44 protein-coding genes and 1 tRNA gene (2 of these 45 running past the window's edge) are annotated in these 57671 nt (G+C 47.3%); 4 read left to right on the top strand and 41 right to left on the bottom strand.

Annotation, left to right across the window (positions count from 1 at the left end):
* From IPL32_08675 to IPL32_08535, 29 genes are all read right to left on the bottom strand, one after another.
* Nucleotides 1-1150: the 5' portion of a phenylacetate--CoA ligase family protein gene (locus IPL32_08675; protein ID MBK8465891.1), read on the bottom strand. Its footprint begins 242 nt before the window's first position; the window shows 1150 of its 1392 coding nt (coding positions 1-1150); its start codon is at nucleotides 1148-1150; the stop codon falls past the left edge of the window.
* Nucleotides 1147-2232 carry a glycosyltransferase family 4 protein gene (locus tag IPL32_08670; GenBank protein ID MBK8465890.1) on the bottom strand — a complete coding sequence of 362 codons (1086 nt, stop codon included), beginning with the start codon at nucleotides 2230-2232 and terminating at the stop codon, nucleotides 1147-1149. The genes IPL32_08675 and IPL32_08670 overlap by 4 nt, the downstream gene beginning before the upstream one ends.
* 3 nt (nucleotides 2233-2235) lie before the next feature.
* Nucleotides 2236-3714, bottom strand: a complete 1479-nt coding sequence (locus tag IPL32_08665) for an O-antigen ligase family protein (GenBank protein ID MBK8465889.1) — start codon at nucleotides 3712-3714, stop codon at nucleotides 2236-2238.
* Nucleotides 3689-4801 carry a glycosyltransferase gene (locus tag IPL32_08660; GenBank protein MBK8465888.1) on the bottom strand — a complete coding sequence of 371 codons (1113 nt, stop codon included), beginning with the start codon at nucleotides 4799-4801 and terminating at the stop codon, nucleotides 3689-3691. The genes IPL32_08665 and IPL32_08660 overlap by 26 nt, the downstream gene beginning before the upstream one ends.
* Before the next feature lie 21 nt (nucleotides 4802-4822).
* Nucleotides 4823-5893: a glycosyltransferase family 4 protein gene (locus IPL32_08655; protein MBK8465887.1), complete on the bottom strand. Its 1071-nt coding sequence runs from the start codon at nucleotides 5891-5893 to the stop codon at nucleotides 4823-4825.
* Between the two features lie 133 nt (nucleotides 5894-6026).
* The gene (locus tag IPL32_08650; GenBank protein MBK8465886.1) at nucleotides 6027-6977 is read right to left on the bottom strand and encodes a glycosyltransferase; all 951 of its coding nucleotides are present in this window, start codon (nucleotides 6975-6977) and stop codon (nucleotides 6027-6029) included.
* On the bottom strand, nucleotides 6974-8476 hold the full coding sequence (locus IPL32_08645; protein MBK8465885.1) for a hypothetical protein: 1503 nt from the start codon (nucleotides 8474-8476) through the stop codon (nucleotides 6974-6976). Before IPL32_08645 ends, IPL32_08650 begins: the two co-directional genes overlap by 4 nt.
* A 12-nt stretch (nucleotides 8477-8488) precedes the next feature.
* Nucleotides 8489-10456: an asparagine synthase (glutamine-hydrolyzing) gene (asnB, locus tag IPL32_08640; protein ID MBK8465884.1), complete on the bottom strand. Its 1968-nt coding sequence runs from the start codon at nucleotides 10454-10456 to the stop codon at nucleotides 8489-8491.
* Between the two features lies 1 nt (nucleotide 10457).
* Entirely contained in the window at nucleotides 10458-11798 is a 1341-nt protein-coding gene (locus IPL32_08635; protein MBK8465883.1) for a CDP-glycerol glycerophosphotransferase family protein, read from the bottom strand.
* Between the two features lie 160 nt (nucleotides 11799-11958).
* Nucleotides 11959-12855, bottom strand: a complete 897-nt coding sequence (locus IPL32_08630; protein MBK8465882.1) for a phytanoyl-CoA dioxygenase family protein — start codon at nucleotides 12853-12855, stop codon at nucleotides 11959-11961.
* 8 nt (nucleotides 12856-12863) lie between these two features.
* Nucleotides 12864-13832 carry a PIG-L family deacetylase gene (locus IPL32_08625; protein MBK8465881.1) on the bottom strand — a complete coding sequence of 323 codons (969 nt, stop codon included), beginning with the start codon at nucleotides 13830-13832 and terminating at the stop codon, nucleotides 12864-12866.
* A 7-nt stretch (nucleotides 13833-13839) separates the two neighbouring features.
* Nucleotides 13840-14823, bottom strand: a complete 984-nt coding sequence (locus IPL32_08620; protein ID MBK8465880.1) for a GNAT family N-acetyltransferase — start codon at nucleotides 14821-14823, stop codon at nucleotides 13840-13842.
* A 176-nt stretch (nucleotides 14824-14999) separates the two neighbouring features.
* Complete coding sequence (locus IPL32_08615; protein MBK8465879.1) at nucleotides 15000-15998, bottom strand: glycosyltransferase; 999 nt, start codon at nucleotides 15996-15998, stop codon at nucleotides 15000-15002.
* A 5-nt stretch (nucleotides 15999-16003) separates the two neighbouring features.
* Nucleotides 16004-17194, bottom strand: a complete 1191-nt coding sequence (locus IPL32_08610; protein MBK8465878.1) for an aminotransferase class I/II-fold pyridoxal phosphate-dependent enzyme — start codon at nucleotides 17192-17194, stop codon at nucleotides 16004-16006.
* 10 nt (nucleotides 17195-17204) lie between these two features.
* Entirely contained in the window at nucleotides 17205-18212 is a 1008-nt protein-coding gene (locus tag IPL32_08605; protein ID MBK8465877.1) for a hypothetical protein, read from the bottom strand.
* Nucleotides 18205-18648 carry a flavodoxin domain-containing protein gene (locus tag IPL32_08600; protein MBK8465876.1) on the bottom strand — a complete coding sequence of 148 codons (444 nt, stop codon included), beginning with the start codon at nucleotides 18646-18648 and terminating at the stop codon, nucleotides 18205-18207. Before IPL32_08600 ends, IPL32_08605 begins: the two co-directional genes overlap by 8 nt.
* The gene (locus IPL32_08595) at nucleotides 18645-19400 is read right to left on the bottom strand and encodes a class I SAM-dependent methyltransferase (protein ID MBK8465875.1); all 756 of its coding nucleotides are present in this window, start codon (nucleotides 19398-19400) and stop codon (nucleotides 18645-18647) included. Before IPL32_08595 ends, IPL32_08600 begins: the two co-directional genes overlap by 4 nt.
* 3 nt (nucleotides 19401-19403) lie before the next feature.
* Nucleotides 19404-20324: a GNAT family N-acetyltransferase gene (locus tag IPL32_08590; protein MBK8465874.1), complete on the bottom strand. Its 921-nt coding sequence runs from the start codon at nucleotides 20322-20324 to the stop codon at nucleotides 19404-19406.
* Complete coding sequence (locus IPL32_08585) at nucleotides 20325-21614, bottom strand: ABC transporter ATP-binding protein (GenBank protein ID MBK8465873.1); 1290 nt, start codon at nucleotides 21612-21614, stop codon at nucleotides 20325-20327. It abuts the gene before it with no gap.
* A 42-nt stretch (nucleotides 21615-21656) separates the two neighbouring features.
* Nucleotides 21657-22598, bottom strand: a complete 942-nt coding sequence (gene rfbA, locus IPL32_08580; GenBank protein ID MBK8465872.1) for a glucose-1-phosphate thymidylyltransferase RfbA — start codon at nucleotides 22596-22598, stop codon at nucleotides 21657-21659.
* Between the two features lie 9 nt (nucleotides 22599-22607).
* Complete coding sequence (locus IPL32_08575) at nucleotides 22608-23471, bottom strand: ABC transporter permease (protein ID MBK8465871.1); 864 nt, start codon at nucleotides 23469-23471, stop codon at nucleotides 22608-22610.
* 29 nt (nucleotides 23472-23500) lie between these two features.
* Complete coding sequence (gene asnB, locus IPL32_08570; GenBank protein ID MBK8465870.1) at nucleotides 23501-25261, bottom strand: asparagine synthase (glutamine-hydrolyzing); 1761 nt, start codon at nucleotides 25259-25261, stop codon at nucleotides 23501-23503.
* Nucleotides 25262-25264: 3 nt separating this feature from the next.
* The gene (locus tag IPL32_08565) at nucleotides 25265-25984 is read right to left on the bottom strand and encodes an acylneuraminate cytidylyltransferase family protein (protein ID MBK8465869.1); all 720 of its coding nucleotides are present in this window, start codon (nucleotides 25982-25984) and stop codon (nucleotides 25265-25267) included.
* The gene (gene neuC / locus IPL32_08560) at nucleotides 25985-27139 is read right to left on the bottom strand and encodes a UDP-N-acetylglucosamine 2-epimerase (hydrolyzing) (protein MBK8465868.1); all 1155 of its coding nucleotides are present in this window, start codon (nucleotides 27137-27139) and stop codon (nucleotides 25985-25987) included.
* 6 nt (nucleotides 27140-27145) lie between these two features.
* Nucleotides 27146-28201 carry an N-acetylneuraminate synthase family protein gene (locus tag IPL32_08555; protein ID MBK8465867.1) on the bottom strand — a complete coding sequence of 352 codons (1056 nt, stop codon included), beginning with the start codon at nucleotides 28199-28201 and terminating at the stop codon, nucleotides 27146-27148.
* Nucleotides 28202-28264: 63 nt separating this feature from the next.
* Nucleotides 28265-30709 carry a polysaccharide biosynthesis tyrosine autokinase gene (locus IPL32_08550; GenBank protein ID MBK8465866.1) on the bottom strand — a complete coding sequence of 815 codons (2445 nt, stop codon included), beginning with the start codon at nucleotides 30707-30709 and terminating at the stop codon, nucleotides 28265-28267.
* A gap of 25 nt (nucleotides 30710-30734) precedes the next feature.
* The gene (locus IPL32_08545; GenBank protein ID MBK8465865.1) at nucleotides 30735-31721 is read right to left on the bottom strand and encodes a polysaccharide biosynthesis/export family protein; all 987 of its coding nucleotides are present in this window, start codon (nucleotides 31719-31721) and stop codon (nucleotides 30735-30737) included.
* A gap of 6 nt (nucleotides 31722-31727) precedes the next feature.
* Nucleotides 31728-32024, bottom strand: coding sequence for a hypothetical protein (locus IPL32_08540; GenBank protein MBK8465864.1), 297 nt, complete (start codon nucleotides 32022-32024; stop codon nucleotides 31728-31730).
* Between the two features lie 191 nt (nucleotides 32025-32215).
* Entirely contained in the window at nucleotides 32216-32950 is a 735-nt protein-coding gene (locus IPL32_08535) for a response regulator transcription factor (GenBank protein ID MBK8465863.1), read from the bottom strand.
* Nucleotides 32951-33662: 712 nt separating this feature from the next.
* On the opposite strand from IPL32_08535, the gene IPL32_08530 reads away from it, so the two are divergent.
* On the top strand, nucleotides 33663-34358 hold the full coding sequence (locus IPL32_08530) for a response regulator transcription factor (GenBank protein ID MBK8465862.1): 696 nt from the start codon (nucleotides 33663-33665) through the stop codon (nucleotides 34356-34358).
* A 12-nt stretch (nucleotides 34359-34370) separates the two neighbouring features.
* Here the strand turns inward: IPL32_08530 and IPL32_08525 are convergent, their stop codons facing one another.
* The 10 genes from IPL32_08525 to IPL32_08480 all read right to left on the bottom strand — a co-directional run bounded on the left by IPL32_08525 (nucleotide 34371) and on the right by IPL32_08480 (nucleotide 46940).
* A complete protein-coding gene (locus IPL32_08525; GenBank protein ID MBK8465861.1) occupies nucleotides 34371-35075 on the bottom strand; it encodes a tetratricopeptide repeat protein in 705 nt (234 codons plus the stop codon).
* 3 nt (nucleotides 35076-35078) lie between these two features.
* Nucleotides 35079-36974 carry an NAD(P)-binding domain-containing protein gene (locus IPL32_08520; protein ID MBK8465860.1) on the bottom strand — a complete coding sequence of 632 codons (1896 nt, stop codon included), beginning with the start codon at nucleotides 36972-36974 and terminating at the stop codon, nucleotides 35079-35081.
* Nucleotides 36971-38398, bottom strand: coding sequence for an FHA domain-containing protein (locus IPL32_08515; protein MBK8465859.1), 1428 nt, complete (start codon nucleotides 38396-38398; stop codon nucleotides 36971-36973). The genes IPL32_08520 and IPL32_08515 overlap by 4 nt, the downstream gene beginning before the upstream one ends.
* Nucleotides 38395-40872 (bottom strand): cyclic nucleotide-binding domain-containing protein, encoded by a 2478-nt coding sequence (locus IPL32_08510; GenBank protein ID MBK8465858.1) that lies wholly within the window; start codon nucleotides 40870-40872, stop codon nucleotides 38395-38397. Before IPL32_08510 ends, IPL32_08515 begins: the two co-directional genes overlap by 4 nt.
* Before the next feature lie 33 nt (nucleotides 40873-40905).
* Nucleotides 40906-41358, bottom strand: a complete 453-nt coding sequence (locus IPL32_08505; GenBank protein MBK8465857.1) for a zinc ribbon domain-containing protein — start codon at nucleotides 41356-41358, stop codon at nucleotides 40906-40908.
* Nucleotides 41359-41361: 3 nt separating this feature from the next.
* Entirely contained in the window at nucleotides 41362-42108 is a 747-nt protein-coding gene (locus IPL32_08500) for a cytochrome c3 family protein (protein MBK8465856.1), read from the bottom strand.
* Between the two features lie 333 nt (nucleotides 42109-42441).
* Entirely contained in the window at nucleotides 42442-43356 is a 915-nt protein-coding gene (locus tag IPL32_08495; GenBank protein MBK8465855.1) for a hypothetical protein, read from the bottom strand.
* Nucleotides 43357-43365: 9 nt separating this feature from the next.
* A complete protein-coding gene (locus tag IPL32_08490; GenBank protein ID MBK8465854.1) occupies nucleotides 43366-44274 on the bottom strand; it encodes a hypothetical protein in 909 nt (302 codons plus the stop codon).
* A 167-nt stretch (nucleotides 44275-44441) separates the two neighbouring features.
* The gene (locus IPL32_08485) at nucleotides 44442-45242 is read right to left on the bottom strand and encodes a hypothetical protein (GenBank protein MBK8465853.1); all 801 of its coding nucleotides are present in this window, start codon (nucleotides 45240-45242) and stop codon (nucleotides 44442-44444) included.
* 6 nt (nucleotides 45243-45248) lie between these two features.
* Entirely contained in the window at nucleotides 45249-46940 is a 1692-nt protein-coding gene (locus IPL32_08480) for a heme-binding protein (GenBank protein ID MBK8465852.1), read from the bottom strand.
* 150 nt (nucleotides 46941-47090) lie between these two features.
* Between IPL32_08480 and IPL32_08475 the strand changes: the two genes are divergently transcribed.
* From IPL32_08475 to IPL32_08465, 3 genes are all read left to right on the top strand, one after another.
* Nucleotides 47091-49205, top strand: coding sequence for a carboxypeptidase regulatory-like domain-containing protein (locus tag IPL32_08475; GenBank protein MBK8465851.1), 2115 nt, complete (start codon nucleotides 47091-47093; stop codon nucleotides 49203-49205).
* 18 nt (nucleotides 49206-49223) lie between these two features.
* Nucleotides 49224-53180: a hypothetical protein gene (locus tag IPL32_08470; GenBank protein MBK8465850.1), complete on the top strand. Its 3957-nt coding sequence runs from the start codon at nucleotides 49224-49226 to the stop codon at nucleotides 53178-53180.
* A gap of 160 nt (nucleotides 53181-53340) precedes the next feature.
* The gene (locus IPL32_08465) at nucleotides 53341-56205 is read left to right on the top strand and encodes a hypothetical protein (protein MBK8465849.1); all 2865 of its coding nucleotides are present in this window, start codon (nucleotides 53341-53343) and stop codon (nucleotides 56203-56205) included.
* A gap of 547 nt (nucleotides 56206-56752) precedes the next feature.
* Here the strand turns inward: IPL32_08465 and IPL32_08460 are convergent.
* Nucleotides 56753-56828 (bottom strand) — tRNA-Ala (locus IPL32_08460).
* Nucleotides 56829-57041: 213 nt separating this feature from the next.
* On the bottom strand, nucleotides 57042-57671 hold the 3' portion of the coding sequence (locus IPL32_08455; protein MBK8465848.1) for an enoyl-CoA hydratase/isomerase family protein. It continues 153 nt past the right edge of the window; 630 of the gene's 783 nt are visible here — the last part of the coding sequence; the start codon falls outside the window, past its right edge; it ends in the stop codon at nucleotides 57042-57044.

The raw sequence follows: 57671 nt of genomic DNA, 5'->3' as shown, positions 1-57671 counted from the left end.
GCAAGTTGCTCTTAAATATAGGATCTAATCGACCGACACGCCTTCCATCTGCGGTATATAAAAGGTCATCGCTTCGGCCTTCAATCTTTTCAATAAGCGGCAATTTTCTTCCGCAGTCACACTTTGCATTGGAGAGTTTGCCGGCATCCCCAACTCTGTATCGGATTAGAGGCATATCAGCATTGATCAGGCCTGTACAGAGAAAGTCAGAAGGGCCATCATTTCCATCATCAATGGCTTCAATAATTCCGGTATCGGGCCATAGATGCATCGATCCTTTTTCGCACTCGCTACCTGCTGCTGCGGTCTCGGACATGCCGTACGTCTCGCGAACCGGACAGCTAAACGCTTCGCTTATCGTCTGTCGTTGATACTCATATAATGGCTCGGCGTTTGTTATTACGACATCCATTTTTAGATCCTTGCGGCCAAGTTTCAGAGTTTCCTGCGCCAGAGTATAGATTGCAGAAGAATAACCCAAAATATACTTAATCTTGTAATCAACGATGGCCTGCAAATATGCTGGGATCAAATTGGGTGCAAGGTGATATGAGGAAAGGTACAGTTGATTCAACCCGGCATTCCAAACCCAAAATGGAGGTTTTTGCTGTCCGACAGGAGTAACAAGCTGACCTCCGAGGATCGCCCATCTATCTTTTCGCGAAATGCCGTACCAAATTTTTGCCCGGGCTTCTAAGAGAGCATACCACTGCTTTACGGACTGAAACGAGAACCAAAGATCGAGCGAAGTTCCTGTGGTGCCGCTCGTGTGATCGTGAAACATTTTTGAGATTGTGCAGTCGTCAGCGACAAATTCTTTGCTGCTCTCACGCAAAGTTTGTTTCTCAAGGATCGGCCAGTTTTCTAAAATTTTCCAAGACGCAGTATCGCCTTGCCGACGCTTTTCTTCCCAATGTCGACGATAATAGGGAACCTGAGTTGCGGCCCGATTTAAAATATATGAAAGACGTTTTGCTCGCCAGTCGGCCCACTGGGTTTCGTTCCACATGTCGCGTTCCAACGCCTCTTCGACGAGTCTGTCTGTTTCTTTATCGTACCTCCACCAACGCAAATAATAACCGCGAGCACTCGCAACCAACGAGCGTGAAAAAACGGGCAATCTGTGATAGAGCTTTAGCGCGAGGCTCATTTATTTGAAGTAAGATACGAAAGGTCTTTCGATCGCTGTCCTTGAAGCTTGGTTTTCATGATCTCGGTGAAGAGTTCGACCCAACAACCTCGAACCGTGTTCCATGAAGACAATTCAGCTAATGCTCGTCCATTTTTTGATAGTTTTTCTGTCAATTCCGGATCTTTTAAAAGCGAACTAACGGCATTTGTCATTTCTTCAACATCATCATCCGCAACCAACATACCAGTCTTGCCGTGAACTAAAAGATCCGGCAAGCCTCCGACAGCGGTCGCAACTACAGGTAATCCCATGGCACATGCTTCGACAACGGCGACCGGCATGTTATCTATACGATTTGTGTTCAGGTATATGTCGGCTTTGGAAAATTCCTTGATCTTTGCCTCATGATCCAGAAAACCTGGAAATCGAACGGCATGCTGCAATCCTAATTCCTCGACCAATGATCTGGTCTCGAACTCTAAGCCTTTATCCAACCCCGCCATGACCAGACTCGCATCGGGATGCTTATCTCTTACCGATCTCACAACCATTACAGCCATTTGCGGATTGTATATGGTGTGGAACGATCTCATCCAGATCATTTTCGGACTTATGTTGCGCCTTAGCCTGTGAGGATACTCATTTACGTCAATGATGTTGCGGACAACGCGAATCGAAAGTCCCAGATGTTTGAGTCCTTTTACTAAATACGTGGATGGTGCGACAAGGATATCTCCTCTTTCCAGTACACGTTTCACCCAACGCGGATACTTTTTTGAAAACTCAGGTAAATTACCTCCGTGAAGAACAAAGATCATCGGAACGCCTAAAAGTCTTCCCAATAAACTGACCGTCTCGGACATCAATATATTAAGTCCGCTGTAAACTTCTAAAATTAGGACATCAAACTTCTTTCGATTCCTAAATACGGTCCAAACAATATCGAGCAAACGAAACACTCGATTTATTTTTGAAGAACAACTAATAACCGTATGGCCTTCTTTTGTTAGAAGATCGGCTAAAATTTGTCCTTGCGTAGTAATGTAACCAGGGTTCCTTCCCAGCAGATTACCGACAACGCATAAACTTACACGCTTCATAATTCAGGTTGGTAAATTTGCTCGAACTGATCTGGTTGCCTGCATTTCTTTACTGGGAATCGTTGATGTTTTTGAGGAACCTTGATTTTTGACCCTGCCGATCGCTCGTCCTAGATGCGGCCGAAGGCTAACTATTGTGATGAAGCTAAGGCCCCAAATAAAAGCGGGCGCCGCAAGTCTCATACCTGCATTGGTCATAAACAGACATGCCCACGTAAGTCCACCGGCGATAAATGCCCTGCCCGGTGTCGAATTTGGGCGTTTCAGATTTACTATTAAGAAGGCCAGCATTACCAATATCGCAGCTAAACCCAATGAACCGTGCTCGGATATCATCCGGGCGAATTCGGTATGTGCCATGGCCTTGTGATAATACTTTTCTCGATAGGCATAAGACGCACCAACGCCAACACCAAAGGCAGGATTATCCATGAACATTTCAATATCTGTCCAGGCTATATCAGACCGCTGCGAAGTGCCGGTATCCTCAAATCGCTCCTGTAATGCACCACCTGTAAAATCATTCAGCATCGGATAGATGAACAATACGAACAGTGCCCCCAAAATTACAGCCGGCGCCAGCCGGCGCAGTCCCGAAGAAACATCACGTAATCCAAACATCAACAAAACAAAGATCCCGCCAACAGCATTGTACATTCCGCCGCGCGAAAAAGTCATAACACTCAGCGTGGCGAAGAATAAAGCCGAAAGCGCAAAATAAATACTAAACTTGGAACGCTTCTTAAATATCAGAAAGCCGGCAGCCGAAACAAATACACCTAGCCCCAACATCGATGAAACCTGATTTGGGCCAAATCCTCCGCTCGTGGCGAGATTAGATTCGCCCGTAAAAGAAAGATCTTCGGCGGTAACGGTATAAAAAAGTGCCGACATTGCAACGCTAAGTAGCGGCAAAATAAAAGCGATGAGCAGGCGTCGAAACTCTGAAGGACTAATCCGAGTTTTATAGAAGAACCAAGCACTAACCAACAATAATACAGGGCCAGACAGGTTGAAGCTTAGCGCGGCTGTCGCCCGGCTTAGGTCGGTTTCCGCGATAACCATCAAACCCGATGGAATTAGCAATCCCAAATACAACAAAGGCAGTTTAGGTACCTCAAACCGATGACTGCGAAATATCGCAGCAAGCATGATCCCTGCGGCCGCATATTTACCAAATTCCCAGGGAGTCGGCACACCGGCCATTCTCCATAATACTTCTGCTCCGATAATATAAGCAGCCACACAGGCAACATGTCCGGTATTCACCTTTTTTTTCAGCGCAAGATAAAGGCCAAAGGAAAATATTAAGAACGGATGAGCAACGCCGACCGACCCCGTGTTGTACAGCGCTACTCCCAACGGCAAATGTACAATCGACAGCAGCATCACGACGAGGAAATCCCGTGACGCTTTGCTTTTTACTCCTTGCCGTTTTTGGGTTCGGACTAAAGGCCTATTGACTAGTGCTTCTGCTCTCACTTTTTGCTATCGAAGTTCTAATTAACTCAGAATAAATAAACTTTAACCTATCTTGTAAATAGCCGATCGAGTGATTTTTCCTGACATATTCCTTTCCTTGTATTCCCATTTCCAAGCGAAGTTTTCTGTTGGCGATAAGCTTCGAGGCCGCCGCTACTAATTCTTCAATATTTGTCGGTTCTACCAAGATCCCGCATCTATCATTTAATATCCCCGGAACACCGCCAACTGTTGTAGCGACAACCGGCAACCCGTATGCCATCGCCTCTAAAATAACATTTGGCGTTCCTTCGTGGTCAGAGGTCAAAACCAGAATATCCGAGGATAAATACAGCTCAGACATCTCAGAGGTTTCACCTGCAAATTTTACTCCTTTATTTTCTAAATTGTGTTTCTGCGCCAGATGTTCAAGATCGGAACGAAGCGGCCCATCGCCGGCTATAACAAATTCCAGGTTCACGTCGAACAGTCTTTCGCAAAGTTGCGACGCCATCTCGATAAACAACTCTGGCCGCTTTTGCGGCACAAGTCTGCCGGCAAAAAGAATCCTAACGCTATTTGCATCCGTCGAACGGAGGTTAATTTCACCGCTTTTTCCGGTAACCACATTTCGCACAAGCTCGATGTTTTCGGGAAGAATTCCTTTTGCTATTGCCCGGTCAACGGCTATTTGAGAATTCGCGATGAGTCGTTGAGGAAGTTTTAAGTGCCATTTCCCAAAAATGTGGTTTGCCTTAATCTCGCTTGTCAGGTCATTTCGTATTGCTCCTATATTGCGAACACGTGAAACGCGTCCCGCAACAGCAGCATAAAAATTTGTATAAAAATGTACGCTCTGCAGAATATCTACGGGACGCTCTCGAACGTTCTGAACGATTCGTCTAAGTCTTATGAACTGATTCCTGGTGCTGCCGATCCAGTCAACGTCCACTCCGAGTTCGCGAATCTCTTGCTCAAATGCTTCACCTTTTGTAAGACATAATACACGGGTTTCTATCTGCTCAGCCTTTAAGGCCTGAAGCATATAAATGAGCTGCCGTTCCGCTCCGCCGCGTCCGAGAGTTCCAGCAAGAAAACCTACTTTCATGTGAAAAAGCGTTCTGAATATTCAGGAAAGTGTCGAGACGTTCCACGCTTCTCGCAGAGTCTTGCCGATAAAATCCCGCCAGTCTTCGAGGCTGTATTTCTGAGCCGTGCTCATTGCCTTCGACGACATTACTTTATACTTGGCCTGATCCGAACAAACTTCTATGACAGCGTTTGACAAGCTTGCCGGCGATGGGGAATCAAGCAGCACACCGCATCCAGAAGAAATCAAATCAGGCAGCACCGAAACCCTCGTAGTTATCACAGGCATTCCACTGGCGAGTGCTTCGAGAACTACTTTTGGAAAACCTTCTGAAGCAGATGTCGGATAACAAAATATATGATTCTGTTTTAACAGCGAGATGACTTTTGCATGCTCAAGCTTTCCGTGAAAATTTACTTTGTCTTTCAAACCAAGCTCTTGAACTCGTTGTTTCAATGTCGCCAGCAACGAACCATCACCGATCACATCAAGCGAAGCATTCGGAAAGGTACGTAAAATATTGGGCATGCTGTCTATCACAATGTCCGTCCCTTTTCTTGCTTCCTGCCTACACGCGATCGCCAGCCTTATCCGGCCGTCTGCCGGTAAGGTAAGTGGCTCACGGCCTGCGATCTGACCGCGCCTAAGTGATGTGGAAAATATCCATTTCAGGCTAGGATTGCTCTGCGATGGTGGCTGGGACGATCCTCCGGTCGCAAACATCACGTTTCGGCCACCGCCAAAAAATTCCATACTCCATTTCCAAAATTTCTCAGCAATGGTGCGCTGTACAAACCAGTTGCCGCAGTGCCTGACAAAGATCGGTTTCCGCATCATCAAAGCAAAGAGCATGCCGATAGTTCCGACATCGCCCGGTATCGGCGTGTGAACTGCGTCTGCATTTTTTATCTGTCGCCAAATGACTTTTCCATTCGTGATGATCCAAAAAGACATAGCCAATTTTCTTCTTAGACCTGCTCCGCTAGGAACGGCCAATCGAACGACCTCCAAATTGCGGCCTATTAACGGAGTGCCACCACTCTGTAGAATGGCGTTTTCACATGGAACGACGACAGTTGTTTTTGCGAAGAGCTCGGATATCGCCTCCATATGAAAGGGAAACCCGCCGTCCGTTGAAAATCCGGTCGGGGATTCTTTGCTTGGCCAGCAAATTTTATGTGATACTACGACTAAATTCATTTACCGGTCTTTTTGAATACGCATGGACGCGGGGAGACACGATCTATAATCCGCGAAGAACACGGAAGAAACCCTCGAACCTACCTAAAAGTTCTCGAACGTCATCCCATCTACGACGGTGCAGGGCTGAAATCGCGATCCGAAATAGTTCAAAAGTCTGAAAACGCCAGAACCGAATCTTTTGAAGCATACTGAGTGGTCCGCAAATATCTAGGAATACGAAATAGTAATTAACAACGCATTTGTACCCGATTCGTCTTCGGTTAGCGCGGGAGTTTTGCGAATGTAAGTGTTCACAGCGTGCTGAACCATTTTCCTGTAAAACCCAGTATTTTCCTGCACACAAAGCGAGATGAGCATCTTCAAGAACTCCATAATCGGAAAAGAAATGTGAGAACCTCAGACCTTGGTCAAACACGCTTTTGCGCCACACTGCACAGCCTGCTCCCATACACTGGATCGTCCGCAATGAAGAGTGTGGTGGGTATAAGTAGCGATTAATTGGAATACCAGTTTTGAAATCATAAAACCCCGGCGTATACGTTGTTAAAAGGCGTAAGCGTTTATACCAATTCCACCTCGATGAAGTTTCAACGGCAAAATGTTGGTTTGTAATATAGCCGGCAATCCCACCGACCGACTCTGAAACATCTTTCTCAAAGCCTACAGCCATTTGTTCAAAAAAATCAGGTTCGAGACGAATATCATCGTCTATAAAACTGATCATGCTACCGGTAGCCTCGTCAATGCCGATGTTGCGTTGTATTGCAGTTCCACCGCCGCGCCTAATGTAACGAATTTCGAATGGGCACAAATGCGAAATATTTTGTACCTTAGTTTCTGTTTCATTTTCTTCCGGCGGAGCGCCGTCAACCAAAATAACCTCGTGCGGCAGCAGGGTTTGTTTAGATAGATTTTGCAACATGCCCACGACTTCGTCCGGACGACGAAGGGTTGGCGTGACAACAGAGATTTTGATTGTTGACTCTCTCAACTCCGATCACTCTCCGTCTGACAAACTTCAAGCAGTGCCTTAGCAACTCGATGTGCAGACATGCCATCCAGTGTCGATCCAAACATATGATCGATCAATTTCTTTCGCTCATTCTTTTGTTGCTCCGGTGTGGTTAGAGAACTCTTTATCAATTGACGCATCTCGGCGATGCTCCACGCAACTTGCACCGCTCCACTTTCTACAACAGGTTTGTAATGATCGAATTCATAATAATCGGCATACGACAGCTCTTGCTCAGGAACTGACGGAGGATTATAGCCAACATTTATTACTGGCTTATCAAACATACAAAGTTCAAGCGAAACAGTCGACGCGACATTGATCCCAAGCGAGCAGTGACGAAGTGCATTGATAAGCGCATAGCTGTCTTCATACTTTGGTGTCAGCCATGCAGGCTCCCACAGAGGATCGGCAAAAATGATGTCAGGCCGACGCTGCCTTAACTCTTCAAACCGTCCAGTCAGGTCTTTTGCATAAACCCTTAGTACTAATTGCGGTTCTCCGCCTTCAGGAAACTCTGCCAAAACATCAGCAATGCCTTCGACAATATCCGGTTCGCCTGGCATATGATTCGCCATTCCCGTTGCGTATAGTACAATCGGCCTGTTCGGATCAGCACCAATTTCCTCACAATACTCTTCTTTGCTCAAATAGTATTTGTCCTGAAAATGATAATCGAATTGAGGTGTGCCGGTGATAAAAACATTTTCAGGGTTTATCCATTCATACATTTCGAGCAGCTGCTTCTTTAGATCTTCGTTCCACACTAGATAGTATTCGTATGGGAGCATGATTCGGCCTTGAGAAGTTAGATTATCCCAACTGAAAATGAATGTCGCCGTTGGAATCCCAAGCCACTGAGCTGCTTCGACTGCTTGTGTTGCATTTCGGCTGTGAACATGGGATGCGTTAAACACCAGGTCGGGACGAATTTTCTTGTAGAGTTCCGTATATTGATTGGAAGTGCGAAATAAACGGCTGCTAATTCGTTCAAGTGACGACAAAGCGTTCAGTCCACCCCTGTTGGCAACGGGGAAACTGATCATCTTCTTTATCCGTCTAATAATTTTTTGACGAACGGTTTGAGCTTCTTGATCGCGAAGTCTCGACCGCTCTTTTGCTGCCCTCGACCATATCCAGCGGTTGTGTGCCGTGTCGATGATATCGCGTTGGATTCGCACTATCCATTTATCGTCAGCTTCAGTAAGAGGGTAAATGCTGTCGCACTTACTGGCCAGCATCTCCTCAAATTCTTCTCCTGGCGCGACAGTCAATAAATGAAGCTCGGATTCCGCGCCTAAAACATCCAACATTCCTGTATAAACAAAATTACGGATTACCTCGCCACGCGGAAAAATGACTGCTACACGCTGATCTTTGATAACTTCAGCACCGGTCGAAACATCTTCTTCTTGGATGCGATTAGAATCGATGTCAGCCACTCTATTAAATTCTGTAAGTTGACGTTCTGCGATCATTCTCAATAATTTCTAAAGTTCATGCATTAGCTGATTGCACATTAGAAGGACCGGCCACAGAGCGGATGCTTTACGCTGGATCTTGGACATATCCAATACGGGAGTTTTACCGCTCATTTCAATCTTCGCGTTATCGTAAATATGTTGTTTTACTGTCTCAGTCGAATGGTCAAAACCGAAGATCCGGCCGAAAATTTCCACGGAGGCCAACTTTCCGATCATATACGGGTCCTGTGTTTGCAGGAAGTACTTTTGAACATCGTTGGAAAGGCCGAGACTCTCTGCGATCCAGCCATTGCGAAAGAAAGTCTCGTTTACGCGTAGGTATTTGTGACCGTACATCGGAAACCCATACTTTTTCTTTCTGACGATCTGCTTTGGAAGGTATTTTTCTGACATCTTTCGTACGATCCATTTATCAATAAGGAACGGATGTTTGAGATTGCCAAATCTTCCGGTCCTTCCAATTTTGAATTTTGTCGGAAGATTTACTGCAAACTTTACGATCGCCTCATCTAAAAATGGAAACCGCGCTTCAATCGATGACATCATTCCCATCCGATCATTCCGGTGAAGTAACGTGATCAGATGTTCCCGCAGCATATTTATCGTCAGATACTGCTCTTTTCGATGCGCTTTATCCAACGAATTAAGCTTTATGTTTGCCCGGTCGTTAAGTTGCTGAAATTCGAAACCCTGAACTAATTTATTAATGAACGAAACGGGTGTGTTGCTATGAGGAAACAGGTAGTTACTGAGTTTTGGAACAAGATCATATACCGACTTAACGGCGTTGACAGGAAATGCTGCGATAGAACTATATCGCTGCGCGACTATACGCGGATAGCCTAGAAAAAGCTCGTCGGCCCCTTCTCCGGTAAGGACAGCTTTTACATTCGAGTCTCTCGCCAACCTGGCAACATTGGAAAACGGGATCGAGTTTACATGAATGACTATAGGACAGTCGTACGAATAAGTAACATCTGCCCAGTCGCGCAGCATCATTTGCGGTTGAAATTCATAGGCAAATACTTCTTTATTGATATGTTTTGACAATCTGACTACATCTTCGTATTCCGAGTATTTGCCAACAATATTGGCCGTAAAGAGCTTTATGTCTGAGTTGAACTGTGCGGCTACGGCTGATATCAGGCTCGAATCTATTCCGCCACTAACAAAGGCACCAACCGGCGCATCGCTAATAAGCATTTTCTGAACACTATCAACAAATAAGCCATCAAATGTTGTTAATATGTCTTTAGAACTCTGGTTATTCAGGTGGTTGTAATACACATCATCGAATTCGTCAACCACATCATAATAGACGATTTTCTTAGGTTCGCCTTTTGATTCGATCCGCAAATAGCTTCCTGGCGTCAGCAGCCAGAGGTTCTTAAACAAAGTGTATTCGGCAGATTTTTCAGCCATGTTATTGACTGAGAAAAGTGTACGGATCGGATCGGGTTTTAGCCCAAGCGTCTTAACAAGGGCCTTTATCTCCGAGGCCCAGTACAAACTGCCATTCTCACTATAATAGTAAAGCGGTTTGATCCCCATTCGATCCCGGGCAAGCAATAGGATCTCTTCGACCTCATCGTAAAAGGCGAACGCGAACATGCCCTGCAGCTTGCTGAGACATTCATCGATACCTTCGTGAATAAGCAAATGAAACAATACTTCGGTGTCGGAAGTGGTAACGAACTCGATCCCATATTTTTTGATCAGTTCTTCGCGCAACTGACGAAAATTATAGATCTCGCCATTATAGATCAGTGAGTATCTGCTGTTTGAAAAAGGTTGATTCGCAGCATCAGACAGGTCCAAAAGGCTGAGGCGATTATGCGCCATCACAACTTTTCCGTGCTGTTCGATACCAAAATTATCGGGCCCTCTGTGCGTCATCGTCAGTCCAATCTTATTGACTGTCTCTAACGAGGGTTGGCCTCCATTACGTTGAAACATTCCGGCTATTCCACACATATTAGTTTTTAGATCTCTCCCTACTGGCTACAAATTCTACTATTGCATTTGCCATGCGCTCACTATTCTTGCCATCCAGATATCCGCAAACATATTCGGCTATCCACCGGCGTTTTTCGCGATGAAGTTCCGGCTGCTTCAAATAACCTCTGACTGCATCTACCATCTCATTAAAATCATTAATCAGCCAGACGCCTCCAGATTCGGCAATTGGCTTAAAGTGATTCCATTTGTGATTTACATCCTTGATCAACTGTTGATCTGCCTGGCCCGGCTGAGGATCAAAATCCAGGTTAACGACTGGCCTGTCGAATATAGCCGCATCGATCGTGACTGTGGAAGACAGGTTCACAACAACATCGGCGTGTCTGAAAGTGTTCACCCATTCAACGATCTGCAATTCGTCTTGAGTTCTCTTGTTTAGCTCTTTTCCTGTATTCGGTGTTTCCTGCAGCCGAACCTTTGGCAGGTACGGATCAAATAGTTCCTTCATTTCGGCGTTATCATGAATCGGATGCGGTCTAACGAGCAACTGCACGTCGCCAAGGTCTCCGTTTGCGACTCGTTTTGCCAGATACTCCGCACCATGTTTCTCCTGGAGAAAATTTGGCGAGCCGACTGCGTAAACTACTATTGGAAGATCTGGATCCAGATCTTGTTGCTTGCAAAACTCCTCGCGAGTTGAACGAAAACGCTCCTGATGAAAAATGTCGAACTGTGGTGCTCCGATCACATAGACTGGACAATCCTTTGTCTCTGGATAAAATTCATACAACTCCCGTTTTGCCTGCTCATTCCATACTATGTAGCCGTCATATTTAAAGACCATCCGATTTTTTGTCGAAATGTTATCCCATGAAGGAATATAAGCCAAAGTTGGAATCCTTAATTTCTTTGCTGCTGTAAAAATCGCCGGCTGTTCAAATTGGAAAGGCCCAGTAGAAACAACAACATCCGGCCTGTTTTCCCTCAAACGGGTCTCAGCTTCATCAGAACGTGGGTAAGCCAGCAATAATTTCTCCAAACCACTTTCGACACGTCGTTCTGTTTTAAGCAAAGCCAGCAGTCGAGCGGGCGGTTTTAAAGCTCGTATGGGTAGCGGAGATCGTTTATTTCTTATATGCTCCATCATACTCATTCGGCTTGGGGGCAAGTAACGATAGTCCCAAACAAATTCATTCAATCGACGAAGAAAATTGTGAGGGATTTCACGAAATGCGCGCACCTGAGGAAATTTTTGAATGTCGGCATCTACGTCTGCCCAGCACGATTCCACAGCCGATTCGTCATAGGAAGTTGCCCATATTGAAACATTTCCCGCCTTATTAAGGATATCTATCATTTCCGTGTGCAAAAACACCCGATCTACCAATAAGGACGTAGAAAGAAGAAGGAAGTTAATATCCCTGGAATTCTTCGATTCCGACATATGGCCGTTGGAGGTTGTGGAGTTATGGTTAGTCATCGGGCAATCAATGATCTAGGTAATAAAGAGCTAATTGCTACTTAATACCTAAATTCCTCAATTGTTCGCTGGTCAAAGTGCTGGTATCAATATTCGAAGGGACCTTGAGAAGCTCTTTTGATTCTGATGCTTTGGAAGTATACATACAAGTGTACATTAGCCTGTCCTTTATTCGTGCCTCGCCACCCTTGTGAAAACCCCTTGTATCAGCAAAAATAATTGTTCCTTTCTTTCCAGTGCCCTTTTTCCATTTTTCCTTTGGAAAGACTGCATTCATCTGTTCGTCGGTCGTTCGCCGAACATTGCCTTCCATGAAAAACTCGGGTTTGATAAAGCGAAAACGGCCTTTTCTGTGCGTTCCCTGCGCATAGGTAAACGGCCCTGCTCCTTCATCTACATCCTCAAGATATAGAAAGAGCTTCAATATGTAATTATCCTCACGGTCAAAATGCCAAAGCTGTGATTCTCGTGCACTCCCTTGTGAAGCAAATGTCTTCCACACATTGTAATATCTCAGCTTGGCGTACATTTGAAAATAGGCATTCGCAATATTTAACAATCTATTGTTCAGTGCGAACCGCGCAAAAATACTTTCCGAATCAAAAACCAACTCGCTGCCCAGCATCTCCAAATTGAAAGTTTTGTGGCCGATGGCTGGGTCATTTACCATTGACTTGAGGCCATCGATCTCTTGTTTTCTGTTTTCCAACAGACTTCTGGTTGCAGCATCCAATGATAGAAACTCTGAATCGTTATCAAAAAGTTCTTCCACCGAGGTAATGACAACCCCATCCGAATTGAGTTTGTCAATGATGTTCCTTTCAACACCAGTTAACCGGTGTTTATGAATCTTGTAATCAACTGTCGGCACAAGGTTTAATCCGTAACGCCATACCAGATCTGTTTTTTTTATGGACCTAGTTATAGATCTCATGCTGGTGTTCATAATTCAGACATTCCTTCATCATTCAAAATCTGGGAGTTAGCGATAGTGCTCTCTCCGACATCAGTCTTTGTAATCAACAGATGTAGTTCTCTTAGGTTTGCGGCAACCGATGGCTCTCCGGCATAAGTAAGTTCAAGGTCTTTGAAATAAAATTGTTCTATAAGTTTCATCAGTTCGCGAGCGGGCAACGTAAAAAATATTTCAACAAAAGCAGGTGTTTTGCTTTTCGAAAGCAAACGAGAATTCCACGCTGCCAGTCCCATCGCAACGTGATCATAATGCCTATCGCCGTTCTGCGACGGAAAGCACTCCAGCAGGAAACGTTTTTCATCAGCCACCGCCGTAATATCAACAAATCCATTTGGCAAAAGTGTATTTTGAACCTGATATCCCCAGATCTCAATATCAGGTAATGTTGCCAATGTGTTGGCTAGCCAAAGAATGTGATTGATCATTCGATGCTTGGGCGCCCCGTCAAATAGCCATGGACACAAGATCACGTTAGGCTTGACCGATTGAATGATCTCGTTGAGTTCCTCCAGATCTTTCTTTTGCGGCTTCGGTTTGAGATTAGAAATATCCAATTCAAACATCTTTGCTCCAAGGCGTTCGCAGACTTTTCGACTTTCCTGCCTTCGAACTTCACTCTCTAAGTCATTCTGCTGGCCATCGGTACAGTAAACTATGGCGATATCTACACCGGCATCTCTCGCCATTACGAGCGTTCCTCCGGCACCGATCACTTCGTCGTCCTGATGGGGAGCAAGTAAAAGAATGGACTTGAATGAGCCAACTGGCAATCGTTGCGGAATAACGTCATTCCGGAACGACTCGATCTCAATTATGCGCTCCGTTAGAGCAATATTGCCCACTCCAAAATATCGCTTCGTAAGAAAGCGATATGGACCGGCACGCACTATGTACGAGTTTAGAATTCTTAAAATACGTTTTGGGGTCAGTCGCATTTATTAACTATTTAACTTCCTCATTCGTGCTGGATGCATCCGGCGAAGTCAACGTCTTTTTGTTGCTCTTGCCAAACCTATATCGCCAGGCCCGCCAGCCTCTAAGAACGACATTCATCCACAGTCGATAACGGTGAGGCGACAACACTAAACAAAATGGTTCCGGTGCAACATGCAGTGTTGGTTTGAATTTTCTCTTAAAATCGAAAAGATGATTATTCCTCGTCGGATCGCCCGGCCCACCTATATTGAAATGGCCGCAACCAAACTCATAACCGAAACGCATACCTGTAAAAAACATTAAGGCCGCCGGACTTGGATTTTCGCCTAAGATATCGAGATCCAGCGCTGCGAGCATCGCTTCGCAAATCTCTCCGTCCCGTACATGCAGTTGTGCAGCGATCAACTCGCCTTGGTAGGAACAAAGATAAAGCCGAGCAAAATTATTTGCTGCACCTTGCTTTAGCAGCTCACGCCAGAATATTTTGGGTTTCGGAGAAAGTTCAAATCCTTTTTTTGATGCGAGATTTTCAAAAAGCTGCCATGCCTTTTCAAAATCAGCATCTGTATTGGTTGAGCTAATATCATAATTGAACCGAATGGCTCGCCTTATTCTTTTTCGAGCCGTCTCACTAAAACTCGATATCGTTTCGGCATCGTCCTCTTTTTGCTCTATGAGCATTGAATTCCGGGAGTCTCGACAAAACGGATACGGTTCGATCTGTTCAACGCCCTTAAGATCTCGGATCTCTGAAAAGACGCTTTCCTGTCCCTGCGTAAATCGAACAAACGCATACCCCAATTTTCTGAACAGATCCGTCAAACTCAATAGACACGATGACGTGTCAACATCTTCGGGCGCAAAGAAATATGGTCCGCGATCAATCAACCCAAACCGGAACGGAGAAGTGCCAACTTCGATGATCGCAACAAAAGCTATCGGCTTGTCTTCGTCTCCGCAGTAAAAGAATCGCGATTTGTAATTCTGCACTTCATAGGCACTTACCCAAAAAGGAAATTGGCGATACGAACACGACGTTAACTCCAACTTCGCACTCCAGTCTTTTAATTCTGAGCGAGACACTTCTCTCCACAAAAACTGATTACTTTTTTTCAAGTTCTTCGACTTTTCGGATTTATTGGAAGTTATACTATGCTGGCTCAACATTATTGCAGTTTTAGGTTTCCGTTTTTGTTCTTGAGAGATTGCCTTACTGCGCGCAGGCCAGAGACGGCCGACGGAAAATACATTTTGCTAAGAAACTTTAAATGCTGCATTCCCAGTTCACGCCCGGCCAAATAGTGAAAAAACGACTGTAGTACAAATTTGCGGGCCTCCGAACGACTTCCCATTTGTAGAGCCTCACGCCCGGCACGCATGTAATAGCGGCCCAGCCTTTTTCTCAATTCTGCCTTTTCTTCGGCGAATACGTCCGGCAACACATATTCTAAAGTTCGGATAGTTTCTCTGATGCGATAGAGCCCTGTTCCCGAGCTCCAAACACCGGTTCCGTGAACTCTATACTGAGCCATTACTTCGTCAATGTACGCGACGTAACCATGACGGGTCAGTAAGATGAATAACGCCCAATCACATATCTGCAGACCTGCGAAGCCATTATCCAACAAAGGCATATTTTTTCGACGAAACATAGCCGAGCAGGTAGCTATCCAGCATTTACTGATGACTTCTTTTTGACTCAACCGGTTTTCGATGAACGTCGTATCGGGAAAGTATCCCCTGTTCTCACCAGTAATATCATCGAGCATTCCTACCTTATGAAAACATATAGCAGCTTCTGGTTGATCATCCAACAATTCGATCTGCCGCGCCAATTTGCTTGGATCCGTCCAAAAGTCGTCACCTTCGCAAAAAGTTACATACTGACCTTCGCACGCATTCAGACAGGTAACTGTATTGCGTCCTACACCAAGGTTGGATTCCGGCGTCAGCAATCTTACAGTTTCCGGATATTTCTGCTGAAAGTCCTGAGCGATTTTGCGGGTTCCGTCAGTGGAGCAATCTTCTCCAATAATGAGTTCAAAGGGGAAATCCGTTTTTTGCATCAGTACGCCTTCTATCGCCTGGGCAATAAACTTTTCATGGTTGTAAGTGATCATTACAACGCTGACCTTTGGTTTTGGTTTTTGAACGGTAATGAGCATTAATCCTAAATAGATGTAATCGTTGACTTTATCCCGTTTTGACTATTTTTTACCGCCTCAGTGAGGATTCCGCAAACAATTTCAATGTCATCCGGCGAAACTGCCGTTCCGCTGGGAAGGACCAAAACACGTTGACTCATTTTCTCGGTCTCCGGCAAGAGCAACCGCGCATGCGGGTAACTAGAGCGGTATGGTTCCATGCGGTTACACCCGGGATAGAAGTACCGTCGGGCAAGAACATTTTCGGAACCCAGCACCCTTATCAGTTCGTCTCTGCTAATTCCTGTTTCCGACTCATCGATCTCCACCACTATGTAGTGGTAATTATTTTTCTCTTTTTCGTCATACTGAATCAATGAAAGCCCGCGTATTTCCGACAAGCAATCGCGATAAACATTGTAATTACGATGATTGACTGCGATGAAATCAGCAAGGCTCTCCAGATTAGTCAAGCCCATAGCCGCGTTGACCTCGGCCATTTTGCCGTTGGTTCCAATGTAAATAACATTGTCGTAGCCTGAGAAACCAAAATTCTTCATTAGGCGGATCTTTGCCGCGAAATCGTCGTCGTTTGTCACAACAGCGCCGCCTTCGAGCGTGTTAAAAAATTTGGTGGCATGGAAGCTAAAAACCTCTGCCAGGGCAAATCCGCCGACCATTTTGCCTTTGTGACTACAGCCAAACGCATGTGCGGAGTCGAACATCAATTTTAGATTTCGTCTCTCAGCTATTTCACAAAGAGCTTCGACATTGCATGGCCTTCCCCACACATGAACGCCAATGATCCCTGTTGTCTTAGGCGTGATCAACTCCTCTACACGCGCCGGGTCAAGGTTGTGCGTGAGGGGATCGATATCGCAAAAAACGGGAGTTATTTCCTGCCATTGGAGTGCGTGGGCAGTAGCCACGAAGGTAAAAGCGGGAACGATCACTTCTCCCGTCATTTCGGCAGCTCGAATGGCGATCTCAAGGGCGATCGTGGCATTACACATTGCTATGCAATGCTTAACACCGGCAAATTCGGCGATCTTCGCCTCAAATTCCTGAACAAAAGGGCCGTTGTTCGAGAGCCAGCGATTGTCGAGCATGGTCTCAACGCGGGCAAGAAACTTATCCCGATCACCAAGATTGGGACGTCCCACATGTAAAGGTTCAGAAAATGCGGCTTTTTTTAATCCGTCTGGCTTTGCGCTCATAAATTAGTATTTAGGTGTAGCTGGATTCACCTACGTTCAAGAGTGTTGTAAACGGCCATTCGCGATCAATTTTCAGTCCGGATCGCGTATGAATGCCATCTGGTTGCTTTAATGGATTTTCGAAAATAGCCAACCATTCGAGTTCTTTAAGATCATTTATCCAGTCTGGGAGAGCTTCGAATTGATTCCAACCTAAATTCAATTTCGTTAGCCGTTTCATCTTTGCCATAGAATCTGGAAGTCGTGCAAGCCGATTTTGGTACAACGATATTTGCTCAAGGTTCTCCAAATTTCCGATATCTTCCGGCAACACTTCGAGATCATTCTGATAAATACGAGCCATACGCAATTTCTTAAGGCTGGTGAACCCTTTCGGCAATGAACGCACAGACGGCCCGCCGCAGTTGGTGAAAAACTCAAGATTTTCTAGAGCTTCTAAACCATCAGGGAAATTCTTGATGTTCCAAAGTGTCAGATTTTTCAAATCGCTAAACTCGTACACAAACTCCGGCAGTGTCAGGATATTAACAAAATACAAATTGATCGACCGTAAGCGTTTAAGTCCTCGGAGAGGCTCTATCGATCTTAATTTCAGATTTTTATGAAGCGCAATAGATTCCAAATTTTGCAGCTCGCTACACCATGACGGTAGTTCGGCAAGGTCATTGTTGCTAAGAGCGAGACGTTTTAGTTCCTTAAAACCGCGAATCTGTTCTGGAAAAGCTCCGAGATAATTGGAACCAAGGCTTAGGTCTTCCAACTTTGTAAGCTGGTCAAAATTGTCCGGCAGTTTGCCGAGAAGGTTGCGCCTTAGATTGAGTTTTTGCAAGGAAGTTAAGCGCGAAATAAGCTGTAGTATTTCTTGTTTCGCAGCCGGAGTGTGGTGACGGATCAAACCGTAATATGGAGCATCATCATCGCCCAGACTAAGGTCGATACACCGATCATCCTGCATCGTGTAAGCGAATGGCCGACCAATCGTTTCTTCTATAATTTTGATGATCTTAAGATCAGACATGATTATTTAGATTGCCGTTAACGTATTCGATCCAACGCCTTAATTGATTCCATTCAACACGCGGCATGGCGTCGAGGGAAAGCGGCGAGCACAATTCACGTCCGCCAAGTTCCAACAAATGCCGACGGATAATTTGCATCGCCCCAAAAGAAAAATCTTCGTAGCCGTAGTAGTTACCCAGCTCGCAGATAACAAATTGCTTTCCCGACATATCAAGCGAGAAATCTGTTATGAACTTCTCCATATCCGGTTGCAATTCCTCGTCGCCATAGGTCGGGCAAAAAAACATCAGGATATCGTAAACGGAAAATTGTTCTGTCGAAGTTAGATCCTTAACATCAAACACATCAGGCTTGATCGTCAGGCGCTCCAGTGATTCGTTCACCGCTTTGCGCGTGCGTCCGTGACTCGATCCGTAAAGTAGAGCAATTTTCATGATCGGATGCGACAAACAGAAAATAGTGACCCGCAAAGGTCGGGATACTCCAAACCAAGTTTATAAAGGCCGTCGATCTGAGCTTCCTGAAGTGTGCCGTCATCAATTAACTTATCCATCTGGAAGTCGGCCAAAATTTTTAGCATAACGCCGCCCTGGCTGACGTTTTCAAAACCCGCTGCAGCAATATCACGGTCAAAGTCAACGCGGTCATAGACACGGCGATGGCCGTGATTGTGATCGTTTGGCGTGAGTTCCTTCAGACCGTTTAGAAGTCCCATATGAACCGCGAGTTGGCGGGAAAGGGCTCGTGCATTAGGAACGAGCAACAGCAAAAGTCCGTCAGGCTTCAGCACGGAACGTGCCATTTTCATCACGGCGACAGGATCGAATACATGTTCGAGGATGTAGCTCGCTATGACATAGTCATATTTTTCGTCGGCCTCAAATTCTTCAAAAAGAGCATTAATGAATTTCACATTTGGCAGATCTCGTTTTCTGGCTTCGGCAAGAAAAAGTTCCGACCCGTCGACGACATCGAGATGGTCAACGTGGCTGGCGATCATCTCCGTCATAAAACCGTCCGAACAGCCCAATTCGAGTGCTCTGCCGCCGCGCAAATACGGAGCAAAAGTGCGCATAATAAGCTTGCGCATCGCCATCGTCTGAGCTGAGGTGTCAACGGTATATGTGTGATACACCTTGTCTAAAAATTGTTTTTCTGACTGAATAAACTCTGAATCCGTTCCCATAAATTAAGCCTCCCGGCTTTGGAATTCCCCAAAACGATATGCAGGGAAAAAATCATTTGCACTCATACCGGTTTCATTCATGATCTTTGCATAGCGATCGCGGTCAAATATGCGGCCGCAAAAATAGACCGGAAGAGTCGCGTTCGACCAGCCCTGTTTGAATCTGCTCAAACCGTCTTGCTGTTTTGCTCCTATCCCTGCTCCGGCCCCCAAATTTAGTCCGCGTAACGCCTGTGAACGGAAATATTCTATCGCAGTATGGAATATCGGAAACGATGCTCCTAGTTCATAACCCCGTTCGCTATATGCTCCTAAGTGATAATAGCTGACGTTGTTGTGCATTAGCCAAAGAGTCATGCCAACAGTTTCGCCTTGATGAATCGCGCGAAAAACATCGAGTCCTGGAACCTTGAACAACATCTCAAATGCGCCGCGGGAAAATGCTGTAAGTCCGCTGATATTGTGCCGCTTGATAAGCACGTCGTATAAACTTACCCAATCCTCAAGCACTGTCGAATCAGGGCCGCAGCGTTCAACGACCACCTCACGCATCGCTTTGTCTACGTTACGCCGGTGATTGCCTGATATCTTTGTCGAATCTTCCAAACTGAAATCGACCACAAAATGATCTTTGAAATGGAACATCTTGTCCGGAAAACACAGCCGCAGCATTTCGATGTCAAAATTACCGAAAGGGTCCGTTACCAAGGCTACGGACACTAACTCATCTTGGAAATCTTCAAGATCGTCGGGCAATCGTTCCCAGTCTTCGCAGCAGAACAATGGATAACATCCCATTGCATCCTGGTAATCAGTGTTCGCTACTTTTCGTACCAACAAATTGCCGCCGGAACGCAGCAGCACCTGCGGCCTTCCAAATTCTGATAACGTTTCGGCATATTTCGGATGCAGATAGCCTGTCATCTAAATATTCCCGACGCTCTCTGTTCTCCACTGCAAAACAGGCTGCACGACGCCGGGCTCTTTACCCATGTAAGCTCCGTCTCTTGAGGAAAGATCGACGACATTGAATGACGCAATGCCATTGTTCGTATAAGTTGCACGGGCACCATTTTCTACAATGAGCAATTTCAGATGATAAATTCCGGAATTAAGAAAGCCGCCAGGAATTTGGAATGTTGACCTATAAACACCGGGATCATATTTCGTCGAGTTTGACCAAGTGGTAAACACAACGATGCCTTGTTCATTAAGCAAATGATAAGTTAAGTGAACTGCACGATCCGGGAGCATCGACCAGAATTCAGTTTCAATATTTACTTGGTCCTGCATACTGATCAGGCCTTCGTTTTGATCGCTTTCGGGAACTACCTTAATGCTCTTGATCTTTATCAGATCGTTGCCCGGTGCTGTTTCGGGAGACTTCCATTCAGATATCTGATCCTGGACGTTAAACCCTTGCAGATACTCCGTGATCATCTCTGCAGGATTACCCTGTCCGGTCAGCCGTCCTTCGCGCAGCATGATAGCGCGCTGGCATAGCGTCTGCACAGCAACCATATTGTGACTGACAAAAAGGACCGTTCTGCCTTGTGAAGCCACATCGCCCATTTTGCCAAGACACTTCTTTTGAAATTCAGCATCGCCGACAGCCAACACTTCGTCAACGATCAGTATCTCAGGTTCCAAGTGAGCCGCGACAGCAAATGCAAGACGGACATACATGCCGCTGGAGTAACGCTTGACGGGCGTGTCGATAAACTTTGAGACCTCGGCAAACTCGACTATCTCATCAAACTTTGAGCGGATCTCAGCTTTCGTCATTCCGAGAATGGCACCGTTAAGGAAAACATTCTCGCGTCCTGTAAGTTCAGGATGAAAACCGGTCCCAACCTCTAAAAGGCTTGCGATGCGCCCTTTTACACGAACCTCACCGTGAGTCGGGGCCGTTACTCTTGAAAGTACTTTTAGCAGTGTGCTTTTGCCGGCACCGTTGCGGCCGATGATGCCCAAAACCTCACCCTGATGCACATCAAATGAAACATCTCTCAATGCCCAAAGCTCATCCGCGTCGGGTGAATTATGGCCGTTGGTTTTTACATTATTATTAGCACCGATCTTGGCTAGCGGGTCAGGCTTTCCGGTGAGACGTGCCCAATGTCGGCTGACGTCGTCAACGAGACGCTTTCCGCCTATGACCCCGAGGCGGTAGTGTTTTGAGAGATTATCTACCTCAATTACGATGTCGGACATAAATGAAAACTAAATATTCAACAGTGGGTAAAAATGGATCGCTTACGAGTGCGTTGTAGTTAACGCAGAACCCTCGTCAGCCAATTTTGCATTGCGAAATTTTTTCGACATTCGCTGTTCGACTGCAATGTTGTGCAGGTACTCGCTGTATTCACAATTGGGCATTTTTGTTAGCAGTTCTTCAAACTGTTCCAGAGTCATAAAGCCTCGCACCAACGCTGCTTCTTCGGGGCATCCGATCTTTATGCCTTGCCTTTTTTCAATAGTACGAACGTAAACCGATGCGTCGTACAGCCCGCTGCTGGTTCCCGCATCGAGCCATGCAAAGCCACGGCTTAACGGACGCACTTTTAATTTGCCGCGCTTTAGATACTCTTTGTTAACATCGGTGATCTCAAGCTCGCCGCGTGCCGACGGTTTGAGAGCTTTCGCAATTTCAACCACCTGATTGTCGTAAACATAAAGCCCCGGAACAGCATATCGGCTCTTTGGATCCGTTGGTTTTTCCTCCAGAGAAACCGCGGCTCCGTGTTCGTCAAATTCAACGACGCCGTAATTTTCCGGATCGTTAACATGGTACGCAAATATCGTCGCTCCCGACACAAAATCGTCAAATGCCCGTGGAAAAGCATCGCCGCCAAAGAAAATATTGTCGCCGAGTATGACCGTGACATTGTCGTCACCGATGAAATCCTCCGCGATCAGAAAGACCTGAGCTATTCCCTCGGGACGAGGCTGTACGCGATACTCGATCGTCAGGCCCCATTTAGTTCCATCGCCAAGCAGCTGCTGATAACGTCCCTGATCTTCGGGCGTCGAGATCACGCACAATTCGCGAATTCCGCTGGCGATCAATACTGTCAGCGGGTAATAGACCATCGGTTTATCGTAAACCGCCTGAAGCTGCTTGCTTGCGATCTGCGTCAGCGGATAAAGCCGTGAGCCAAGCCCGCCTAAAAGTATTATGCCCTTCATATTAGCCATAAAAATGCGTCAAACCGTATCCATGAACGTCTTCTCGACGTGATTGAAAAGCACAACTCCCACCGCTAGTATCACCACTGTAACTACTGCCGAATATCCAAGCATTTCCCAACTGAACGTTCCGGTACCAAGAAAGCCGTAGCGAAATGTTTCGATGATCGAAGTCATAGGATTGGCAGCGACCATCCATCGATACTGTTCCGGGATCTTTGAAAGCGGAAAGATAACCGGCGTCGTGTACATTAACAACTGCGTACCGAATTGAACAAGAAATCTAAGGTCGCGGTAACGAGTTGTTAAAGACGAAACGATAATGCCCGTGCCGAGTCCGAGAGCCGCCATCATCAGAAGCAGAACAGGCAGTAAAAACAGTGCTGACGTCGGCCTGATATTGCTGTCGCCCGCGAGAAAATAAAAATAGAAACACAGGAACAACCCAAGCTGTATGCCAAATTTAATTAGGTTTGAAAGCACTACCGACAACGGCACGGCAAGCCTCGGAAAAAAGACCTTACCAAAAATTGCCGAATTTTGGTTGAAGGTCTCAGAGGTTTTCACCATGCATTCGGAAAAGTAATTCCAGGCTGTGACGCCTGAAAGGTAAAACAAAACTTTTGGCAAACCGTCGGTAGAAAGCTGGGCAATGTTCCCAAAGATCACAGTAAACGTCAGCGTCGTCAGCAACGGCTGAATGATGAACCACAGCGGGCCGAGGATCGTTTGTTTATACAGCGAGAAGAAATCGCGGCGGACAAACATCATCACAAGATCGCGATAACGCCATAGGTCCCCGAGATGAAGATCGAACCAGCCGCTTTTAGGCTGTATTACGAGCGTCCACTCATTGGAATTACTTAAACCCTTTGTTTCCATCGTTAGGCTTGTTCCCTCATCTGTCATGCTTAAGCACGCTGGGCAACGACAGGCATCAGCTTATGGGTTGAGGCCATTAACCCGATACTTATCCATTGCCAAACATAAAAACTGTTATCGCCTTTTCCACCGCAAAAATCCGACCACGCTGTCTTCACCGCTCCGCGATCCAGCCATTCGCCGGCAAAACTATTCAGTGCTGTATCGATCGTTTGATCAGCCCATTCTCTGAGTTCGTGACGCAGCCATTCACGCTGAGGCGTTTGCAGCGGACGCTTTGGTGCTTCTGTCAGGCTTTCCGGGATCAACCCATTTGCGATCTGACGCAGCATCGCCTTTCGTGTGCCGTTTTTAATCTTGCGTTCGATAGGCTGACGAAATGCCAACTCGAACAACCTGTGATCCAAAAATGGTTCTCGTAATTCGGTCGAATATTTCATCGAAATGCGGTCGTTGAATCGCAACACTTTTGGTATCTTCGTATATCGCGTGTCGCGGTATTGAAGATTTCGTACGCTGTCTGTGAAAACTGACGGAAAATCGCTCGCCTCTGCCAAAGCACGAAATTCTGGCGTCAAACAATCCGGCTTGACCGGCGATTCCTTAGTGCCCTGGATCAAACTTGGTTTGTTCCCGTTGGTCTTTGGAAGGTAATAATCGTAACCGGCCCACTGCTCATCCATTCCATTGCCATCCAGCAAAACGGTAACGCCGTTTTCCTTCGCCCGTTTAAATACGGTTGAATATGCGATAGTCGGAAGGCCGCCAAAAGGTTCGTCCTGACAAGCCTGAATCTCACTTGCCAAACTTGGAACATCATTCGCTGTCAACTTACAGACGACGAGATCGTGATTTGTTTTGGCTATCATACTTTCGACCCAGGGCAATTCGTCATAATTCTCATCGCCCGTGGCGAATGTAAATACTTTTACATCACTATCTTCGCCCTGAACCGCGTGTACCAAACCTAAAAGCGTCGATGAATCCAATCCGCCGCTGAGATTGATGCCAACCGGGACATCGGAGCGAAAGCGGAACTTTACGCTTTCCTTCATTAACGCGAGATATTCTTCCGCAACTTCGTTTTCGGAACGCGTATCAAATACTTCGCCCGAGCGTTCGGCAATGTCATACCAGCGAGAGACCTTTATTTTCTGATCGCTCCATTCCAACAAGTGCCCCGGCGGCAAAGACTCAATATTTTTCCAAAATGTACGGTTCGAATGGTCGTATTGGCCGTTAGCAAGATAGGTTGACCATGTGATCTCATCTGGGACAAGCGACACGCCTGCCGCGTGAAATGCCTTAATTTCACTGGCTATCAGCAGTGTTCCATCGCTCTTTTGATGAAAGTTCAACGGCTTTACGCCAAAACGATCACGAGCGGCAAAAGCTCGTTTTTCTTTCACATCCCAAACGATGAACGCAAACATTCCGATCAGTTTATCCAAACAACCGCGTCCCCATTTTTGATAGGCTGCCAACAAAACTTCTGTATCTGATCTAGTTCTGAATGTGTATTCGCTCTCTAACTCTCGTTTCAGTTCGAGGTAATTGTAGATCTCGCCGTTGAGCACGACGACCAGATCTCCTGATGAACTAAACATCGGCTGGCTTGCCGCATTAGACAGGTCGATGATCGCCAATCGGTTTTGTCCCACGCCCGCTATGCGATCAGGACTAACATAGATCCCTTCACCGTCCGGCCCGCGATGCCGCTGCGAAGTCACCATAGCGGCGAGGTCTTTCTCACTCCATGATCTACCAAATATTCCGGATATTCCGCACATAAATTAAACGGTTTGCGACGCTCCGGATTGTATGGATCGGCTTTTGATCATCTCTTCGGCCTGACTCCAATCTTCCTTCGTGTCAATATTTATCGAATTAGCTTCGTCCATCTCGTAACCGCGAACATTGCGGCCGTAGAGGTTTCCATACTCGGTCAGAACACTTCGCTTGGTTACATAAACAGAACCTTCGCGATGAAATGCGGGCGGCAGGTCCTGTCGTCTCGATACAGGTTCAACATCACCACTCGACAACTTCATCTCGCCATCAGGTGAACGCCAATACACCCATTTTGGATTATAAACATGCGGCACAGGCAAAATACTGATCACCGAATCCGCACCGGTCTTTTCCAATATTTCGATACAGTTATCTATGTCTTCGGTTCGCCTGAGCGGATTGGTCGGCTGAAGCAGGCAAACAGCATCGTAATGTTCTCCGAGCGATTCTAATTTGGTAACGGCGTGAAGTATCACCGGAAATGTCGCTGTCGCGTCTTCGGCCAGTTCAACAGGCCTCATAAACGGAACGTCCAAGCCAAGCGATCTGCCGATGTCCGCGATCTCTTCGTCTTCGGTGCTCAAGATCGTCTTTGTCAATCTTGCAGAGATTGCGGCCTCAGCCGTGTAAGCGAGCAATGGCTTTCCGCACAATGGCCTTATATTTTTTCGATGAACCCCTTTCGAGCCGCCGCGTGCGGGTATGATGCCCAGTACTCTCATCTAATAAGTAAGCATCTTCTCGATACTCAATGGAGCCTCAGCGAGAACCTTTGCGATATTTTTACCGGCGTTTCCGTCACCATAAAGTTTGTCGCCGTCGCGTCTATTACTGCTTATCTGCTCACGTGCTGCGGCAAGAATTGCTCCTTTTTCATACGCGACATCGATCACGTTGCTTCCTCTCTCACGTCCGACTTGCCGAGTTCCGATGTTAACAACCGGCACACCTAAGTACGAACATTCCCGAATTCCAACACTTGAATTACCGATAAGACACTTGGAGTTGTAGAGCAGCCTCAAGAAATCTGTCGGTGACATGCTCTTAAAGAAATGTATATTTTCCGGATTGTATTTTTCCCTAAACGAACGTATGCCGTTTGATGTACCGTCCGAACCCGCATCCACATTTGGCCAGAACCACAATGTCGGCATGTTGATCTCGTGAACAGCCTCAAGCGTTTCCATAACGTGCTGGCGGGCCTTTTCATGTTCCGTAGTAACCGGATGCTGCATTACAACAATGTATCCGTTGACCAGTTCATGAAGGATGCCTACGCCGCCGTAACGCTCGAATGGATTAAAATTAAGCGACGGATCATCAAGTATGTCAGTGGCGATGTCTATCGACGGGCAACCGGTTACATAGATCTTCCGGCTGTCTTCACCCATCTTTTTAACACGCTCACCGGCCATCGGTGTCGCGACTAAATGTAGATCGGCAAGTTTTGTAACAGAATGCCGTACCTTTTCATCAATAGAACCTGTAACCTCGCCGCCCTGGATATGGGCGACGGGAATATTCATATACGATGCCGCGACTGCGGTTGCCAAGGTCTCGAAGCGATCTGCAACAGTAACCACAACGTCTGGTTTCAGATTATCGAAGACTGTTGCCAACTCAAGGATTCCCAAGCCGGTGGTTTTGGCCATTGACGCAGGGTTTTCACCTTCCAAAACCATGTAAACGCGCGCATCGATTGCAAAACCGTCCTTCTCGATAAAGTTCACAGCCGTTCCGTATCGATCCAGCAGCGCAGATGCTGCGACTACAAGCTGCAATTCGAGATCGGGGTGATCCTTAATTGCCTGTAGTACAGTTTTTACACGGCTGTAGCTTGGCCTCGCCGTTACAACAACACAAATTTTTCGTGACATCAGATATTAATCTCCAGAGCCGTTCTTGGACTCTACAAGGTCGGTAAATTGAATAAATTCATCCACCTGCAGATCACGGCTAAGTTTCTTACCCAAAATATCGGGCAATTGCGACGCGGGCATTCCCGTACCGGGTTTTTTTAGCTTCAGATGTTCTTGAGCCAAAATCGTACCGGCAGAAAGATCGGCTCCCGCAACAATACTCTTTGTAAATAACGATCGCAGATGTGACATTTCACCCGCCATCTTGGCCTTATCAATAGGTGACGCGATCATTTTCTCGATCTGTCTACTACCATCGACCAATTGCCTTAATTCACTTGTCGTAACCGAAGCTTTTACGTCAGGCCCGAACATCTCGCGACTCATTGCGACGTGGATCTCGAGTATCTCGGCCCCCAACGTAACAGCGGCCAGACCCGCAAATACATTTCCGGTGTGGTCGGACAAGCCTACGGGAATTTGGTATCTTTCTCTTAAAACGTCGAGCATGTTAAGCCCGACGGATTCCGGCGGACAAGGATACGCTGTCGTACATTGCAGCACCGCAAGCTGGTTTCCAGTTTCCCGAACAACATCGACTGCGGCGTCTAATTCCGCCCAGTCACTCATTCCTGAAGAAAGTATGATTGGGTCACCTGTTCCTGCAATTCGCCGCAGAAGCTGCACACTACCGATCTCACCAGAAGCAATTTTCCACACCTTCATCCCAATATCAGAAAGCAATTCCACAGCCGCATCAGAAAATGCCGAACTCATAAACAGAATTCCGCGCTCGTCGGCATGTTCCTTCAAACCAAGCCATTGCGACTTTGTAAATTCCATTCGCTTCCAATACTCGTATCGTGTTTCATCCTGAGGGCTAAATTTGATCCGCCACGGCTCGCTCGGAGTGCTTTCTTCTGCAGCAATATGCGTCTGAAACTTAACAGCATCCGCGCCTGCATCTGCGATCGCATCGATAAAGGAATGAGCCATTCCCAAACTGCCGTCATGAGACTGCGCAACCTCGCCGATGATCAAACAACGTCCGTCGGCAAACGGTACGCCGATTTTGCTCATGCAATGATTTCGAAATGATTTTTCCATGGGAAACTATAGAGTAATTCAGAAGGTCCGCAATCGTTATTCGAGATGCAGAATTGCTCCGCCATCGCCGTTTCCATTTGTATTTTTTGTCTCAGAATCGTCCGAATAATATTCACTGTTATAGTACTGATAACCGCCAATAGGAACATCGTTTAGAACGATACCAACAATGTTTGCATTTACATCCTGCAGCTTTTTCTTAGCGAGAGATAGTATTTCTGATGAACTAAAATTCACGCGTCCAACGAGGAGAACCGCATCAACATCAGATGCAAGCAAAACGCTGTCTGCAAAGTAAAGTGCCGGCGGCGAATCAATCACAATATATTTATATGTTTCACCTAGCTTATCTATTATCTCTCGCATTTTGCCCATGCTGAACAACGTCGCCGGACTTGGAATTGCCCTTCCGGAGGTCATTAGATCGAGATTGCTTGAAATATCCTCGATAATTGCCCCGTCTAGGTTATCCATCGCCGCTCCGTTCATTGTGAGCAGATCTCCCAAACCCTTTATATTGTCAAAGCCGTTAATTAGGTGCATTTTCGGACAGCGCAGGTCGGCATCTATCAATAGTACTTTTCCGCCCATTTCTGCCAAGCATTTTGCAAGGTTTAACGACGTAAGCGTCTTGCCTTCAGAAGGTTGCCCCGATGTAACAAGAACAGTTTTTGGTCCTGGTCCATTTGTCGAGAGCAAGAGCGATGTTCGAACCTGATTAAAGGCCTCACGAACAACTGGTTGGTCAAAGTCGTTGGGAACAATCGCCGATCCTCGGCCACCGTCGCCTAATTGACGACGCGATGACGTTAACCGCTTTAGCATTCCTTGATGTATCCCAGGTATCATTCCAATGACCGGTGTGCCGAGCTTTGCTTCCACATCATCAAAAACGCGGATCGTATCATCAAGCCAGTTCACCAAAAATGCGAGGCCAATACCTAGGAATATTGACAGTATGAAAGCCATGAGCACTTCCTTTGTTCTTCGCGGCCCGTCTGGTCCACGAGGTACAAGTGCCCGATCTGCCACGAGAACATTATTCGGTGTGCCGTTGAGAATAACCTCTGTCTCTTTGGATTTTTGAAGAAGGTCGGCCAACAACGTCCTGTTCGTATCGATCTCCTGTTGGATGATCCGGTAGTTAATGGCAGCTTGATTTTGAGCAAGCACTGCTCCGCGCTGCACATCAAAATCAGCCCTTAATTCACGTTCTTTCGCGGCCGCTTCTCGGTATCGCTGTTCCAGTTGGGAAGCTTGAGTATCTTTCGATCTTTTTTGACTTGTCCGGAGCTCGTTTTCCAACAAATTTATTTGACGCTGCACTCGCTGTACTTCCGGCCACTCATCGGTATATTCGGTTTTCAACTGTGCGAGTTGTTGTCGCAGTGTTGTCAATTGGCCCTGAAGTCCTGCGGTGCGCGGATCGGAGTTTTCTGCAGCCGCTGCAGACATTGGATTTTGCATTGCGGCTCGATACGCTGCTTCCGCAGAGATTCGCTCGTTTTCCGCCGCCCCAAGTTTATTATTAAGGTCGCCTAGACGCTGGACAACTGTATTTTGACTAGGATCCAAAGAAATTATCTGATTGTCCCGGGAGTAATTTATTAACCGCTCCTCACTCTCACGAATTTGAGACTGCAATTCCGCAACGCGTTTTTGCAAGAATTCACTTGCAGTCGCATTTGTCTCCACCTTTCGCTCCAGATTTTGAAGCACATAGGTATCAGCGATAGCGTTGGCGATCTTTGCAGCGACACCAGGCTCACCGTGAGTAAACCCTATTTCGATCAAACGAGTTTCCTTGTTAGCCGTTCTTGTATCTTTTACCGGCATGATGGTCAGGCCCCTCTTGATCTTGCTGACATAGGGTGCGAGTTTCTCAGCTTCTTTGTCAAGATCGGTCAAGGCTTCCGGCGTCAATTCCAAATTATTGGTCGCTGTATCGCTTGCGGCGATCTCAGATTGAGCAGGTTCGTACAGTCCGAACATTTTTAGTACGTTTTGAAGGGTATTCAGTTTTTTACCCTTATTAGGATTTGTAAATGCTTCGTTATGCTCCAGATCTAAAACCTTTGCCACCCTGCGTAATAGACCCGTGCCTTCTAAAATGCGTAACTGGGTCGTAAAATACACCGGATCATTGCCTTGATTTAGGATGATGGAACTGCCGCCGCCGCCGCTGACCGCAGGGTTCATCTCACCGTTAACCTGTATTCTGGCAACCGCTGCATAATAGTCAGGTCTTTGGGCCTCATACAGCACCACCAACGTTGTAATAACCACAACCGTGCCCACAATAAGGCGCCAATGCTTGCGCAGTATCGAGAAAAATCTAAGGAATTGCTTCTTTTGCGAGACTTCGTTCCCATTGCTGGGCGCGTAAAAGTCATAACCGTATCCCGGATCGGAATCAACCGAATACGGCTGTATCGGTGCAGAACTCTGCTCGGTTTTGATCAATGATTTATCGTTCGCCATATAAAAACTAAATCGGCTCCAAACTTTACGGAATTACCCTAAGTGGAAGTGTCGTGAGCGTTGGGATTAAGATCTTACCGAGTTCGCCCAGAAAGGTCTTTTTAGGTCCCGGAACCTCGACGATATCGTTAGTCTGAAGAAGAATGTCGTCTTTTTTCCGCAGGTTTATTTCCTTTAGATTTGCTGCAATCTCAGTAGGATTTATCGAACCATTTAACCGACGACGAATAATTATCTTCTCAGACTGTGCACCGGCCGCTAGTCCACCCGCCATCGCAATTGCCTGACTCAAGGTGACAGGGTCTTTCAAGCTGATCGCCGTTGCGTTTTTAACATTTCCGACAATATAGGCTTTTGTGATTTCGGCATCAGCAATTCTTATGATGTCACCTGCTCTAACGTAGGGATTTGAGCCTTCCGTGCCCTTGAAGGTGTCTGCCAAACTTAGCGAAATGAGCTCATCTCCCACGCCTTCTGTCAAAACCAATTGCGGCCCATCACAAAAAGGCAGGCTTCGACTCCGAAGGATCTCGATAGACGATCCGGCCCTTTCAGCAGTTCCGTTGACCCAGGTCAGCAATTCAAGTAACCTGACCGGCCTCTGTAATTGAAATCGGCCCGGAGTGTTTACAGCTCCGATCACAGCTACTGGATTTGAATTGAATTGTTGAACGGCAACTGTAATATACGGATTGAGAAGAAATTTCTTATATTTTTCCCTTATCTGCTCAGCAAGCTCTCGTTCGGTCCGGCATCCTGCTTGTATATCCTCATCAAGCATAGGTAGTTGGATCATGCCCTGATTGTTTACACGGACACCTGTTCGCGTAAGCTGAGAGCTCTGGCTGACGTTTACGTCGATGATGTCGCCAGGCCCGATACGATAGTTGGGATTTTGACTTGTCGACTCTTGAGCAGAGACACTTATCGACGCTGTGGCCAAAATAAGCGATACGGCCAAAAACACCTTACTACTTAGAGTTGCTACCGGTTTCGTTACAAATATTCTCATGACAATTTATGATAAAGCGCGTCGTCGCGACGCAAGTGCCTCATTTAGATGATTTGGACAACTCAAATTCAAAACAGTATTGCTTATAACAACGTTAAATTCTTCGTTTTCTCGCACAAATTTGCCGTGCAGCGGCCCGTCACCCAGTTTTACAACTACATCTTCGCGAACCCACTGCCAAAATTGTGCTTGGGTCGTCCAGTAATTCTTGCCGTTGCTGCAAATGACTAACGCATTTTTCTTCTTTTTCCGCAGTTCCTTTTCTTTGCGTTTTTTCTCTTTTTTATCTTCTTTGTTGTCCATATTCGAGGCGCCTTTTAATGTTTGCGCCATTAAATGCACATAATGACCCCGTTAGGGGAAACCTGAAAACTCAGGCAGTTCGAAAAATAATGCCCACATTTCATGAGCCGAATACCTACATAGAGAACGTTCACATACCCAAACCTTGTTCCATTAACAATCTAATTAATCAGTTTTCAATTCAAAACCTCTTAGCTTCTTGCTTCAAGATAATGTAGATCTTGGCCGTCGCTTCCATTTTCTTCGAATGAATTTTGGAGGCTCGGCACCTTGACCAACTGATGCTTGAATGCGTAGATCACCAGTTCCAGTCGACTTGTCACATCGAGCTTGTTAAAAACTGATGTTAGATGATGTCTAACTGTTGTTTCTGCGATAAACAGTTTTTCGGCAATACCCTTATTTTTCATTCCTCGGCATATGAGCTCGACTACCTCTCTTTCACGCTCAGTCATTCCATTGGCCTTTTGCACGGCTGGATTATCAAGAAAAGACTGCTTCTCGTTAAGCATATGCCTGATGGTCGCTCCCATGATTGACCTGTCGAACCAAAATTCACCCTCGCAAACTTTCTCGATAGCCTTGTAAAGCACCTCTGCTCCGTTTTGCTTAGACACCAATCCTTTGATGCCAAGTTTCAGGCATTGTTGGTAAAACTCGACCTGATCTTTTCTAGTCAGTATCAGTACGGGTATCTTGGCGATCTCGGGCGAAGATAATGGCAGCAATGCCCTTTCGTCAATGTCCGAAACATCGACAAGAATAATATTGGGTCGGAGTTTTGCGATCTGTTCGACGGCCGTATTCGCGTCCGAGGCCTCACCTACAACTTGAAAACGATTTTCAGACTCGATCAACATACGAAGCGCAGTTCTGAATATCGATAGGTCGCAGATGAGAAAAATATTAATTGCTGTATTTGCCATAATGTCTTTCTATTTGAGGCTTATTACGGTTAATTCATCAAGATGTATCGTTCACGATGCCGACAGTTAATAAAATGCGAATTAGGCGCAAAATCCTCTAACCTGTCGAAAAAGTCCCTTTTTCACTTGTTTTTTCCGACAACGGTCCTTTCAAGATGTGTGATTTCTCCGAGCACCTGATTCATTTGTCGCTTTGTCCTAAGGACCTATTAGGACCATTGCCCCCCAAAACCCAAGAAGGCTGATCCGATTGATTTAAGCGGGTGTGACATCCGCAGAAAAGTACAATCGGATTGATGGAAGGTACAATAAAATCTACTTCACTTGGACAGCCAACACATCGGAATAAAAGATATTTTCATACTAGATAAATGTTCTATAAGATATGTGCACAAAAGCAAGAATAGTAAACAATACAGTATTTCACTTGTATAACCTAAAAGTGACTCTTTACGAACGCTAATATATGGTCAAGCTTTTTAGCACTATCGGAAAACACAATTGAACTAGATTCGTCGAATTTTACCTTTCGTGGCCTAGACAAACGTTCTAGATCATTTCTCGAATTATTAGCTGTTAAAATGACGTATAATGTAATACAATCATGACATAAAATGCCATTGACACTGGCATTTAAACGCTAACCAAACACAATTATCTGTTGGAAATTCCTTTTTTTTGACTGTTTATTACGACAGGTTAGTCCTTTTGTATGACCAAGACCTACACAAAAAACCCCGGCCCTTACATACGGACATCTATCGTAGCTCACCATCAACTTGTCCGGGAATGCCTCACTTCCCTTATCCAAAACAACCAGGATCTGCAAGTTGTTACATCGTGCAGCTTACGATCGGACACATTCAAGCTGGACGGCTGTGACATAGCTGTAATATACCTTGAGGCAAATGATCCGGTGGAAATAATAAGGGGCGTTTTGGATGCCAACCCGGAAATAAAGGTGGTGGCGATCACGGACGGTGAAGATCTCGACTCTTCTACGCAGGCTCTCAAATTAGGTGCGGTGGGCATCGTCCGCTCTGATCAAAGTTCAAAGCTGCTGATCGAAGCGGTTCGTAGGGCATTTAAGGGGGAAACATGGCTTAATCAAGCATTGCTTTCCAATTTACTCAAGAATGGCGATTCTACCGGTGTTAAAATGTCCAACGGCAACGCCGGCAACGCAATGGAAACAATAACGCGCCGCGAGACCGAGGTGATCGCGATGATCGGGAAAGGCCTCAAAAGCAAAGTGATTGCCGAACGTCTGGGTATAAGTGAGGCAACCGTTCGACATCATCTCAGCTCTATTTATGGCAAACTCGGTGTTGATGACCGTTTGAATTTAGTCATTTACGCATTCAGACACGGATTGATCCCTTTATCGGATGATTCCGAGGAAGATTGATCCTTAGCAAGGTCATTCACTATCGATGCGCTTTACAACCGGATTGTTGGGGTTTATTTTTCTTAATTTTTCGAGTGTCGCGGCAAATCCCTCTTTATCATCTTTTTCATCATAAGCCAGCGCGAGATTTTGCAGCGTTACCTCATGTTCAGGCTTGATACTTAAAGATGCTTTGTATTCCTTGATCGCTCTCTCAATATCACGAGGCTCGCGGAGAAAGAATGTCAGGCCAAGATCAGTTCGGACATCGACGTTTTTTGGATCTTTTTCGAGGGCCTGCAAATACCATTTTTCAGCTTTTTCGTATTTTTCAGCATCGAAATTGGCGTTGCCGGCCTTTACCATTGGCTCTGGTTCGGTGGGTTTGAGTTTTGCAGCCGTTTCATAAAATGTCGCGGCCTCATCAAAACGTCCGATCTGATAATAGAGATCACCCGCTGTCATTTGAGCTTCAAAATTCTTAGGGTCGGCTTTTGCCTTTTCGATAGCAGCCATCACTTCCGGACGCGGAGCGTTCTGCGGCTGTTCGCCCGTTGAGCTGCCAAGCGGAGGGTGGTTCGGCGGAAGTGCCGGATTCTTATTTGAGGCACTGTTAGACGCCGAAGAAACTTCCGGTTTTTCATAAGCGGATTTGTTGATGCTGTTCGCAACCGCAAAGCCAACGACGAGGCCGACCAACAGCCCCAGCACAACGAACATGACGTTATCTTTTTTCATCTACTACTTGATAGTAATACCTATCGATTCCAAAAATCTATTCGGCCTCTCACCGCCGATCAGCGCAAAAATGTAATCATTCGGTATCGTTTCGAGTTCCTTCTTAGTTTTTACATCTTCCAGCACGATCTCATTTTCGCGCATTTCCTTGATTCCCACACCGAACCGCAGGTCAATAATACCGTTATCTGCACATTGATAAAGCTGAAATTTATTACCGAACTTTACTGTTGGCGCCAAATAGTCGCGCACCAACAGCGTCACTTTATTCATCATATCCGGCGTTCGCGGGGTAATCGTTGCTCCGTCACGTGTAGCAACCAGATCGACAGCCGCCTCGACAGCCACATTTCCACCGCCAACCACAACGATACGACATCCCCAAAATTCAGCCGGATTTGAGAGGCCATATATGACCTTTTGCTCTTCGCGGCCTTCGATCTTGAATTTCAGATCTTCATTCGGCAAGCGCAATTTGTTTGGAGCGCCGCGAAGGCCGATAGCTATAATAACGCGGCGAGCTTTGTACGTTTGTGGCAGCTTTTCTGCTCCGCGTTCAGCATTGATCACAAAATAATCGCCGTCCTCAGCCTTATTTACGGTTTTGCAGCTTTCGTTTTCGTTGATCTTTACTCCCTTTGATGTAAGGCTGCCTAGCCAAATATCGAGAATGTTCTCACGTTGATCACCCGGAATTTTTGTTTGAAGCTGATCGGCAATATCGGAGCGAAAAAGAGGTAACAAATTATTCTGTTCTTTAAGAAACTGTGTTTGAAAAACTCGCGCCCAATCAACGGAGCCTTTTGACCGCAAAAATCCGGCGATGCGTTTTTTCAGCTCTTTTTCAAGTTTTTCTGAAAGCTTCGGTGCAAGTTTTTCATGGAGCGTCGTCGGGATCTTTGCGATCATTTCACCATGGAGCAATGCCGCCTGCTCATGAACTATAGTTTTCAGATCGTGGCCCACCGCATCAAAGATCGTCTGATCGTCGTCACCTTCTGAGCCACCGTATTTAGCCTTTGAAAGGCCAAGACCGGTGACGGGTATCCCTCCCGACCAATCCTTTGTATCTGGCTTGAAGAAAATATATTTACCTTTCGGATACAAGTCGATGGTGGATAAGGTCTTATCCTGTTCGATCCCGACATACCGAAGATTGGCTTCTTGAGCCGAGGCCGCTGCGGATGCTCCTCCAGGACCGATGCCTATGATCGCAACATCGTAATCTGCTTTTGGTTCCGGTTGAGCACCCTTTAGTTCATCAACAATATGGGCAATTACGTCTGCACCCTCTTTCACCGCATTCTTGATCAGCGGAACGCCGGAAACATCGCCGATTATGAAACATCCCGGAACATTGGTCTGAAATGTCGACCCGTCCCGCGTTGGCGTGGGAAGCGAGCGTACATCCTTTGCTGTGTTGATGACGATGCATGCTTTTGGGTTGACCGGACACTCGGCCTGGCACGCAGTGTCTTCCATACAGAGGTCAGGAGCGACAGCGGCAGCAGTTCCATCGACGATCGCGAGCACATCATGAGGACAGGCATCGACGCAAGCCTGACAGCCAATGCATCGCTCAGCGAAAATGACCGGGTGAGGATAAGATGGACCTCGATATTTGTCCAGACCGAGCTCGGTAAGTTCCGCTTTCGAAAGTGTTCGAATATTTGTAACCGGAGCGGCCATCTCATCGCGAGCTTTAAAAAAACCAAACGCGCGCGAAGAGTCGTTAAATATAAACAGCAGCCCAACACCTACACCGACCAACCCAATGCTGGCCCAACCGATCCACGACAATCCGCCGTAACGGACTGCGTCCACAGGAACGAATGCCTGATTCAGCCAGATCAAAAACCCGATGAGTACGAGACAAATAAAAAGATGGAAAAATTTCATTGGCCGCTAAGCTGCTTGATCTTGTTAGTGATCGCCTCTTTCCTCCTGTCGAGAGCATCGGTCGTTAGAAATTCGCTCCACCGTCCGGTGCTGTAAGGATGCTGGACGTGACACGAAATACAATTTGCCGAATCTGTTTCAAAACGCTTGTCACGCTCCGTCGCATTTTCAGGCGTTGTGTGACAAACAGCGCATGTCTGACGCGGCTTCACTCTGTCTATGTTATTTGCACCAAAAGATTCGTGACATGTCGAACACGTTACAAGTCCACGTTTGTCGCCCTTGAGCGGAGCAGGGGACTGCAAACGGTAAAGATGAATTGTGTGAAACTGACGGCTTAATTTTGCCTGTTCATCTTTGTCACCAGTCGCACTTTGATTGATCTCAGGTATCGCGTCGGCGACTTCGCGATAAACGCCTTTCCATTTCCACACACCGTCAACTACCGGATAACCATAAGAACCACCGTGAGCCGTGTGTACTGCCTTGCCATTGTAGGTCTTTGGATTTTGATCGTTGTGACACTCAGCACAAGTGCGAATTGCTGTGGTTTTCATATCAAAATCCGCTCCCTGATGCTCACGATGACACATGGTGCAGGTAATGCCGGCTTGCTCATGGGCTTTTGTATTGGACGAGTGAAATTCAGCAGCCGAATGACATTTGATACAGGAATTTTCAACCGGCTCATTCAAAGTGTGGCAAGTCGTGCATGAATTGCCGTTGGCTGTTGTCGCAATGGCGCTGTTCTCTATCATCGAGGCATGCGGGTTTGAAAGCGGCTTCGACGCATAAGCGTCCGGATGGCGGAAAAATGCATACACTCCCAGTGCACCGATCACTAAAAATGCCCAAATAAACAAACCGACTCGCCACGTTGGGCGCAGATCGCGCGTCGGTTTCCAGTTGAACATTGCCTTGCCCGGTTTTGGTTTTTCCGTCGGACGCAGGCGCGTTCCCCAATCATCTTTGTCACGCGAACGCTTCTCCCAAAAAACATCGAGAACACCTCCTGCTGCTACTGCCGCAGAGGTTGTAGGTTTTTTGGAAGATTTTGAAACTTGCGGCGGCGTTCGTTCTGCAAATTGACGTTCGACAACCAACAACAATTCATCGCCAAGCCGCGCTACAAGTATTGTAAACGGGCCGATCTGAATAGTATCGCCATCGGCCAACACATCTGATTTTTTTGATGTAAGACGGCGGCCATTTAGCGTTAGAACATTTGATGTGGAGAGGTTTACTATGCTGTAGTTCTCGTCCTGAAAATTGATACCTGCATGAATTCTGGAAACTGTCGTGTGGTCCAAAAACACTTCACATGTTTCCAGGCGTCCGATATATAGACTGTCGCTCTCGACCGATTTTGTTTCGGTAAGCAGATCCGCATAGGAGATCGTAAATTTTCCTGTTTTCTCGCTCATCGGACGTTAAAATAAACAACCTGGGCTATATGGATCAACATTAGCACCAACATTAACGACGTAAAAAGAACATGCGGAGCAACCCACAATTTGAGCAATTGATGCAAATAGCAGAGTGCATCGACACGACGCAGAGTTGCGGCGTTTTCCACTGCTTCCATCAAACGAGCATCGTCGGAACGGCTCATCTTTTCCGCCGCTGAACGAAACTCTTCGCGGGCACCGGCGAGCATTGTTCCAAGGTCTTCTCTCTTAAGATATTGCCTAATAAGATAGCCGAGTCCTAAAAAACGGCGGCGCACTTTCCTTTGGATCAGTTGATTAAGTTCTTCACTGGTGGTTTCATCGGCAGCTCGAACAAGTTCGGCTCGAAGCTCTTCGCGCCGAGCTTCGAGGTCTTCCAAAAGCAGCGGTTCACGCTCGACCTTTGTCATAAATCTCGGCACGATAATGTAGCACGCAGCACCAAAAAGTCCGCTGGCGATCACAAGATCGAATGAGATCATAAGGACCGTCGTCAGCAAACCGCCTGAGCTTGTACCTCCGTGAACCAACAGAAGAACTCCAGCCAAAACACCCAGATAGATGTGCGACAACATCCAATATCGTAAGGCTCCGGCACGCCGACGATAGACCTGTTTTCTGAGCGGATAAGCCATCACCCAGACGATGCTCACTAGACCTGTAAGCCCCGTCAGCCATCGCATCGTCACCCAACTTCCCGCACTCAATGGTATGTCCTGAGCGTAAGCGCGTGTTGCCCACACGGCCGCACCGCCAAACGCCAAAACCATCGCAATACCGATCACATGCCAGATCGTTGCCCATAGATCAAATTTGTGTATGTTCTCACCGATCGCGTGCGTCTTGGTTCGTCGTATAAGGCCGATCGTTTGGTTGACCTCATCAAAATACTCGCGCGGATTTACACGAACTAATGCTCCGGTAGGGCAATTTTCTTCGCAGGAATAAGCCTCGGTCTTTGCGCCTTTCGGGTTCATTTTCGTGTCGTGACAAAGATTACATTTTACGGCAAGCAAATTCTCGGTTTGCTCGACCGGCATGGGCATCTTGGCCTCACCGAGTGAAAATGCCGATAGAAGATTTGTAAACGCTCCGTTGCCATTCCCATTTTTCGGGTCTGGCCGGGCGATCATCGAAATTGCATTGTAAGGACATTGCGTAGCGCAGTCGCCGCAGCCGATGCACGTTTGCGGATTGATATCGATCTCACCGTTTGGAAACCGCGCGATCGCACCTGTCGGACAGCCTGTCAGACATTCCGGGTCTTGACAGTGCATACAAACTGTCGGGACTAAGATGCTCTGGGTTGCCGGTTTGTTGGGCTTGAATGGCCGCTCGATATGGATACCGCGCCTGGTCAGACGCGAGTTACCGTGGACCTTGTGACATGCCAGCGAACAATTACCACAGCGAATGCACTTGGCCATGTCCATAACCAGCAGATTTACGCCATCGACAACTCCGGTTTCGATCTCTCGGCTTGTAGCTGTCAAAACACGGCTGTCGCTCGGATGCAGCGGCATCTGATCATCGTTGTCAGCCATTCCTTTCAAAAAGGGAACGACTACTGAACTCATTTCTTTATCTTCGCGCAGGCGGGTAACTGCTACTTCGAGAACTTCGGTGCGTCCTGCGACAGTGGCGGTGTATTTCCAATTTGTTGAGGCTTCGACCGCCTCAAGCCCAAGGCAGGTTCCGGCACCAAGAAAATCAAGCCCTACCGTTTCATCCGAAAGTAATAGTTCTGCTGCCTTTGGATTAAACTCAACGCCGCTAACACGCTGTATCCAGCCATTTCTTACAAAAATGACTCGATTTATTGGATCGCCTTCTCGAAACAGCACATGGTTCTTTTCATATACCGCAAAACGCGCGGAATCATTCAATCGGTGGAGAACCCCTTTATCAAGATCAAGGTTCGTGAAATCTTTGAGTTCATTGAGTGTAAGAGTCTGTCCATAATTGCGGTAATTGCGATCGAGAGCTTTGCCGAATTTTGATAGCTTTCGCAATAAACGAATTGCCGGACGGGTAAATTCCAACACAAGCGCGGGTTCACCCGTCGAAGCAACTGAGACCGTCGCAGTTCTCGGCGTTCCGGAAAGCATGGCCATTTCACCGAAAGAATTTCCGGCTGAAATGATCCCAACATTTTTGCGGTTTCCGTTTTGTTCTTTTATCGAGGCTTCGAGGGAGCCTTTTACGAGGATGTAAAAGATACTACTTTCCCAAGTGTTCTCATGGACGATGGTCTCGCCCGGTTGAAATTCTAGAAGTCGCGTATAAGGGCCAACCTGTTTTCCGCGATAGCTGCGGCCAAACAGGATGATATCCATATCGAGTTCGTTTCGAAACTCACCGTTTGGAAGCTTTTCGACAAGTTCGGATACGATATCAACATTTTGAAATGCCTCAATTACCTGCTCGTGATTTTCTATAACACGTGGCATTACAAGTTCGGACGATCTAAGGATTTCGGACTTTTACTTAAAACGCGACCAAATTTCAAAAATAACAAAGATTGTGGACGCCAGAGCTAGCGGCAAAAGAAAAACTGCCGCTACTCCGAGTAGAATATACCATTTTGTATAGCTTACAGGTTTATGCTTTTCCGCGATTGTGTCCTGCTCCGTTACCGCAGGTTTTACGGTTACAGTCTTAGCTGTCTTTACCGGCAACACGATCTCTGTTTTCACCGGCACGACAACCTCAACTCGTTTTTCAACGGAACTCGGAGCGCCTACAATGTTCAGCCCCATGTCCTCAAGCATCTGATTGTACATTGTCTGACCGTATTGGACCGTGCTTTCCAATTTCTCAAACTTTGATGCTTCCTGCCTTTTTTCTTCCTCGACAAACGCATTGCCGCAACCGGGGCAAAATGCCTTGGCCTCGTCAACCATTTCCCCGCATTTGTCGCATTGCTGCAATCCCATTGATCAATCCACTTTGTGACAAACGGCGCAGTCTTTTGCGGTCGCAAATCCTTTACGAGATTTTAATTCCGGCCTCAGCTTGTAGGCAGCATCATGACACGAATTGCAATTGATGTGATAGGCGAGTTGGTTGTTCAGGTCCTTCTTGTTAGCCGTCGGCATTGTCTTTCCGTCAGGAACGTTTCCATCCTGAAAATGACAGTCTCGGCAACTGCTCACTTTCTGGCTAGACTTTTGCCACGCATCAAGCGTTAACACCACGTCCCGTTCAGACGTTACATATGGTGCCTGAAGCGCCGATTTCGGCTGATCGGTATGGTGACATTCAACACATCCGACAACAGATTTACCATCGGGGCTGTAATTCTTAAAAGCATGCGAATCATGATCAAAAAAGGCTTCGCCATATTCTGATTGACTATCCAAACCGAGTTTAAAGGTCTTTGATATCGTTTTGCCGCCGGATGCTGGAACGGTATTCGCCGCAGTCGTGGAAGGGGTTCCGGTCGCTGCCGGCACTGCCTTGACGGAATTAGAATTTACAGCGACATTTGCGGCTGCATTAACCGACGTCGGTTTGCTGTTCGCTTCAGGAGATTTTGTGTTCGTATTCTTGGGCGGAGTTGGCTGGGCAAACAATCCTGAAAAAACAGCCGCATTGGTCGTTGAAAGACTCGTGCCGCTCAAAAAAATAAACAATGCACCGAGCGCAAAAACAGATACAAAAATCAACTTAACTGTATTTTTCATAGCACAAACAATTAAAAACCCTTTTCAACGTGAAGTCAATATTTTTGCGAACCTGAGCAGTGTCTTAGTTTGTAAACTTAGTGTGTTTTCCTTTGCGATTTGCGTGCGCCTGCCGACCATTCCGACCATCCTGCCAACGCCGCCAAGGTTAGACCATCGTAAGGAAATATTCTGATTTTTAGATGGCTTTTTGGAGTTCAAATATGGCTTTTTGTGGGTTCTCCGATGGCTTTTAGGGGGGCGCCCGATGCCATTTTTGCCCCATATCGATCCTATATCGATCTAAATGCTGCAATTACTTGCTTTAGCCCTGCGCAACGAGTGTAGAATTGACTAGTTTTCAGTCGCCGGAGCTTCTTCTGCCGTATCGGCATATGTTCCGGACGGCAACTGAGTATAAACGCTGCCTCCGTGACAACGAAGGCAGCTGTTTACATCAAATCTATTGTTGCCTGTAAATGCCCGTCTCCCGTTGTGACATTGAAGGCAATTGTTGCCGGGACTTGTCCTATGTTGGAGTATTTGAATATTGGTCACCTGACGCGCATTTGGAGCATTGGCAACGACGTTATGACATTCGTTGCAGCCTACTCCGTTATGGTCCCGGTGCGAAAAGATCGCTTTGAAATTGTATTCAGACTGAAGTGTCCGGTTGTATGGGGCCAATTGATGACATACGCTGCATTGGCCGAGCTTGCTTTCGGCAGTATGGCATCCATAGCAATTTGCGTGGGCTTGAAAACCAACTGGTATTGTTTTTCCCGGCCCTGACGGTTCGTGGCACGCGGCACATCCTTCCGCAGGACGAGCCTCACCTCTTTCATGAACCGCATGGTCAAACTTCATATTGAAGCCCTCGATAAACTTTGTCGGAAAAGCCTTGACTGGCGGATCTTGCCCTTTTGTATCTGTGTGACAGATCGCACACATAACCTGATCTTCGTCCACAAATTGATTCAGATGACACCCTATACAGGATTCATGTCCGCCTAATTTGCTCTTGACGCCGCGATCCTCTCGCTGATGACAAGTATTACAGGCAAATTGTGTATGCTCAGGAATCTTGTGTGAAAAGTCTTCGAAAGTCTTGCTCGATGCTCGTTGCGGAATTGCATCCGGTGTCTCTGCAGAAGTAAGCGTCACGGGCGATCTCGCTGCTTGTTGAATGCAGGCTGCCGCAAAAAACACGGCGCATCCGAAAACGAGCGCGGTTTTCAACACTTGTTTTGAACGCGGCACGTTTTTCATTCTTTGCTTTTATTCGTGATGGCTCTCGGGTTTGTCATATCGGCCGATAACCGACGTGTGACAGTAATTACACTGAAACTTCTTGTCTTTTTCCCGCTTCTCCAGTTGATCCTTTATATCGTCGCTATGACAAGAAACACAGGTAGAAAACGGCACTTCAGGCTCGGTGTTTTTCTTTAAGGCCTGCAGATCGGAACTTCCGGCAGTGCGAAGATGACAGGTCATGCAGTCCTTCGCGTGAACACGCTCACCGACCTGCGATTTCTTGCCTAACTGCTCATGGCTAAATTTTAGCGATGAACGTTCTACAATCGTCGCCTCAAAATAAGGCTTGTCCGCAAGTTTATGACAGCCCGAGCAGTTTGTGGAAACGGGTTGTATACGCTGATAGTGGCAGTTGAAGCACGACGCGTGATTCATCGGAACATCTTTGAAATAATCTGCTGTTGGTCTAAAACTGTCCGGAACAGCGACAGGTAGTTTTTGATCCGAGTCCGGTTTTCGAACTGCATACTTTGGCAAGGTTTTGGCAGTTTGATGACAGACCGAACAATTATAAAATTCCGTCTTCTTGTTCTCAGCCTCATTCGTGTAACTAGCCAAAACTATATGGCCGACCGCGATATCCGTCCTTCGATTCGACGCAACGATGTCCTGATGAGCGTCGTGTGGAAAGATCGTCGTGAACTGTGTTGGGTGAGCTTTATTTGGGAATGGTCGTAGCCCTTTACCTGGTCTTGCACGCGGCCCCGATGCTAGGTGACATCCAGCGCAAAATACACCGCCGTTGCTGTAAATGTCATTAGTATGGCATCCGAAACATGCAGTATGCTTCGCCGCACCCTTTGTGTCGGGCAGGTTAAATGGGTAGTCCGTCACATCAGGAAATGGTTCTGCCTTATCCGCTCTCGGCGACATCCAATTTCGCGTCGGTAGTGTATGGCAAATCTTACAGTCGGCAAATTGGTGGGACTTCGTGGTATGCGAAAAATTTTTGGCCGCCTTTTGAGCCGTAGAATGTTGTAGAAAGCTACCGGCGAAGATAACAGCCCCTAAACCAATAAAAATGAATCTCAGGCAATACTTCATTTCTGATCACAGGTTCCCGCTTTGCAATCCGGCAAATCTCTAACGATCACTTCACATTTCTTAATGATCTTACTGCTTTCCGGTGCATCGAGGATCGGCGTTTTTTTGTCCTTTCCAATATCGACCTCGCAGATCCATACATAGCTTTTTTCACCGATCTCGACAGGTACCAGATTAGCAAATATGAATTTTTCGGTCGCAGCGGTCAATGGAATGCTTGAAAAATTGGCCAGTGCCGACGAGCTGTTGTCAGTCATCGCAGACTGGACCGGCAGTCGTTCTGCGGGCAGATCTTTCAGCAGGCCGTCGATCATTGCCTTTCGCGCATCGTAAAGTCCTGTACGAAAGCCCGGTTCGAGATTTGTAACAAGCCACTTGCGCGCCAATTCCGGTTTCTTTGCGAAAGGTTTTGTTCCCTTTTGAAACGCTATTTGAAACTCTGGCACGTTTGTAATATCTTCCTGCGATATCTCGCGGCAATGAATAGATTCACAATTGCCGTCACCAGCTTTCAACCACTGCATAAATTCGGCGCTTGCTTTCAGTTGGCAATAGAAGCAATCACGCGATGGCAGGTTCGCCGCCTTAAGATTTTCGATCAGCGTCCTGTTTGCTTCACGGTCGCCGCGAAAAAGGTAGAACCTTTTCTTCTTGAGAACAACGGTTTTTGATGTCGTTTTCGCACGGCCGTTAATCACCAATGAACCTGTCGTTTTAGACGCAGTTTGCGCATAAACCGCAGGACAGCCCGACAGAACAAGTAAAGCAATTAAAAACTGCCAACAAAGACGAAGCATTGTTTTTTAGGGTAAAAACGGCCTTGGCGGAAATTTTACAAACGGAAGACGAACGCCGCGAACAAAAAAATTGTCAGAACGCATAGCTAGCGGAGCCGGAAACAAATTTGCTCCGCCGGCCGCGATCAGATCATCCTGTTCGATACCGTCACCGCTGATACCGATCGCACCGATAAGCGTATTGCCGCGATAAAGCGGAATGCCGCCCGCAAAGATCTGTAAACCGTTTTTCAATTCCGAAATTGGTGTGCACTGGCAAAACGGCGGCATTGCCGTGCGTTTTTCTATTACCGCGCTGCGGCACATTGGCAGCGGAGCAGCAACCTTGTCAAAGACCAGGTCGGTCTGTAGTCCGTTATTAAAAGGGCTGAAATCCGCAAGCGGCCTGCTGAACGGCCCGGCGTCTGTTCCGTTTATACCATCTGGAAACAAAGGCCGATGAAGAAAACCAAACCCGCGGTCGCTGAATGCAATGGTTCCGTTTAACGCAATTCCGTCGGCATTTGCACGGTTAACATATGAAGCGAATACGACGCCGTTTGTGTTAGCTCCGGCCCCGGTAATTTTAGCAGCGGCGTCTGGGCGCGACATAAAATTCACCGATCGAGCCTTCTGCACAGAAACATCAAATCCGAAAACAGGGGCATCAACCTGGCGAAAAAATCCCAAAACTCTTCCGTCCGTATCGACGACGGCTATGTTAACACGAGCATTGCTGCCGATCGGCTGGCGAATACCGGCCCTAGTAATATTGGCAACACCGGCCGCTGCTCCGAGTATCTGATCGACCTCAGCAACCGTCAAAGCGGAACCTGCAACAGTCGGAAACCGTGCGCTGGCCTGTCCGCTGACTCCGTTCAATGTTCTTGGAACAAAATCACTAGCAGGCGCAGCGATGATCGGATCCGATGGATCAACCGCTCCCGGCAAACTGCCAAAAGGGATCGCCGTCGCTGCGGGAAAATCGGAAGTACTGATGTTCGCAAACGGAAATCTAATTCCGGCTACGAGAATATTATCGGCACGAATCAACGCCGGAGCCTCAAACCCACGCGACCCGGCAACAGCTATCTTTTCTTCAAAAGACTGGTCACTATCACGCGGATTTGTGTCGATAGTATAAAGGCCGTCTCCCTCGACGCCTATGCCACCGACTTCAATACCGTTCTTATAAAGCGGAATTCCTCCAGCATCGCCCGATAACCCAAGCGGAAGCCCCGCTATCACAACATCCGAGCATCTCAGTGACGAAAACTGGACGCCGAACAGCGGACCGCCAGGCGTATTGTCAATTCCAGCCGGAAAATGTTCCTGAATAATAAACGAAGCGGTTCGCGTCGAAAAAGCGTTTCCGCCAGACGACAGCAGAGCACCGGTGCCAGCCTTTGACAACGAAGCAAAACGCGCCGGAACTGTAACATTCTCAAAACCTTGCCCAGCTCTGCCCGTGCCGCGTATCGTGGTCGTCGCCGCAGCGCCGGTCATAACGAAAGTTCCTAGAACATGTCCTTCCTTATCCACCACCGAAACGGTTACCTTCTGATTAGATGCGACGGCCTCCGAAACCGCCTGAGCAATGATCCGCTGCACATCCGCAACTGTTAGGCTGTTCTGCGCGTTTGTGTTGATGCCCAAAATCAGCAAGATCACAAATCCGGCAAAAAACTTAAACTTCTTTACCAGTTGTTTACTTTTCATGGTGTTTCTGAATATTATACAAACCCGCCCGATAGTCAAGTTATTTTAATGTTTGGTTTTTGTCCCAATTTATGTTACAACGTCTGTCAGCAACATCGAAAAGAATTTTAATTTATTTTGCCCCGAGGTTTTGTTGGAAGAATTTACGCTATGTCGTTGAGTTTTCCCAAACGTGTCCTTTTTCTCACTTTTTTAGCTGCAACTATAGCTTCAATTAACTATGCCCAATCGTCGGGCGGACGTCTTACTGGCAGGGTCGTTGACGACGAAGGCAAGCCGGTCGCAGGCGTGACCGTGATCGTCACCGACCAGACATCAAGCAAAGATTCTACTCAGATCACAAAATCCAACGGCGATTATTCTTTCCGATTGCGTGCAGGTGCTTATCGCATAACTGTCGGATCGCCATTTGAAGCACGTTTTGATCAAGGTAAAGCAGCCGAATACGGTGTTTTTTCAAATTTGTTCTGCGACCGTAAGAAAGAAAAATGCCCGATCCTCGAGAACGTTATCATCGACAACGGTGACAGAAAAATTGAATTTAAGGTCGTCAATACTCAAAAAGAAACCAAACCTGAGGATACAGAAAAAAAAGAAACCGCAACGAAACCTATTGCCGATCGACGCGAGGTCCGCGACCGCTGGCGTTATGAGTTTCCTGAATATGATCGTTATGGCGATAAAGGTGCTCGCGGACGCGATATTCCATTTAAGCGAAATGCTTGGTACAACCCTTACGACCAAAATGTGTTGAAAGGTGATTTCCCGATCATCGGCGACAAGTACTTTATGATCTTGTCCGGAACGAGTACGACTGGCGTAGAAATACGCCGGACACCTTCAGGAAATAATGTCAGCACCGCTGACCCGAACAGCAACAACTTCTTTGGCCGTCCTGAAAGCCTCTCGTTCAATCAAACAGTTCAAGTTTCATTCGAGTTTTTCAGAGGTGACACTGTTTTTAGGCCTCGGACATGGGCCATAAAGATATCACCGACATTCAGTGTTCCAAATTACCTGAATGCACGCGAGAACGGCATCGTAAATATCGATGTCCGTCGCGGTACGACTCGAACCGACTTTCATGCATCGCTTGAAGACGCGTTTGCCGAAGTAAAACTATTCGACACGAATGATAACTATGACGCCGCATTTATTCGTGCCGGCATTCAGCCGTTCAACGCCGATTTTCGCGGCTTTTTGTATTCGGACAACAATTTAGGCGCACGTTTCTTTGGAGCGTTTTCAAATAATAGAAATCAGTTCAATGTCGTTTATTTCCATCAGCTCGAAAAGGACACGAATAGCAACCTGAACACATTTCACACGCGGAATCAGAATATTTACATAGCCAATTTTTATCGCCAGGATTTTCTGACGAAAGGTTACACGATCCAGGCCATAGGCGCTTACAACGATGACCGTGGACGTACTCATTACGACGAGAACGGCTTTCTCGTGCGTCCGGCATTGATCGGCAGTGCCCGCGAGCATGACGTTAAGGCTGGTTACATAGGTTTTAATGGCGATGGTCACATCGGCTTGTTGAATTTATCGAACTCTTACTATTTCGCTTTTGGCCGCGACGATTTCAATTCGATAGCGGGCCGCAAAACAAATATCAGGGCACATATGGCTGCAGCTGAGGCCTCGATCGACCGGGACTGGCTTCGGTTTCGGGCATCGGTTTTCTTTGCGTCAGGTGATAAAGATCCGACGGATGATAAAGCAACGGGATTTGACGCGATCCTGGATGATCCAAATTTTGTCGGCGGGCAGTTTTCGTACTGGAACCGACAAGGAATTCGCCTCGTATCGACCGAAGTGGGTTTGGTTCAGGGAAACAGCCTTTTGCCGACGCTGCGTTCGAGCAAGACCGAGGGACAGGCAAATTTTGTAAATCCTGGAATTGAGATCTTCAATCTCGGTGCTGACGCGGAGATAACGCAAACCGTAAAAGCCATATTCAACGCAAATTACCTCCGCTTTCATCGAACAGAATCGCTCGAATACACACTTTTCCAGCCTCGCATTCGCCATGAGATCGGCGGTGACCTTAGTCTTGGTGTCGTTTATCGCCCCTGGCTAATAAATAACGTTACATTCACATTTGGCGGCAGCGTATTTTTTGCGGGCAAAGGATTCAAAGATATTTACACTGACAGGGATCGAAATTGCCCGATACCGAATTTCTGCTCGGGCGATGTCATCAATCCGTCCAAACCGCAATATTCGATGTTCAGCCAAATGAAACTGATTTTTTAAGAGAAGAGGTAAGGAAAAATGTCCGCAGTAACGAACATGCATAAAAAGATCAAGCTGATCGTCCTGCTCACTTTTGCTTGTTTTGTGGCCGCTGCCGTTTGGAAGAGCGCGGTGCTTGCAAAATTGAACGACACGCCTCCTGTCACACAAACAATCACGAAAACTCTACCTTCTTCGCCCGCACCTTCACAATCCAACGAAGCTCCGATGGAAGGCTGTCTGACTTGCCACAATAATATCGAGCCGATGCACAAATTTAACAGCAGCGGCGATGTGTACGAAACGCTTAAAGATGGCAAAGATGCTCAAGACCTTAGCTGCACCGCTTGTCACGGCGGCAATCCTGCAGCAACGACGCAAAAAGATGCTCATGTCCAGCCGAAATTTCCAAAGGAATGGGGATGTAGGAACGGCAACTGCTCCAGCCGCAACCCTGAAAGAACAAATACTCTGTTAGCAAGGGAAAGCCGCGATTTTGTCCGTTTTATTAATCCGGGCGACTTTCGCGTGGTCAGCCAAACTTGCGGCACTTGCCACGCCGAAGAAACAAAACGGAGCCCGCGCAGCATGATGGCACATGGTGCAATGCTATGGGGCGCCGCTCTTTATAACAATGGCGGATTCCATATCAAGGACACATCTTTTGGCGAAAGCTATAGCGAAGACGGCAAACCTCAGGCGCTATTTCAGTCTCCGGCACCTACTCGCGAACAGCAGGCAAAAGAAGGTTTTCTAGAATCGCTTTATCCGCTGCCGCGTTGGGAAATATCGCAGCCTGGTAACATCCTACGCGTTTTCGAACGAGGTGGTAAGCGACGGCTTGAGATCGGAAGTCCTGACAAAGAAGAAGAAAATGGCAAGCCGGACAAAGGACTTAGCCCGCGTGGACTTGGAACAAACAACCGTACTGATCCGGTTTACCTCGGCCTGCAAAAAACGCGGCTTTTCGACCCAACTCTTAACTTTCTTGGCACTAACGACCACGCGGGCGACTATCGCTCCGCCGGATGTACGGCGTGCCATGTGATTTACGCTAATGACACCAGCAAAAAGGCTGCCGGTCCATATGCTGCTGCGGGTAATCAGGGTTTTTCGCAATCTGCAGATACGAAAATACCAAAGAACGAATCCGGTCACCCGATCAAACATCAATTTACGTCCAACATTCCCACGACGCAATGCATGACATGTCACATGCATCCGGGAACGAACATGGTCGCGACTTATCTCGGGCAGATGTGGTGGGACAACGAGACCGATGGCAAATTCATGTATCCGGCGGACAAACAGATCAATCCGAGCCAGTCTGAAGAAAAAGCGAAACTCGACAAAAATCCCGAAGGAGCCTCTCTTCGCGGGCTTTGGTCAGATTCGGTTTTTCTTCAGCAGACGGGAACTGCCGATTTCAATGCTAAGTTGAAGAATGTCCAATTTGCCGATTCTCACGGCCATGGCTGGATGTTTAAAAATGTCTATAAAAAGGATCGTAAAGGAAATCTCTTAGACGTTGGCGGGCGTGTTGTCGAACCAAATGACCCTGACAAATTCAAAAAGGCAGTTCATCTCCAGGACATTCACCTCGAAAAAGGAATGCACTGCGCCGATTGTCACTTCCAGCAGGACAGCCACGGCACGGGCATACTCTACAACGAACCGCGTGCGGCGGTAGAAGTCGGCTGTATTGATTGCCACGGAACTGTCCAGGCAAAAGCCAGCGGCATCACGAGCGGCTTTGCTGCTATGCCTGTAACGAATAAAGGAGAGATCAACCAAAGGACCAAAGATAACAAGCCTCTCATCGGCCGCGATCTGACGCGATTGAAGTTTCGCGCTGCCGACGGCAAACAGAAGTTTATCCTTGAGGTCATCAAGGCCGATACAAAGCGAAAGAATGCCAGCGGACGCGACATCGCCCTAAAAAAAGGCGACATCGTTCAAAACTCGATCGTCGATCCAAACTTGTGGTGGCGTGTATCGCAAACAGTCGATACGGTTACAGAAGGAACCCGCGATTACAACCCTGCATCGGCCTACGCCAAGACCATCCAAAAGGATAATGAAACATGGGGCGACTCCACCGTGGTCGAGGATAAGCTGGCCCATCGTGACAGCAATATGACTTGCTATGCGTGCCATACATCCTGGGTGACAAGCTGTTTTGGGTGCCATCTCAGTATGGAATCCAATCGCAAAATGCCAAATCGGCACAACGAAGGCGGCGATTCGCGAAACTTCACGTCTTATAATTTCCAGGTACTTCGCGACGATATATTCATGCTTGGCAAAGACGGCACAGTCACAGGTCATCGCGTAGCACCGGTCGCATCACGCTCTGCGGTGCTTGTGAGCTCACGAAACCAAAATCGCGAATGGATCTACAGCCAGCAGCAAACCGTCTCAGCAGAGGGCTTTTCAGGTCAAGCATTCAATACGCACGTTCCTCACACCGTTCGCGGCAAGGAAACGCAGACTTGCTCAAATTGCCACGTTTCAAAAGACAAGGACAATAACGCGTGGCTAGCGCAGGTGATGCTGCAAGGAACGAACTTCGTCAATTTCATGGGCCGTTATGTTTACGTTGCGGCGACCCATTCGCTCGAAGCCATAGCCGTCACCGAACACAACGAACCGCAGGCTGTTTACGGCAGCACACTACATAAGCTGGCCTATAGGGATGATTACGATAAATTTGTCCGTGATGGCCGTGAGCTTGACGAGGTTTACGAGAACAAAGGCCGTCCTGAGGTATTGCAGGTGCAGGTTCGCGGCGAATACGCATACGCGGCAGCCGGGAAAGGCGGCCTTCGCGTTTACGATGTAGCACAGATCGATCACAAAGGATTTTCAGAGCGCATCGTGACTGCGCCCGTTTCCCCGCTCGGTCAAAAGTTTTATGTTCCAACGAAATACGCTGCTGCGGTCGCTGCACCATCAACCTTAGCGGTCGATCCTGCACGCTGGCGAACTGTTCGGAACGAAGATGGCACATTTAAACAAGTTCCGCCCGATGAAGCATTGCGTCTTAACGAAGAAGCTGACAGACAGGGCAAACCGAGGCCTGCGATCAACGAAGAAGGTCCGATACATCCGCTTTATGCTTACCTGTATGTTGCCGACAAGTACGAAGGCCTGATCCTTGTCAATGCCGCAACAATGCTAGACGGTGATCCGCAGAACAATTTCCTTAAACGCTCAGTGACTTTCAATCCTGACGGTGTGCTCAACGGTGCGAATAATGTTGTTATCGCTGGTAACTACGCCTACTTAACGACTGACTCGGCTATGGTGATCGTCGATCTTTCCACGCCGCTTCAGCCTAAAGTAGCGGCTCAGGTTCCGTTAAACAAACCCAAGGCCGTCGCGGTGCAATTCCTATACGCCTTCGTAGTAGATGCAGGCGGCTTGAAAGTGATAGACATTAAGAATCTGCAGGCCAAAAATGAAGTTCAGCTCGTGGGTAACGCGATAGTACCGTTAGGCCACGCACATGACATTTACGTCGCCCGCACTTACGCTTATGTGGCTAACGGCAAGGACGGTATTGCAATAATCGACATCGAAAAACCCGAACAGCCAAAGCTTGATCAGACTTTCAATGCCGACGGTTCGATCAATGATGCCCACTCGATCAAGGTCGCGATGACTAACGCCAGCCTTTATGCCTACGTCGCCGACGGAAAGAACGGCCTCAAGATCCTCCAGCTTACCGACCCTGAAACAATGCCAAACTACTCAGGGTTCAGCCCGCGGCCAGAACCAAAGCTGATCGCGATGTTCAAGACAAAAGGCGAAGCTATCAGCATTTCAAAAGGTCTCGACCGCGATCGCGCTGCCGATGAAAGCGGCAACCAGATCGCTGTATTCGGCCGACGCGGAGCACGTCCATTTGGTTACGAGGACGTAATGCGGCTTCTTAAGACCAATGACGGAACAGGCGATTTCTTTCAGGTTTCCGACGATCCGCCTGTGAAATAGATTCTACTCTACAAATATGGATCAAACTGTAGTTTTCATCAGTGTTGATAACCTCGCGATTTCCTCATGAACACTAGGCGAAAGGCTATTTGCGCCCCTTTTTGGGGTTGAAAAAAATGTTCTTTAGGGTTAGAATGTTTAACTCTTAGCAATAGCCTGTATGATTCGACTTAATGAGCAATGCTCCGCGCCTGCTTTTCGGATGCTTTCAATCCGCTCAGTAGCCGTTTGTCTGCTGTTGCTACTTGTGATCCTGTTTTATAAGAGCGAGGCCCTTGTAAAAGCTGGTGCGATCACAAATGGTGAACCAAGCACTATCGCTGTCCCTGCCGATATTCCTCCTTGTGATTACTACGCATCACCAACTGGCTCGGCTCAGGGTAACGGAACCATTTCAAACCCTTGGAGCCTTCAAACAGCGCTCAATAAAACGACGGTCATCGTTGCCGAAAAGACGCTTTGCCTCAGGGGCGGCATTTATCAGGGCAAATTCCAATCATTACTGAACGGTGGAACGGTACGTGCAGTTACGGATGAATATCCGATTATTAACGGATATCTTTACACCACTCTTCTTGAAAACATCGATTCACTTCAGACGACGATTACGGTTTCAGACGCATCTGCCTTTGTCACTCCTTGGCGGTTGGGCGGCACCTCAACGCTGATAGTAGACGGAGAGGCATTGTACATCAACGGGATCAGCGGGAATACGATAACGGTCAATCGTGCGGCGGCGGGAAGCAGTACGGGAGCAGTGCCTCACGCTGCGGGAGCTGTCGTAAGGATAGCGGGCAGTCAGCTTACCGTCACTGGTAGCAATACTACTTACCGGGACATCGAGATAACGAACAGCGACCCGTTGCGAAACTGGAACACCGACGGGGCAGAGGGCCTGCGTGGTGCTGGCGTATTCAACACCGGAAACGGCAACAAGTTTGTAAATCTCAGCGTTCATGACAATCTCAACGGTATTTTCTCGGGAAGCTCAAGCTCGAACACTGAAATTTACGGATGCCTGATCTACAACAACGGTGTGTTTGACGACACGGATCAGGGTAAGGGACACGGGCTGTATCTTGAGAACGCTTCGGGCTACTCGCGTGTTTACGACAATATCGTCCTCAATAACTTTGGCCTCGGAGCACAGCTGTACGGGCGAACGGCAGCCTATCCGGGCGGCGATATTCAGGGCAATGTGTTCTCCAATTCAGGATCGCCTTTGGGCTACGATCTGCGTCATTACAATCTCCTTGTCGGCACAGAGACCCAGAGAATATCCGATATTCTCATCCAGAACAACTTCCTATTCCATCCTCATAATATCAACGGTTACAACGTTGTATTCGGGTACGGAGCGGGTGTGGACAATGGTCATATTCTGAATAACCATATTGTAGGTGGCGAAAATATTGGCCTGGAACTCACTGGTGTGTCAAATGTGACCGTGACGGGCAATAAATTCTTTTCTGAAGGTTCACCTGGCATAAACATTCAGTCTTCAGAACTTCCTTACACGATCGATAACAACACCTACTATGCAACATCAGCCAACGCCTACAAATTCGGCAATACTACAGATGTTTTAACTCAAAAATTTGCTCAGTGGAAAGCCTCGACCGGGTTTGATGCCGCGAGCACCATTAATGCGAATGATATGCCGGATACGGCCATTGTCAGGCCAAATAGTTATATGTCCGGAAGGGCAAATATTGTTGTTTGCACCTCGACTGGTTCCCCGTTGATCAACGTGAATCTCAGTTCTGCGGGCCTTATGAACGGCCAGTCGTTCACGATCAAAAATGCTTTCAATTACCAAGGTGCGGCAGTTGCATCGGGTGTTTATAATTCGACTGCTCCAACCATAAGCCTTTCGCTCAACGGAGCTTCGACAAACGTCGCAACGCCCGTTGGGACAACGTTTACACCATCTACTACGCTGCCTCATTTTGGAGTATTTGTCGTAGTACCATCATCGATTCCCGGTACGCCGACACCAACGTTTACGCCGACACCGACTTTCACGCCGACGCCAACCTTTACACCGACAGCGACTTTTACACCAACGGCAACTTTTACACCGACGCCGACGCCTGTGTCTTTCGTCAACGGAACTGTTACGTACGGCAACGCGGTCGGTTCACCTAATCTCCGTTTTGTTTCAAATGTGCTTATCAGTGCGGCAGGCTCGCCGCCTAGTTCTACTTTGTCCACGTTTCCGAGTGGAACTTATTCGCTTGGTGTAGGGCTTGGTTCCTATAGTGTTACTCCGTCAAAAACAGGCGGTCAAAACGGAGCGATAAATTCGTTTGACGCGGCACGGATATCGCAGTTTGTCACAGGTATCATTACGTTCACTCCCGGTCAACAGGCCGCCGCAGATGTAAGTGGGAACGGCGGCGTTAATTCGTTCGACGCGGCACAAGTTGCCCGTTACACAACTAGTTCTCCCCCGTTCGGAGCGACCGGAACTTGGAGATTTAGTCCCGTTAACCGTAACTATTTGATGTCCAGTTCCAATATTGCCGATGAAAACTATTCGGCGATATTGCTAGGCGAGGTGTCGGGAAACTGGGCGAATACAGTAGCGCGCGGCGTAAATACGAGCGGGCCGGAAAGAAGTATATCGATCACCGCACCCTACCTGACAACACCATCCGGCAACGAGATCGTCGTTCCGATAAGTGTCGAGAGAATTGCTGACAAAGACATCATTTCGTACGAATTTGATCTGAGGTATGATCCCGCCGTCATCCAACCGCTTGTAGATGCTGTAGATGTCGCCGGAACCGTCAGCCGAGGGCTTCACACTGTTTTCAACGCCAACGAACCGGGCATACTGCGAGTAGCTGTTTACGGTTCGATGCCTATTGATGGCAACGGGATCCTGCTGAATCTGAGATTTACCGCGGTCGGTGAGCCTGGCACCGCATCACCGCTCGTATGGGAGCGTTTGACGCTCAATGAAGGCACTCCAAATGCAGCCACAAACGGCCAAATCACGCTTTCACAAACCCGTCCTTAGAGTTCGTTCAACTCCCGCATTTATTAAACAAGGGCCTGCTATTCTTATGCCCATTTGAAACCCCAAAAAAGCCACGATGACAACCAAAATAAAGCCGATAATGCCGGATGTCGTTGACGACAGCGTGAATAGACTACGAGAACCGCCGGCTTGTATTGATAAAGCCGCGATGGCAAGCTAAATATATGATCTGAAAGGGTTTATCAGTAAACTCATTAAAAAAGCCATCTGAAGACCCTCAAAAAGCCATCGCACGACCCCAAAAAGCCATCGGAGACCCCCAAAAAGCCATCGGAAAGATCAACTTTTTTGGGCAGCGTTTCCATCACGTCCATACCAAATACGCAGGCCAAACAGGCTAATATTCTCTATTCATAACCCCGCACAAACCACGTAGTAAAGGTCGGTTTCTCAATTCTAAACTCTCCGCCGGTTTCCATCTTGTTCTCGCCGTCGTTAGAAGCGCGGTGACTGCAAATATCTTTAAGAGTCTCATAGCGTCTAATTTTTCCGCCCGGGATAGATTAACTTGAGGATTAGATTTGAATGGTGGAGACGAGGGGGATCGAACCCCTGACCTCTGCAATGCCATTGCAGCGCTCTCCCAGCTGAGCTACGTCCCCGATAGTGAGTTTCGAGTTCGGAGTTCGGAGTTCCGAGTCGAAGTAAGAATTTAGCGAAAAAGGCGGTGCGCGTCAAGTTTTGAGCACTGGCGGCGGCGGCGTAATTTCAATATCCCGGACGATTGGGGCTATAGACGGCTATCAATCCCAAAATAATGAGAAAGACACCGGTAACAATCACCACGCGCCAATAGCGCTTTTGTTCGTCAGTCATTAGCGGCCTTTGAATTCCGGTTTTCGTTTTTCGAGGAATGCGGCGACGCCTTCTTTTTTGTCTTCGGTTGAGAAGCAGATCGCAAAAAGATCGACTTCGCGGCGGAGGCCTTCGTCGAGGTTTGAGCGTGAGGCAAATTTTACTGCTTCCTTTGAAAGCTGCAAAGCGATCGGCGCTTTTTCGGCGATCTTTTCGGCAAGTTTCATTGTCTCAGCTTCGAGTTGATCGGCGGGATAGACATGATTGACTAGGCCGATCTTTTCTGCCGTTGCGGCGTCGATCATATCGCCTGTCAGCACCATTTCCATCGAGCGGCCTTCGCCGACGAGATTAGTCAGCCGCTGAGTTCCGCCGCCGCCGCAGATAATGCCGAGATTAATTTCGGGCTGCGCAAACCTCGCATTTTCACTCGCCATACGCAGATCGCATGCCATCGCAAGCTCATTGCCGCCGCCGAGACAAAATCCGTTGACCATCGCGATAACAGGTTTTGGAAACGTGTCGATCGAATTGAAAAGCGAGCTTTCGTGAAATGCATCACGTTGAGTTACCGGCGTATGTCCCGCAAATTCGCTGATGTCCGCACCGGCAATAAATGCTTTTTCACCCGCACCGGTTATCACCAAAAC

Source organism: Chloracidobacterium sp. (assembly GCA_016711345.1).
Taxonomy (GTDB): domain Bacteria; phylum Acidobacteriota; class Blastocatellia; order Pyrinomonadales; family Pyrinomonadaceae; genus OLB17.
This window is presented reverse-complemented; position numbering and strand designations above follow the sequence as displayed.

Coding starts and splice junctions, on each gene's coding strand:
- IPL32_08670 (MBK8465890.1), bottom strand. CDS start 2,232: ATGAAGCGTGTAAGTTTATGCGTTGTCGGTAATCTGCTGGGAAGGAAC.
- IPL32_08660 (MBK8465888.1), bottom strand. CDS start 4,801: ATGAAAGTAGGTTTTCTTGCTGGAACTCTCGGACGCGGCGGAGCGGAA.
- IPL32_08655 (MBK8465887.1), bottom strand. CDS start 5,893: ATGGAGGCGATATCCGAGCTCTTCGCAAAAACAACTGTCGTCGTTCCA.
- IPL32_08645 (MBK8465885.1), bottom strand. CDS start 8,476: ATGATCGCAGAACGTCAACTTACAGAATTTAATAGAGTGGCTGACATC.
- asnB (MBK8465884.1), bottom strand. CDS start 10,456: ATGTGTGGAATAGCCGGAATGTTTCAACGTAATGGAGGCCAACCCTCG.
- IPL32_08635 (MBK8465883.1), bottom strand. CDS start 11,798: ATGATAGATATCCTTAATAAGGCGGGAAATGTTTCAATATGGGCAACT.
- IPL32_08630 (MBK8465882.1), bottom strand. CDS start 12,855: ATGAGATCTATAACTAGGTCCATAAAAAAAACAGATCTGGTATGGCGT.
- IPL32_08625 (MBK8465881.1), bottom strand. CDS start 13,832: ATGCGACTGACCCCAAAACGTATTTTAAGAATTCTAAACTCGTACATA.
- IPL32_08615 (MBK8465879.1), bottom strand. CDS start 15,998: ATGCTCATTACCGTTCAAAAACCAAAACCAAAGGTCAGCGTTGTAATG.
- IPL32_08610 (MBK8465878.1), bottom strand. CDS start 17,194: ATGAGCGCAAAGCCAGACGGATTAAAAAAAGCCGCATTTTCTGAACCT.
- IPL32_08605 (MBK8465877.1), bottom strand. CDS start 18,212: ATGTCTGATCTTAAGATCATCAAAATTATAGAAGAAACGATTGGTCGG.
- IPL32_08600 (MBK8465876.1), bottom strand. CDS start 18,648: ATGAAAATTGCTCTACTTTACGGATCGAGTCACGGACGCACGCGCAAA.
- IPL32_08595 (MBK8465875.1), bottom strand. CDS start 19,400: ATGGGAACGGATTCAGAGTTTATTCAGTCAGAAAAACAATTTTTAGAC.
- IPL32_08590 (MBK8465874.1), bottom strand. CDS start 20,324: ATGACAGGCTATCTGCATCCGAAATATGCCGAAACGTTATCAGAATTT.
- IPL32_08585 (MBK8465873.1), bottom strand. CDS start 21,614: ATGTCCGACATCGTAATTGAGGTAGATAATCTCTCAAAACACTACCGC.
- rfbA (MBK8465872.1), bottom strand. CDS start 22,598: ATGGCTAATATGAAGGGCATAATACTTTTAGGCGGGCTTGGCTCACGG.
- IPL32_08575 (MBK8465871.1), bottom strand. CDS start 23,471: ATGGAAACAAAGGGTTTAAGTAATTCCAATGAGTGGACGCTCGTAATA.
- asnB (MBK8465870.1), bottom strand. CDS start 25,261: ATGTGCGGAATATCCGGAATATTTGGTAGATCATGGAGTGAGAAAGAC.
- IPL32_08565 (MBK8465869.1), bottom strand. CDS start 25,984: ATGAGAGTACTGGGCATCATACCCGCACGCGGCGGCTCGAAAGGGGTT.
- neuC (MBK8465868.1), bottom strand. CDS start 27,139: ATGTCACGAAAAATTTGTGTTGTTGTAACGGCGAGGCCAAGCTACAGC.
- IPL32_08555 (MBK8465867.1), bottom strand. CDS start 28,201: ATGAGCAAAATCGGCGTACCGTTTGCCGACGGACGTTGTTTGATCATC.
- IPL32_08550 (MBK8465866.1), bottom strand. CDS start 30,709: ATGGCGAACGATAAATCATTGATCAAAACCGAGCAGAGTTCTGCACCG.
- IPL32_08545 (MBK8465865.1), bottom strand. CDS start 31,721: ATGAGAATATTTGTAACGAAACCGGTAGCAACTCTAAGTAGTAAGGTG.
- IPL32_08540 (MBK8465864.1), bottom strand. CDS start 32,024: ATGGACAACAAAGAAGATAAAAAAGAGAAAAAACGCAAAGAAAAGGAA.
- IPL32_08535 (MBK8465863.1), bottom strand. CDS start 32,950: ATGGCAAATACAGCAATTAATATTTTTCTCATCTGCGACCTATCGATA.
- IPL32_08530 (MBK8465862.1), top strand. CDS start 33,663: ATGACCAAGACCTACACAAAAAACCCCGGCCCTTACATACGGACATCT.
- IPL32_08525 (MBK8465861.1), bottom strand. CDS start 35,075: ATGAAAAAAGATAACGTCATGTTCGTTGTGCTGGGGCTGTTGGTCGGC.
- IPL32_08520 (MBK8465860.1), bottom strand. CDS start 36,974: ATGAAATTTTTCCATCTTTTTATTTGTCTCGTACTCATCGGGTTTTTG.
- IPL32_08515 (MBK8465859.1), bottom strand. CDS start 38,398: ATGAGCGAGAAAACAGGAAAATTTACGATCTCCTATGCGGATCTGCTT.
- IPL32_08510 (MBK8465858.1), bottom strand. CDS start 40,872: ATGCCACGTGTTATAGAAAATCACGAGCAGGTAATTGAGGCATTTCAA.
- IPL32_08505 (MBK8465857.1), bottom strand. CDS start 41,358: ATGGGATTGCAGCAATGCGACAAATGCGGGGAAATGGTTGACGAGGCC.
- IPL32_08500 (MBK8465856.1), bottom strand. CDS start 42,108: ATGAAAAATACAGTTAAGTTGATTTTTGTATCTGTTTTTGCGCTCGGT.
- IPL32_08495 (MBK8465855.1), bottom strand. CDS start 43,356: ATGAAAAACGTGCCGCGTTCAAAACAAGTGTTGAAAACCGCGCTCGTT.
- IPL32_08490 (MBK8465854.1), bottom strand. CDS start 44,274: ATGTCGCCGAGAGCGGATAAGGCAGAACCATTTCCTGATGTGACGGAC.
- IPL32_08485 (MBK8465853.1), bottom strand. CDS start 45,242: ATGCTTCGTCTTTGTTGGCAGTTTTTAATTGCTTTACTTGTTCTGTCG.
- IPL32_08480 (MBK8465852.1), bottom strand. CDS start 46,940: ATGAAAAGTAAACAACTGGTAAAGAAGTTTAAGTTTTTTGCCGGATTT.
- IPL32_08475 (MBK8465851.1), top strand. CDS start 47,091: ATGTCGTTGAGTTTTCCCAAACGTGTCCTTTTTCTCACTTTTTTAGCT.
- IPL32_08470 (MBK8465850.1), top strand. CDS start 49,224: ATGTCCGCAGTAACGAACATGCATAAAAAGATCAAGCTGATCGTCCTG.
- IPL32_08465 (MBK8465849.1), top strand. CDS start 53,341: ATGATTCGACTTAATGAGCAATGCTCCGCGCCTGCTTTTCGGATGCTT.